General features: G+C 60.1%; 49 protein-coding genes and 1 tRNA gene (2 of these 50 running past the window's edge). 11 read left to right on the forward strand and 39 right to left on the reverse strand.

Annotation, left to right across the window (positions count from 1 at the left end; all coding sequences use genetic code 11):
- Window positions 1-361: the 3' portion of a DUF3515 family protein gene (locus tag I6E56_RS03890; protein WP_197136179.1), read on the forward strand. 191 nt of this gene lie to the left of the window's left edge; 361 of the gene's 552 nt are visible here — the last part of the coding sequence; the start codon falls outside the window, past its left edge; it ends in the stop codon at window positions 359-361.
- A 6-nt stretch (window positions 362-367) separates the two neighbouring features.
- On the opposite strand, the gene I6E56_RS03895 is transcribed toward I6E56_RS03890, so the two are convergent.
- From I6E56_RS03895 to I6E56_RS04035, 29 genes are all read right to left on the reverse strand, one after another.
- Window positions 368-1,468: a D-alanine--D-alanine ligase family protein gene (locus I6E56_RS03895; RefSeq protein WP_197136181.1), complete on the reverse strand. Its 1,101-nt coding sequence runs from the start codon at window positions 1,466-1,468 to the stop codon at window positions 368-370.
- 3 nt (window positions 1,469-1,471) lie between these two features.
- Window positions 1,472-2,503: an NAD(P)H-dependent glycerol-3-phosphate dehydrogenase gene (locus tag I6E56_RS03900; protein WP_197106094.1), complete on the reverse strand. Its 1,032-nt coding sequence runs from the start codon at window positions 2,501-2,503 to the stop codon at window positions 1,472-1,474.
- A gap of 1 nt (window position 2,504) precedes the next feature.
- Window positions 2,505-3,245 (reverse strand): lysophospholipid acyltransferase family protein, encoded by a 741-nt coding sequence (locus I6E56_RS03905; protein WP_307842756.1) that lies wholly within the window; start codon window positions 3,243-3,245, stop codon window positions 2,505-2,507.
- A 37-nt stretch (window positions 3,246-3,282) separates the two neighbouring features.
- A complete protein-coding gene (murA, locus tag I6E56_RS03910) occupies window positions 3,283-4,650 on the reverse strand; it encodes a UDP-N-acetylglucosamine 1-carboxyvinyltransferase (protein ID WP_197136182.1) in 1,368 nt (455 codons plus the stop codon).
- 9 nt (window positions 4,651-4,659) lie between these two features.
- Entirely contained in the window at window positions 4,660-5,256 is a 597-nt protein-coding gene (gene leuD, locus I6E56_RS03915) for a 3-isopropylmalate dehydratase small subunit (protein ID WP_197136183.1), read from the reverse strand.
- Window positions 5,256-6,716: a 3-isopropylmalate dehydratase large subunit gene (gene leuC / locus I6E56_RS03920; RefSeq protein WP_197136184.1), complete on the reverse strand. Its 1,461-nt coding sequence runs from the start codon at window positions 6,714-6,716 to the stop codon at window positions 5,256-5,258. The genes leuD and leuC overlap by 1 nt, the downstream gene beginning before the upstream one ends.
- Before the next feature lie 100 nt (window positions 6,717-6,816).
- Window positions 6,817-7,245: a DUF3592 domain-containing protein gene (locus I6E56_RS03925; RefSeq protein WP_197136185.1), complete on the reverse strand. Its 429-nt coding sequence runs from the start codon at window positions 7,243-7,245 to the stop codon at window positions 6,817-6,819.
- Between the two features lie 137 nt (window positions 7,246-7,382).
- A complete protein-coding gene (locus tag I6E56_RS03930) occupies window positions 7,383-8,102 on the reverse strand; it encodes an FHA domain-containing protein (protein ID WP_197136186.1) in 720 nt (239 codons plus the stop codon).
- Window positions 8,103-8,271: 169 nt separating this feature from the next.
- A complete protein-coding gene (locus tag I6E56_RS03935; protein WP_197136187.1) occupies window positions 8,272-8,922 on the reverse strand; it encodes a hypothetical protein in 651 nt (216 codons plus the stop codon).
- Window positions 8,915-9,439 (reverse strand): hypothetical protein, encoded by a 525-nt coding sequence (locus I6E56_RS03940; RefSeq protein ID WP_197136188.1) that lies wholly within the window; start codon window positions 9,437-9,439, stop codon window positions 8,915-8,917. The genes I6E56_RS03935 and I6E56_RS03940 overlap by 8 nt, the downstream gene beginning before the upstream one ends.
- A complete protein-coding gene (locus tag I6E56_RS03945; RefSeq protein ID WP_197136190.1) occupies window positions 9,439-11,067 on the reverse strand; it encodes a hypothetical protein in 1,629 nt (542 codons plus the stop codon). The genes I6E56_RS03940 and I6E56_RS03945 overlap by 1 nt, the downstream gene beginning before the upstream one ends.
- Complete coding sequence (locus tag I6E56_RS03950; RefSeq protein ID WP_197136192.1) at window positions 11,067-11,453, reverse strand: hypothetical protein; 387 nt, start codon at window positions 11,451-11,453, stop codon at window positions 11,067-11,069. Before I6E56_RS03950 ends, I6E56_RS03945 begins: the two co-directional genes overlap by 1 nt.
- Before the next feature lie 159 nt (window positions 11,454-11,612).
- Window positions 11,613-11,909, reverse strand: coding sequence for a WXG100 family type VII secretion target (locus tag I6E56_RS03955; protein ID WP_129071847.1), 297 nt, complete (start codon window positions 11,907-11,909; stop codon window positions 11,613-11,615).
- A gap of 106 nt (window positions 11,910-12,015) precedes the next feature.
- Window positions 12,016-12,588 carry a hypothetical protein gene (locus I6E56_RS03960; protein WP_197136194.1) on the reverse strand — a complete coding sequence of 191 codons (573 nt, stop codon included), beginning with the start codon at window positions 12,586-12,588 and terminating at the stop codon, window positions 12,016-12,018.
- Window positions 12,585-13,256: a hypothetical protein gene (locus I6E56_RS03965; protein ID WP_197136195.1), complete on the reverse strand. Its 672-nt coding sequence runs from the start codon at window positions 13,254-13,256 to the stop codon at window positions 12,585-12,587. The genes I6E56_RS03960 and I6E56_RS03965 overlap by 4 nt, the downstream gene beginning before the upstream one ends.
- Window positions 13,253-13,594 (reverse strand): hypothetical protein, encoded by a 342-nt coding sequence (locus I6E56_RS03970; RefSeq protein WP_197136196.1) that lies wholly within the window; start codon window positions 13,592-13,594, stop codon window positions 13,253-13,255. Before I6E56_RS03970 ends, I6E56_RS03965 begins: the two co-directional genes overlap by 4 nt.
- A gap of 1,169 nt (window positions 13,595-14,763) precedes the next feature.
- On the reverse strand, window positions 14,764-15,435 hold the full coding sequence (locus tag I6E56_RS03975; protein WP_197136197.1) for a hypothetical protein: 672 nt from the start codon (window positions 15,433-15,435) through the stop codon (window positions 14,764-14,766).
- A gap of 274 nt (window positions 15,436-15,709) precedes the next feature.
- A complete protein-coding gene (locus I6E56_RS03980) occupies window positions 15,710-16,525 on the reverse strand; it encodes a hypothetical protein (protein WP_197136198.1) in 816 nt (271 codons plus the stop codon).
- Between the two features lie 53 nt (window positions 16,526-16,578).
- A complete protein-coding gene (locus tag I6E56_RS03985) occupies window positions 16,579-17,838 on the reverse strand; it encodes a hypothetical protein (protein ID WP_197136199.1) in 1,260 nt (419 codons plus the stop codon).
- Window positions 17,838-18,179 carry a hypothetical protein gene (locus tag I6E56_RS03990; protein ID WP_197136200.1) on the reverse strand — a complete coding sequence of 114 codons (342 nt, stop codon included), beginning with the start codon at window positions 18,177-18,179 and terminating at the stop codon, window positions 17,838-17,840. Before I6E56_RS03990 ends, I6E56_RS03985 begins: the two co-directional genes overlap by 1 nt.
- 84 nt (window positions 18,180-18,263) lie before the next feature.
- A complete protein-coding gene (locus tag I6E56_RS03995) occupies window positions 18,264-22,748 on the reverse strand; it encodes an FtsK/SpoIIIE domain-containing protein (protein WP_197136201.1) in 4,485 nt (1,494 codons plus the stop codon).
- Complete coding sequence (locus I6E56_RS04000; protein ID WP_197136202.1) at window positions 22,745-25,129, reverse strand: transglutaminase domain-containing protein; 2,385 nt, start codon at window positions 25,127-25,129, stop codon at window positions 22,745-22,747. The genes I6E56_RS03995 and I6E56_RS04000 overlap by 4 nt, the downstream gene beginning before the upstream one ends.
- 20 nt (window positions 25,130-25,149) lie before the next feature.
- Window positions 25,150-26,517, reverse strand: coding sequence for a DUF58 domain-containing protein (locus I6E56_RS04005; protein WP_197136204.1), 1,368 nt, complete (start codon window positions 26,515-26,517; stop codon window positions 25,150-25,152).
- A 16-nt stretch (window positions 26,518-26,533) separates the two neighbouring features.
- Window positions 26,534-27,502, reverse strand: coding sequence for a MoxR family ATPase (locus tag I6E56_RS04010; protein ID WP_197136205.1), 969 nt, complete (start codon window positions 27,500-27,502; stop codon window positions 26,534-26,536).
- A gap of 40 nt (window positions 27,503-27,542) precedes the next feature.
- Window positions 27,543-33,140, reverse strand: a complete 5,598-nt coding sequence (locus I6E56_RS04015) for an Ig-like domain-containing protein (protein ID WP_197136207.1) — start codon at window positions 33,138-33,140, stop codon at window positions 27,543-27,545.
- A gap of 148 nt (window positions 33,141-33,288) precedes the next feature.
- Entirely contained in the window at window positions 33,289-33,996 is a 708-nt protein-coding gene (locus I6E56_RS04020) for a hypothetical protein (protein ID WP_197138063.1), read from the reverse strand.
- Window positions 33,993-35,654, reverse strand: a complete 1,662-nt coding sequence (locus I6E56_RS04025) for a serine/threonine-protein kinase (RefSeq protein WP_197136209.1) — start codon at window positions 35,652-35,654, stop codon at window positions 33,993-33,995. Before I6E56_RS04025 ends, I6E56_RS04020 begins: the two co-directional genes overlap by 4 nt.
- Window positions 35,654-36,970 carry an FHA domain-containing protein gene (locus tag I6E56_RS04030; protein WP_231606423.1) on the reverse strand — a complete coding sequence of 439 codons (1,317 nt, stop codon included), beginning with the start codon at window positions 36,968-36,970 and terminating at the stop codon, window positions 35,654-35,656. Before I6E56_RS04030 ends, I6E56_RS04025 begins: the two co-directional genes overlap by 1 nt.
- Window positions 36,971-36,982: 12 nt before the next feature.
- Complete coding sequence (locus I6E56_RS04035; RefSeq protein ID WP_231606233.1) at window positions 36,983-37,837, reverse strand: PP2C family serine/threonine-protein phosphatase; 855 nt, start codon at window positions 37,835-37,837, stop codon at window positions 36,983-36,985.
- A gap of 157 nt (window positions 37,838-37,994) precedes the next feature.
- Here I6E56_RS04035 and I6E56_RS04040 point away from each other — a divergent pair, with 157 nt between their 5' ends.
- Window positions 37,995-39,083: a Glu/Leu/Phe/Val dehydrogenase family protein gene (locus I6E56_RS04040; protein ID WP_197136215.1), complete on the forward strand. Its 1,089-nt coding sequence runs from the start codon at window positions 37,995-37,997 to the stop codon at window positions 39,081-39,083.
- A gap of 91 nt (window positions 39,084-39,174) precedes the next feature.
- On the opposite strand, the gene I6E56_RS04045 is transcribed toward I6E56_RS04040, so the two are convergent.
- On the reverse strand, window positions 39,175-40,140 hold the full coding sequence (locus tag I6E56_RS04045) for a TerC/Alx family metal homeostasis membrane protein (protein WP_231606234.1): 966 nt from the start codon (window positions 40,138-40,140) through the stop codon (window positions 39,175-39,177).
- Window positions 40,141-40,414: 274 nt separating this feature from the next.
- On the opposite strand from I6E56_RS04045, the gene I6E56_RS04050 reads away from it, so the two are divergent.
- From I6E56_RS04050 to I6E56_RS04060, 3 genes are read left to right on the forward strand one after another with little or no spacing between them, the layout of a single operon-like run.
- Window positions 40,415-40,786 (forward strand): helix-turn-helix transcriptional regulator, encoded by a 372-nt coding sequence (locus I6E56_RS04050; protein ID WP_197136216.1) that lies wholly within the window; start codon window positions 40,415-40,417, stop codon window positions 40,784-40,786.
- Complete coding sequence (locus I6E56_RS04055; protein WP_197136217.1) at window positions 40,783-42,813, forward strand: cation-translocating P-type ATPase; 2,031 nt, start codon at window positions 40,783-40,785, stop codon at window positions 42,811-42,813. Before I6E56_RS04050 ends, I6E56_RS04055 begins: the two co-directional genes overlap by 4 nt.
- Window positions 42,810-43,478, forward strand: a complete 669-nt coding sequence (locus I6E56_RS04060; protein WP_197136218.1) for a thioredoxin domain-containing protein — start codon at window positions 42,810-42,812, stop codon at window positions 43,476-43,478. Before I6E56_RS04055 ends, I6E56_RS04060 begins: the two co-directional genes overlap by 4 nt.
- A 23-nt stretch (window positions 43,479-43,501) precedes the next feature.
- Here I6E56_RS04060 and I6E56_RS04065 read toward each other — a convergent pair whose 3' ends face one another.
- Entirely contained in the window at window positions 43,502-44,746 is a 1,245-nt protein-coding gene (locus tag I6E56_RS04065; protein ID WP_231606235.1) for an acyl-CoA dehydrogenase family protein, read from the reverse strand.
- Window positions 44,747-44,906: 160 nt separating this feature from the next.
- Between I6E56_RS04065 and I6E56_RS04070 the strand changes: the two genes are divergently transcribed.
- Window positions 44,907-45,776 (forward strand): helix-turn-helix transcriptional regulator, encoded by an 870-nt coding sequence (locus tag I6E56_RS04070; protein WP_197136219.1) that lies wholly within the window; start codon window positions 44,907-44,909, stop codon window positions 45,774-45,776.
- Window positions 45,777-45,798: 22 nt separating this feature from the next.
- On the opposite strand, the gene I6E56_RS04075 is transcribed toward I6E56_RS04070, so the two are convergent.
- The gene (locus tag I6E56_RS04075; protein WP_197136220.1) at window positions 45,799-46,362 is read right to left on the reverse strand and encodes a hypothetical protein; all 564 of its coding nucleotides are present in this window, start codon (window positions 46,360-46,362) and stop codon (window positions 45,799-45,801) included.
- Window positions 46,363-46,427: 65 nt separating this feature from the next.
- Entirely contained in the window at window positions 46,428-47,288 is an 861-nt protein-coding gene (locus I6E56_RS04080; RefSeq protein ID WP_197136222.1) for a helix-turn-helix domain-containing protein, read from the reverse strand.
- Window positions 47,289-47,438: 150 nt separating this feature from the next.
- On the opposite strand from I6E56_RS04080, the gene I6E56_RS04085 reads away from it, so the two are divergent.
- Complete coding sequence (locus tag I6E56_RS04085) at window positions 47,439-48,260, forward strand: alpha/beta fold hydrolase (RefSeq protein WP_197136224.1); 822 nt, start codon at window positions 47,439-47,441, stop codon at window positions 48,258-48,260.
- A gap of 464 nt (window positions 48,261-48,724) precedes the next feature.
- Here I6E56_RS04085 and I6E56_RS04090 read toward each other — a convergent pair.
- Window positions 48,725-48,797, reverse strand: a tRNA-Glu gene (locus I6E56_RS04090).
- An 80-nt stretch (window positions 48,798-48,877) separates the two neighbouring features.
- Between I6E56_RS04090 and I6E56_RS04095 the strand changes: the two genes are divergently transcribed.
- Window positions 48,878-49,345 carry a hypothetical protein gene (locus I6E56_RS04095; RefSeq protein WP_197136226.1) on the forward strand — a complete coding sequence of 156 codons (468 nt, stop codon included), beginning with the start codon at window positions 48,878-48,880 and terminating at the stop codon, window positions 49,343-49,345.
- Between the two features lie 30 nt (window positions 49,346-49,375).
- Here I6E56_RS04095 and I6E56_RS04100 read toward each other — a convergent pair whose 3' ends face one another.
- Window positions 49,376-50,308, reverse strand: a complete 933-nt coding sequence (locus tag I6E56_RS04100; RefSeq protein WP_197136228.1) for a diacylglycerol kinase family protein — start codon at window positions 50,306-50,308, stop codon at window positions 49,376-49,378.
- A gap of 56 nt (window positions 50,309-50,364) precedes the next feature.
- Here I6E56_RS04100 and I6E56_RS04105 point away from each other — a divergent pair, with 56 nt between their 5' ends.
- The 3 genes from I6E56_RS04105 to I6E56_RS04115 all read left to right on the forward strand — a co-directional run bounded on the left by I6E56_RS04105 (window position 50,365) and on the right by I6E56_RS04115 (window position 53,392).
- Complete coding sequence (locus tag I6E56_RS04105; RefSeq protein ID WP_197136230.1) at window positions 50,365-51,000, forward strand: MBL fold metallo-hydrolase; 636 nt, start codon at window positions 50,365-50,367, stop codon at window positions 50,998-51,000.
- Between the two features lie 74 nt (window positions 51,001-51,074).
- Window positions 51,075-51,701: a TetR/AcrR family transcriptional regulator gene (locus I6E56_RS04110; protein WP_197136231.1), complete on the forward strand. Its 627-nt coding sequence runs from the start codon at window positions 51,075-51,077 to the stop codon at window positions 51,699-51,701.
- Complete coding sequence (locus tag I6E56_RS04115; protein WP_197136232.1) at window positions 51,698-53,392, forward strand: MDR family MFS transporter; 1,695 nt, start codon at window positions 51,698-51,700, stop codon at window positions 53,390-53,392. Before I6E56_RS04110 ends, I6E56_RS04115 begins: the two co-directional genes overlap by 4 nt.
- Window positions 53,393-53,493: 101 nt before the next feature.
- On the opposite strand, the gene I6E56_RS04120 is transcribed toward I6E56_RS04115, so the two are convergent.
- The 4 genes from I6E56_RS04120 to I6E56_RS04135 all read right to left on the reverse strand — a co-directional run.
- On the reverse strand, window positions 53,494-54,210 hold the full coding sequence (locus I6E56_RS04120; RefSeq protein WP_197136233.1) for an ABC transporter ATP-binding protein: 717 nt from the start codon (window positions 54,208-54,210) through the stop codon (window positions 53,494-53,496).
- Complete coding sequence (locus I6E56_RS04125; protein ID WP_307842758.1) at window positions 54,207-56,012, reverse strand: branched-chain amino acid ABC transporter ATP-binding protein/permease; 1,806 nt, start codon at window positions 56,010-56,012, stop codon at window positions 54,207-54,209. Before I6E56_RS04125 ends, I6E56_RS04120 begins: the two co-directional genes overlap by 4 nt.
- A 2-nt stretch (window positions 56,013-56,014) precedes the next feature.
- Entirely contained in the window at window positions 56,015-56,890 is an 876-nt protein-coding gene (locus I6E56_RS04130; protein WP_197106114.1) for a branched-chain amino acid ABC transporter permease, read from the reverse strand.
- Between the two features lie 76 nt (window positions 56,891-56,966).
- Window positions 56,967-57,671 carry the 3' portion of an ABC transporter substrate-binding protein gene (locus I6E56_RS04135; RefSeq protein WP_197136234.1) on the reverse strand. 471 nt of this gene lie beyond the right edge of the window, so the window shows 705 of its 1,176 coding nt (coding positions 472-1,176); its start codon lies beyond the right edge, outside the window; it ends in the stop codon at window positions 56,967-56,969.

The raw sequence follows: 57,671 nt of genomic DNA on the forward strand, positions 1-57,671 counted from the left end.
GGGCACGGGAGCGTGGGGAGAACCGGCCATGATCTTGTTACGCTGCGGCGTTGCAGTGCCTGATCCCACCGCCGAACTCGCCTGCGTCACCGCGCCCGAAGACGGCATCGACTGGCTGCGCGATGACAGCGACGCCCCCAACTACGTCTTCACCTCTTACGGCCGCGATCCCGCCGTGCAGGTCATCGTCGACAGCGACGGCGACCCTGATATCGATGGTGACGAGGTCTCGGGCTTTGACGCGCTCAGTCAACTTGCCGCTGCCGTCAGTCAGGTACCGGCCGACAGCTTTTGCGTTGGATTCTCCGACACTATTGCGCCAACCGAGACCGCTGAGTCCAGCGACGACGAAGCCGAATAGTTCGCTCTAGCGAACGGTTTCTAGCCCGAGTTCGATGAGTTCGTCGATCAACTCGGGGTAACTCATGCCGCTTGCAGCCCAGCACTTCGGGAACATCGAGATCGGTGTGAAGCCAGGCAACGTATTGATTTCGTTGACCACAAATTCGGTGCCGTCGAAGAAGAAATCGACGCGGGCGAGCCCCGCTCCCCCGATGGATTCGAATGCCCGCGCTGCGGTGCGCTGCATTTGCCACAGTTCGCCATCCCGCAGCGGTGCTGGGCAGATCAGTTCAGCCGCAGAAACGTCGAGATACTTGGCATCGAAATCGTAGAAGTCGCGGCCGGTGACCACGATCTCGCCGGCGACACTCACGCGAGTTTCACCACCGTCGCGGCCCGACAGCACGCCACACTCAATCTCGCGGCCCGTCATCGCCTGTTCGACGAGCGCTGTGGAGTCTTCGGCAAAAGCTGTCGCAAAAGCGGCATCCAGTTCGTCGGCGCTCGACACCTTGGTCACTCCGACCGAGGAACCTGCGCGTGCAGGCTTTACAAAGACAGGGAAACCAAGACTGGATGCACGCTTGCGCCAGACATCCGGAGTGCGTTGCCACTGCTGCGCCGACACCGTCACCCACGGGGCAACAGCGACGCCGGCCGCCTCAAGCGCGAGCTTCGTGAAGTGCTTATTCATGCCCATCGCCGACGCCAGCACGCCATTGCCGACATACGGCAAACCGGTGAGCTCGATGAGTCCTTGCACTGTTCCGTCTTCGCCGAACGGGCCGTGAAGGATCGGGAAGACCACATCAACGTCACCGAGGCTACGAGTGTTGCCTTCGGCATCCGTGACCGTCAGCTGCTGAGATGCGGATGACTCGGGCCAGTGAACGCGCGTACCGTTGTCGACGACCTCGGGCATGGCCTCAGCGTTGAGCCGGAAAGCATCGGCGTCATCGGGTTGGAGCGTGAAGGCCCCCTCGCGCGTAATGCCGACTGGGATAACCGTGTACTTGTCGCGGTCGATCGCCGAAAGAACGCCGCCGGCGGTTGCGCAGCTGATGCTGTGTTCCGAAGAACGACCACCGAACAGCAGAACCACGGTTGTTGTGGGCTGGGCCGTCATCGTTTACTCCCCCTGAGGAAGATCGTCTGTGGTCAAATGTGGGGCGATATCGCGCGGCGCGAGCGTGCCAGCCAGCACTTCAGCTACTTGGCTCGCGATGGGCATATCCACGCCCTTGGAGAGCGCAAGTTCAAGGATGGGGGCAACAGACGACAGGCCTTCAGCGGTCTGGTTCATCTGCTTGATCACTTCAGAGAAGCTGTAGCCCTGACCGAGAAGACGGCCGGCAGTGTTATTGCGCGACAGCGATGACTCGCACGTTGCAATGAGGTCGCCCAGGCCGGCAAGCCCCGCGAGCGTTTCGGGCCGCGCGCCGAAAGCGACCGAGAAATCTGTCATCTCAGCGAGGCCTCGAGTAATGATCGACGCCTTGGTGTTCTCGCCGTAGCCAACACCATCCACGATTCCGATCGCCACAGCGATGAGGTTCTTGAGCACTCCGCCGAATTCGGTACCGATGACATCGGTATTCACAAAAGAACGAAAGTAGCGGTTGCGGGCCGTTACCGCGACAGCAGTCGCTGTTTCGAGGCTTGCGCTGCTCATAACCGCTGCCGTCGGCTGCTCCTTAGCAATCTCCAGAGCTAGGTTGGGGCCGGATGCCACGGCAACACGATTCGGATCGACACCGAGTTCCTGCAGGATCACTTCGCTCATCCGCGCCCCGGTGCCCTTTTCGACACCCTTCATGAGCGAGACGATAATGGCGTTTTCGGGGATGAGTTCGCGAACGATGCGCAGGTTCTCCCGCAGCGACTGCGCCGGAACCGAGAGGTACACCTGCTCGGCGCCATCCAGAACTTCATGCAGCTTGTCGCTGGCCCACAAGGAGCGCGGGAGGTTGATGCCGGGAAGATAGTCGCTATTGCGCTTGGATTGCGTGATCTCGCGTGCCAACTCGGGGCGGCGAGCCCAGAGCGCAACATCGTTGCCGCCGTCGGCCAAGATCTTGGAGAAAGTGGTGCCCCAGGAGCCCGCGCCAAGAACGGCAACACGACGAGGGGTTTCCGGCGCTCCGGCGCTACCGCTCAGCACGTTACTTGCTCTCGAATCGGCCGGTCTCGCTCTGACCATGGTCTGCGGGGTTGTACCGCGCAGCGGGAGCAGTTTCTCCCCGGATTTCTTCGAGCAGCGACGTGATGGCGATCATGAGTTTCTCCGTTACTTCAGCGAGCAATCGCGAATCCAGATTTCTGCCTTCGAACTCAGACAAATCTAGGGGTTCACCAAAACGAATGTGAACAGTCTTTCGGGGAAAAACACTAATACGTTTTGAATAGCGGGGCAGAATTTCTTGGGCGCCCCAGCTCGCCGCTGGAATCAATGGGATGCCGGCCTCGAGCGCGGTGCGTACAGCACCATGCTTTCCTCGCATAGGCCACATATCGGGCTCCCGCGTCAACGAACCCTCCGGGTACACCACAACAGCAAGCCCCTGATCAGCGATCTGACGGGCGGCCTTCAGCGGGTCGCCACTCTCCCGGCCACGCGGAACGCGTTCGACCGGAACCTGACCCGACTTCTTCAGCAGCCATCCCGCTACCGGGACTTTGAACAGCGATGCTTTTGCCATGTAGCGCGGCATCCGCCCAATCTTCCACATGGCAACGCCAATAACGACGGGGTCGATATTGCTGTAGTGATTGGGAGAGATCACAAACGCACCCTCGGCGGGCACATTGTGTGAGTCATGCAGCTTAAACTTCGCCAAGATCGTCATCGTGGGAAGCAACAAGAATGCGAGCACACGGAACGCCGCAGTCTTCTCTGACTTCACGCGTTGCGGCTTAGTTGAGCCAGAGGACACCAGCGACTTATCCTTCGTAAATGAAGTCGGCGCCGAGTGATTCAAGCTTGTCGATGAAGTGTTCGTAGCCGCGCGCAATGATTCCGATATTGCTCACGGTCGACTGGCCTTCAGCGGTCAATGCTGCGATGAGGTGACTGAAGCCACCACGCAAGTCAGGAATCTCGACATCCGCACCGTGCAATGGCGTCGGGCCGATGATGACCGCAGCTTGCTCAAGCGGGCGCCGAGGAACGCGCCGGCTAACCGACTCGATTCCTTCTTCGAACACCTCAATGTTGGCGCCCATTTCGATGAGAGCCGCCGTGAAGCCGAGACGGTTCTCATACACCGTCTCGTGTACCACCGAACGGCCCTCTGCCTGCGTAAGCGCCACGATCAACGGCTGTTGCCAGTCAGTCATGAAGCCGGGGTGTACGTCAGTCTCAACAACAACCGGCTTGAGGGCACCACCCGGGTGCCAGAAGCGAATGCCATCTTCAGCGATATCAAAAGCTCCACCCACCTTGCGGAAGATGTTCAAGAACGTCATGAGCTCTTGTTGCAGCGCGCCCTCAACGAAGATATCTCCGCCGGTAGCGAGAGCTGCGGATGCCCAGCTTGCGGCCTCATTGCGGTCGAAGAGTGCGCGGTGGTTGTAGCCGGTGAGCTTCTCGACGCCCTCAATGAAGATGACGCGGTTGGGCTCGACATTGATGATCGCGCCCATCTTTTGCAAGATGGCGATGAGATCCATGATCTCGGGCTCAATAGCTGCGCCCTTGAGCTCGGTGACGCCCTTGGCGAGAACCGCGGTAAGGAGAACCTGCTCGGTTGCGCCCACGCTCGGATAGGGCAAGTCGATATTTGCGCCGTGGAGGCCATCCGGAGCGGTGAGACGAATGCCCTCGTAGCTCTTGTCTACGACGGCACCGAAGGCGCGCAGCGCATCCAAGTGGAAGTCGATGGGACGATCGCCGATGCGGCAACCACCCAGGTCAGGGATAAGCGCTTCGCCAAGGCGGTGAAGCAACGGCCCACAGAAGAGGATCGGGATGCGGCTTGAACCAGCGAGCGCATCGATCTTTGCGAAGTGCGCTTTGAGCACGTTCTTGGGGTCAAGGGTCAGTTCACCATCGCCCGTCTCGGTGACGGTAACGCCGTACGCTTCCAGCATTCCGGTGACAACGCGAACATCGCTGATCGCGGGAACATCTTTGAGCACACTGGGAGTATCAGCGAGTAGAGCAGCCACCATTGCTTTTGTCGCAAGGTTCTTGGCACCACGTACGTTGATGCGTCCACGAAGCGGCTTTCCACCATTAATAATGATCTGGTTAGAAAGCAACCCGGTTCGCTTGGCTGCCGCTGTTGCGTCTTGAGCCAATGGATTCATCGTTTCCTCTTACTTCGCTGGCAAAGTCTTCGGACGCCATGCTTCTCGGCGACTTTCAAACTCAGTGATATCTGATTCGTTTCTCAGAGTGAGGCCGATGTCATCGAGCCCTTCGAGCAAACGCCACCTAGTGTAATCATCTATCTCGAAAGTGAACTGTGCTGATCCGGCGATAACCGATCGGGTTTCCAGATCGACGGTGACTTCGAGCTCAGGGTCGGCTTCTACGAGCGCCCACAGCGTCTCGATATCTTCTTCGGCGAGCTGCGCTGCCAGAAGGCCTTGCTTGCCAGAGTTTCCGCGGAAAATATCACCGAAGCGTGAACTAAGAACCGCCTGGAAACCGAAGTCGCGAAGCGCCCACACAGCGTGTTCTCTACTAGACCCGGTGCCGAAGTCTGAGCCTGCGATGAGAATCTTGCCGTGGCTATAAGGTTCACGGTTAAGGATGAAGTCAGGGTCTTGGCGCCAGCCGAAGAATAGCGCGTCGTCAAATCCAGTTTTGGTAACTCGTTTGAGGAACTCGGCCGGGATTATTTGGTCAGTGTCGACGTTGCTGCGCTTGAGCGGAACAGCGTTGCCACGGATGGTCGTGATCTTGTCCATTAGCGTGACTCCTCTGCGGTGGTGCTGGCCGAAACGAGTTGCTCGGGCAACGGGCTATTCTCCAAATCCCAGGGGCTGGAGAGCGTGCCACGGATGGCGGTGGCTGCGGCAACGAGCGGTGACACGAGGTGGGTACGCCCTCCCTTGCCTTGGCGGCCTTCGAAGTTGCGGTTACTGGTAGAAGCGCAGCGTTCGCCGGGAGCCAGCTGGTCGGGGTTCATGCCGAGACACATTGAGCATCCCGCAAATCGCCATTCGCCGCCAAACTCTTCCACAATCTTGTCGATTCCTTCGGCTTCAGCTTCGATGCGCACGCGAGCAGAACCCGGCACGACCATCACGCGCACGTGATCAGACTTTTTACGACCCTTGATGATCGACGCGAATGCGCGCAAGTCTTCGATGCGGCTGTTGGTGCACGAGCCCATGAAAACAGCATCCACTGCAATGTCTTTCATCGCCATGCCAGCGTCAAGCGCCATATATTCGAGGGCACGCTCGGCGGACGCACGCGCGTTGGGGTCTGCGATGTCAGCGGGCACGGGAACGTTCTCGCTGAGGGATACGCCCTGGCCGGGGTTGGTTCCCCACGTGACGAATGGCTCGAGGGTGTTCGCATCGAGGAAGACCTCGGCATCGAAAACGGCATCGTCGTCGGTGGCGAGAGTGTTCCAGTACTCAACGGCGGCATCCCAGTCGGAGCCTTCGGGAGCGTGCGCGCGACCCTTGAGGTAGTCGTAGGTGATCTGGTCCGGCGCGATCATGCCGGCGCGAGCGCCAGCCTCGATCGACATGTTGCAGATCGTCATGCGGCCCTCCATAGAGAGGGAGCGGATGGCGCTGCCGCGGAATTCGAGAACGTAACCTTGGCCACCACCGGTTCCGATCTGCGCGATGACAGCAAGGATGATGTCTTTCGCGGTGACGCCGGGGCGCAGTTCACCCTCAACGGTGATCGCCATCGTCTTGAACGCTTTGAGCGGAAGAGTCTGAGTGGCGAGCACGTGCTCGACTTCACTCGTGCCGATACCGAACGCCATCGCACCGAAGGCACCGTGGGTGCTCGTGTGCGAGTCGCCGCAGACCACGGTGATGCCGGGCATTGTCAGCCCGAGCTGCGGGCCGACAACGTGAACGATGCCCTGCTCGATGTCGCCGAGCGAGTGCAGGCGCACTCCAAACTCTTTGGCGTTATTGCGCAACGTCTGAATCTGGGTGCGACTCGTGAGGTCAGCGATCGGCTTATGGATCGCGAGAGTCGGGGTGTTGTGGTCTTCGGTCGCGATCGTGAGATCGGGGCGGCGAACGGGGCGGCCGGCCATCCGAAGTCCATCGAAAGCTTGAGGGCTCGTGACTTCGTGCACAAGGTGAAGGTCAATGTAGATAAGGTCGGGAGTGCCATCGGCACCCTTGACGACCAGATGGTCATCCCACACTTTCTCTGCCAGGGTCTTGCCCATAGCGCACCTCTTTCGAATCGACGATCGTGCCGCAAAGAGCGCGGCTCAATCTCTCTAGTCTACGCCGCGCGACAAATGCATTCTGCGAACTAACGCTCCATTAGCGGTAGTCGTTGTCGAGCACGATTGCCGTGGCAGGGTCGGCCTCGACGTAGCGCACCTCTGCTGTGGCATTTGCGGCGAGCGCTGCCTCTGTGTCGAAGGATTCTTCGTCGTAGCTTTGGTCGCCAAGAGCGATGTACATCTCGCTGTCGACCTCGTAGCTGAACTCGAGTCGCACAAGTTGAACCGTGTGGCGGCCGGAGCGGCTCGACTCGACGACGGTGTTACCGGTGGGCACAGCTTGCGTGACGAGACCGTTTTCGATGATCTCTGCCCGACCGTCATGCTTTTGCGTCGTCAGCACACCAACAATCGCGATGATTGCCAGCGGGATGACAAAGAACTTGACCAGGTTCCAGATGGGCCTGCGTTTGCTCGACTGAGGCGTTGGTTTGTTCGGCTGAGGCGCTGACGAAGTGTCGCTCATGAACTGGTCTCTCTGTCGCTGCCGGGCGCACAATCTGGGCGCGTGGCGGGCGTTTCCGACCACTCAAGCATGTGCCAATTCATAAGGTAGCAATGAATAGGTACCGATCAGCGACGCTGAGGGACTCTGCCAGAGTCTCAGGCCGTCGTGGAGACCCGAGCGACCGAGATCACGAACTCGCCGAGCCTGAGCTGGGCGGCAGCACCGACGGGTTCGGCCTTACTCGGCTCGACCACGACTTCTTCAGACTGCGGATGCCGCAGGTGCACGCCGTTCGTTGAGTGCAGGTCGTGCACGATCAGCTCGCCAGCAGGCGTGAGATGTAGTGCGGCGTGAGTCTTGGACACCGACTTGCTCGGGTCAATGACGGGCAGCAGGGTCGCATCCGGCCACTGCGGGTTGATAGCAGGATCTCGGCCGATGAGCGTGCTGCGATCGAGCGCGACGTGAGTGCCGTCGGGCAGCGTGAGAGACCAGATCAGCACTCCACGAGGGGCGGCAGCAAAGCTGGTTTCTTCGCTTATCGCGTCGCTTATCGCGTCGCCTATCGTGGGCTGGTAGACAGCCGCACTTGGATTCTCCGTTGCCGGTGGAGGCATCTGAAGCGCACGGTGAGCAGCAGCTGGAGTCACCCCGTGCGCACTGACGGGAAAGAACGCCGGTGCATCGCCTGTGTTGGCGGGCCTGGAAACCGGCGGCTGCGGCATCCGGAAAGTTCCTGAATCTATGAGCCCTGGCGGCAACTCAATGACATCGTCGTCGTCCTCGACTTCACGCTGAATAGGCTTTTCAGGCTCACGCTCGGGGACCATGCCGGGAGGAGGAACGATGAAGTCGCTCTCGTCTCCAGCATCCATCCGCGCGAATCTCCTCGTCATAGCCTCAGAAACGCAATGTTAACTCATTCGGCCGACGGTTGGGAGGCTCACCAGGCTTCGAGAGGTGCTCGAGGTTTACTCCGGGTACGCGAAACAGCGCCTTCGCCTTCTCGGCAACGTTGACTGCCTGCAGCGCAGCCGGTGCTGACTAGGTACTTGAGTCCTGATCTTCCCAGCGCGAGGCACGAACGATGGAGTCGAAGAAGTCGAGCATGACCTGTTCGAGGTCGACGAATACGGTTGAGAAGACGACGAGAATAACGCGCTTCGTCTCAGGAATCGTCAGCCAGTACTGCGCCACGAGCGTCGGCAGCGCGTCTCCAGCGTCATCTTCGTCTGCGGCGGCGACCTGCCGAATGTGGTGCGTACGGAGCACCTCTGAGTCTGTCGTAGCGAAACGCGCCACGGTCTCGGGGTGCAGGTCAGGCATTGCGGCAATCCCAGCCTCAAGAACGCGCATCACTTCGGCAGGGGCGGTTCCGACAGCGGGTGTCATTCCGAGCGGCGGAAGGTACAGAGTGAACGATGCCGAGAACGGCACGCCTTCGATCACATCGAGTGCGACTGTCATCGACTGGCCGTCGCCCTCAATCGCGGCCGCGAGACCATCGAAGAGCTGACGCCGCATGCCATCTCTCAACAGCGAGTGTTCGTCTGCTCTCCCTACTCGCGCGTCGATGAGCCGACGAATGGATGCCCGCGCCGACTCTTCATCGTGCAGCGGCACCTGCCACCACTCCCCTGGCAAAGCGAACTTCAACTCGGGTAAGGACTTCTGAGCCAGCTGAAGGTCAATCATCGTTCGGCTCGCTCCATTCGCCGTAACGGGCCTCGAGCGTGGACGCGGGAGCGATCAGGCTTGTGAAGGTATCTTTGGCGCCGAGCAAGCCGAGTTCGTCGATCACTGGGCCTAAGTCGTAGCCATCCTCCGTTAACGTTGACGCATCCGGCGGCATCGGACCCTCCGCAACGGACAACGCGATATGGGCTGGGCTGAAAGATAACGATCGCCACACCGCCTTGAGCGCTTCATCCACCACTAGAGGCAACTCGTCTTCGGGCAACTCTGAAACGTAAATTTTGACCGAGTAGACCTGCCGAGGACCGTCGTAGTAGGACCCTCCGAGCACACCCGTTATTGTCGGGACCGCCTCCATCAGCGCGGCGCGCACATCATCGTTTTGCTCCTCCTCCGATGGCCCTGTGTAAATCAACCCACAGGCCGTAAGCATCGCTACCGCCAGAACTGCGACGAGAGCGGCAGCGCTCAGGCGCATCCGCCTCGCGACACCACTTGTCCGCTGCTGAACCGTCATCACTCTGACCCCTCGTATATAAAAACGCGCTCGTATTCGGAGAAGAACATTGCCTGTTCTTGTTTCTGAGCTAACACCCGCGGGTCGCTGCTGCTGTCGACCATCGCATCGGCCGACCCCGTGTAAGCAGAGGAGCTATGCGCAAATACGGGTTTTCCGGTGGCGGGGTCGATGGGAGCATCCGTGCTTACGGTCACCCAGTGTGGTCGCTGGGTGCCTCCCGACCAAGGCGAGTCCAAAGTTGGAACAAAGTCGCCCTCGTGCTGCACGGATATAACGGACACACTCTCGGGAATGTCCATCAGGTCGATCGGAGAACCTGACGTGAAAACGGCTTGAATGTTGAAGGGGCTCAGTGGGTCTGCTGCCATTTTTCCTGCCAGAATGCCGCCCTGGCTCCATCCGCTCATCATTACCGGATCGCCCGGAAGTACACCCGCGTCCATCATCGCCTGGGTTACGGCACGCTCGTAGGCCGCTTGCTGGGTCGGAGCGAGCATCAATGAGAGATTGGAATCGAGATCATTCATCGCGCCCTGATCACCTTGAGGCTTCCATGCCCCCTCAAAAGCGCCATTAACTTCTTGCCAGTCCTGGGTGCTCGGCAGCAGAACGCGCCACCCGAGACGGTTTCCGTGCTCGTCGAGGATCTCGACGATTTCGACGACGGTTGAGTCAGCCATGCCTTCGCCGTCCAGCTTCGCGTTGCGCGTCATGAGATCTTCGTAGTCGCGCGCCGGCTTCTGCTCCTGCGGTGGGCGCCGCACCATCTCGGGCGTGGGACGACGCTCTTCGTTTGAGAGGCGGATCGCTAGCAGGGCCGAGAGTCCGACTGCGTGCGCGAGCACAACCCCTGGCATCAACACCTGCAACAGCGCCTTTTCGGGCGGAAGATTGGCCAAAATTTCCCAGAACAAAGCGACGACAGTGTTCACCCAGACCGTGAGCTCCACCACTGCCATTACGAGCGCTTGGAGCGGTTCTAGCACCCCTGACAGAACATCGGTCAGCCACTGACCGAGGATGCTCTCGCCACCAGGGAGCGATTCGACCCACGACGAGACATGATCGCGCAGCGTGTCGTTCATTGCTTCAAGCGCAGGCTCGATCGCCGCGATTGCGAGCCGGGCGGCTTCGTCACGATAGTTGGCGGCACGTTCGTAGGCTGCGCGAGCATCCACCACACCAGCATCGAGTTCATCGACATGGCTCTGAGCCTGACGGAGCTGCGATGAGACCTGTTCGTACTCTGTTCCGGTTTGCGGCCCGTAGAGTCGATTGGAAAGATCTGAACGAAGATTCTCATAATACGGCAATTCAGCCGCGGCCGCGTCAGCCAACTCGATGGCATTGCTAGCGGCGTCTTGCGCCTCACGCAGGCTCACCGCATATACAGAGAGCGCCTGCGCTGTCGCACCATAACGAGGCTGAGCTCTGGCTAGCCGCGCTGCCGCGCTCGACGAACGCTCGGACAAAGCCGTAACCGCCTCGCCCGCGCCAGCAACATCCGAAGCGAAATTGTTGAGTCTCAGGGTGGTGTCTGTGATTGCATCGGCAATGGTCAGGTACCGCTTGCCATACGAGGCGAGAGCTGTTGGGTCACCCGGGAGGGCGAGAAGATCAGACATCACCCCCCTCCATTGCGTGAGGAATTCATGAGGGGAGGTGCGGGGGTCGGTATGGGCGTGGGCAGGGGCTCTGAACGATAGGCACGCAGCGCCGCCGGCGACCGATACGACTCGACGGTCTCGGCCAACGACTGGTCAAGCTCCCTCATCGTGTCGTGCACGCTCTGGACAGCCCCTGCGATCTGGCTGAGCTCCGTGATGAGCTCTGCTCGGCGAAGGTTCCATTGCGAACCGAAATCTTTTACTGTGCCGGCCAAACCATCATGGCCACACAGTTCAGCTACAGCCTCACTGAACGCTTCTGCCAGCCCAAATTCCGTCTGCACCGTGGCCATTGTCGACTGCAGTTCAGTCAGCTTGGCAAAGTCGATCTCAAGATCCGCCATGGCATTCCTTTCCTTTGCAGGTCCTTAAGCTAGCTGCTGCTCAAGCGCGCACGCACGCATGCGTACATGCATGCACTCGAACGTCACAGCAGGAGGCGATAAGAGGGCCGCAACGGAACAACCGTTGCGGCCTCACATCTCAGAGTGCCTCGAGGGGGACTATCCGCGAATTGCGTTACCCAGCTCGGTGTCAACCTGCGAAAGCTGGTCAGCGGCGGTGGTGAGGAACGTGCTCATGCCGTCCAAACCGGTGACAGCCTGAGTGGTGCCCTGCGTAAAGGTTTCGTAGGAGACCTGGAACGCACCCGACGCCGAGTCGGTGACAAAGCCACTCTCTACGAGACCGTTAACGAGCGTCTGAAGCTCAGTCAGCTTCGTGATGAGTTCGTCCTTGCCGGAGATCAGACGACCCGCGGCATCCGTCATTTCTGAATAAGTTACGTTCATGTTCGCCATAGCTACTCCTCAGTTCACGTGTGTGGTGGGCCGGTCGACCTCAACCCCATTTAGACAGTAACGACTGCCTACGAAATTGCACATGGGTAGGTCTCCCCACGTGTGACTATTCTTCAGAAACAGTAGCAGCGAGCTCAGAGAAATGCTCGCGAAAGCGTTCGAATCCAACCAGATCCGTTGTCGCGTTTCTCAGCACAAAGAACCCTCCCTCAACTTCGAAGGCGTACGTAGCCCGCAACGTGACGATGTGAGAAGCTTCCTCGTCGAACGGCGCGTGACGCACGCAGAGCACACCCCGCAGTCCCGAGGTCGTCACAATCTCGGTGAGTGTGGGCTCGCGAATGACATCGGGGTCGCGGCTTCCCGCTATCTCTTCAACAGGAGCGTCGCCCACTGCGGATCGCGGGATCATCTCCCCCTCCACATAGTGCACAGGCCCGTTGAAGGACTCCAGAAAGATGTAGCTGGCTTGCACTCCGCGCGCGGCAGTGTCGGTGGCGATCAGCGAAAGTGCGCCGACCAATGCCTCCGATTCGTCGCCAGAGAGTTTTACACGCGCGATCTCGACAACCTCGTCGACCAAAGCCTGCGCCCACACCCGAGGCGTGCTGTATTCCTCAAGCGGCCCGCAGGGAGGAACGCCGATCCAATCGTCGGGGTATCGGACAAAAACGCTCATTCGGCGGACTCCTTCGATGAGAACGAGACACTCGACATCAGAGCGTCACAGAGAAATTCAAGAGCTTCGACGATCTCGGCGGAGTCGGAAGTTCCAGGAACAAAGAGACTGGCAGTGAAGGTTATCCACGGCTGTCCTGGAGAGGTGGGGCTGACGATGTAGTTAACTAACCGGGTTGCGGGAGCAGTGAGTTCGCCCGCCTCGTCGTAGTGCGCGAGGCGATCGGCGACCACGCGCACAGCCAAGACTCCGCCCACAGTGACAGCACGCGACCCCGCTGAAGCCGCCGACAGCGACAGAAGCGTGTCGTGCACTGTCCCCCCAGCAGCCGGTTGTTTCGGCAGCGGAGCGACCGCAACAGAGGCAGGAATATGGATGCCCGCAGTCTCGCTAATCGGCAACCACACTTCCCACACGCCCGAGTCTTGAGACTTTGCCACAAGATTCTGCAGCATCGCCCTCAGTCGCGCACGTGCGAGGTCACGTTTATCGGGCGCGACTGTCTGCATGACGTGAGTCACGATGCTCTTCACCTCGTCAGAGGCGCGCGCATCCATGTGCAGCACGACCCATCCCGGAGGCAGAAGCACTGCGATTCGCGGCGCCGCCGATCGAGGCAGAGCGTTCGTGGTGGTTCCATCGTTGGCGGGCGGCGTGAGATCTGTCATCGCGAAACGTTCCATTCTGCAGTGCCACCTAATTTGTGAATCCGGATGCTTATTGTCGCGATCGCCGCAATGGTTCCTGCGGCCAGCGCCACCCACAGATACTCGAGCGCATAAACATCGTTATCGCGCGAGACCACGCCTAGCGCGCATTGCACCGAGATTAGCGCGATCACCATCGCTATAGCCACGATCAGAGCCCAAGCGACCGCGAACCAGACCGGCAAAGCGTTCTCCGAAAGAGTGGAGAGCACGCATGCGCGATCTACTTCGCACCGTTCGATCTCTGCGTCGGACCACGTGGCGAGCGCAACGACGCTGGCCGCGAGTGTCGTTGCCACCGAGACGCCTCAAACGCTCCCGCCGCGAGACGTCCTTTGCTCTGCTCGCCCCGGCTACCGCGACAGAGGCCTCCTCAGCCTTCACCTCAGGATCCACTCACTGGGACCATGAACTCGATGAATGCGTTTACTCAGCGTGGCGACAGCGAAAAGTGTGAAAGCGGCGAGAATCACCCAGATATATTCGAGGGCCAAAATTGGCTGCCCTCGATCGAAAACTCCGAGTAGGCAGATCCAGGAGACCACTGCCACGGTGTTCGCGTGTCTGGCGATCCAAAACGGAGAAGTATAGAACTGTCCCCGAGCGCGAGACTCACCGGCAGAACTAGGTGCCCACCAACGGACTGGTTTCCAACAAATCACCGTCGCTGCGATCACGATAGCGAGCCAGCCGAAGGCGAACCAGACAGGCAATGCGTTGTGCGGGAGGATCGACACCACACAGGCAATAGCTTCCTCGCACCGCTCGATTTCGCGCTCTGGCCACGTCGCCCTCGCGATAATCCTGCCGGTTGCAGATCCGGCCAGTAATACAATTGTAAAACCGACAGCGGAAAAAACGAGCATGCGCCCGGCTCTCAGCGCAATGCGTTGCCCCCTCGCAGTTCTCGCCTCCGCACGGACCCGCTCGACAGTCCTCATCTCGTCCTTCGGAGGAGGAAAAACGACGTTCAAGAGCAGCACAGCTGCGATGGCCAGCCCCCACAACCCCCCGATCAATACCAGTGCTCCATCAGTCAGCACCACAGACGCAGTACACCCGAGGTCACCCTCACAACCAGCAATACCCGTGACCGGCCAATACCCTTCCCTCACTAAGGACTGCGCAAGGGCCGCTGTTGCAAACGGCAGCGCGATCGCCCCTGCGACGCCAAGCAAGATGACTCCCAGATGCTCACGCAGGAGGCGTCTGAGCGCATTGAGCGGAGGCTGTTCTACTTTCACCGGCCACCGCCGAGTTTGCGAGCCTCTAGACCGTTCGCCGGTGAAGCCTGCGTCTTTCTACCCGCCATCGTGGACACCCTTTGACCGTGGGTGCAGCCCGCGCTGCCTCGCCCGCCGAACAATCAAAAACTCCGTCACGCTCGACAACTGAGCACGGGAGCTTGGCATGCCGTCGGGTCGCACGCCGCTGACGCCCGTTAACGCTAACCGTGTCGTCGAACCCATCACCATTCCCCCGGCCCCTTTACACCATGGATGCGAATGTTAACCATCGTTATAGCCACAATCGTGCCGGCGGCTAATACCACCCACACGTACTCCAATGAGTAGACATCGTCGAGGTCCGTGTCTAGCCCGGTGATGGAGAGCAGTGCAACAAGTCCGATGATTATCGCGTAAGTTCGAATCCAAAACGGCGACGTGTACGGCCGCACTTTGGCACGTCGTGCTTCGCTAGTGGGAGGTGAGCACCATCGCGCAGGTTTCCAGCAAATCACCATCGCGGCAACGACAATCGCAACCCACAAGAACGCCACCCAGACAGGGAGCGCGTTTTTGTCCAAGATCGAGATCACGCACAGCGGGTCTTCCTCACAATTGTCGATACGCGACTGCGGCCACGAGAACAGCGCCACAAGAGCCATGATCGGCGGCACGAAGAACAGCGCGAACATGAAAGTGAGGGTTGACGTGACAAGCGTCCAACCGACTGCAAAAGCAATCTTCTGATCGCGGCTACCTTTCGGCGCAACCTTTCTTTTGTGCACCACTTTTAGCCCATCTGCGGGCATCGGCAAATGCCTACTCACGAGCCCGATCACGATGATGGCGATGATGGCGATGAGCCACAACGCACTACCCCAGACCAAGACACCGTCAGTTGCAACTGCCGACACCGCGCAGCCCAAGTCACTTCCGCAACCTTGAAGCTGCTCGGATGGCCATAGGGAGGCGAGCGCAAGACCCCGCAAGGTAGACCACACGGTCGCACTGCTTCCAGCGATAAGAATTACCGCCGCGACAGCGTAGAACGTCCTGCGGCTCGTGCGAATATTTCGATCCAGATTTGATCGCCGGGTAGTCAAGAGTGACGTACCCGCAGGGAACCAATGGGAATTTTCACGCTGCGCATTGCGGGACTCATCGTGGTCCTTCCGCGGACGGGGCGGGTCATGGGGTTTTCCTAGAGGGCCACTCCGCGGGCCCCTGAAGCCCGCGCAAACCAATGCTGAGCGTGCTTAACGCAATTATCGTCGCGCCCAATACAACGACCCACAAATACTCGAGAGCGGTCACGCTGTTATCGCGCCACACAATTCCAAGACTGCACCGTGCAGCTACGAGAACCAATGCGATGGCGTGGTACCGGATCCAGAACGGTGATGTGTAAGGGAACACCCTAGGTCGCTTTTTACCTCGACCCGGCGCAACCCACCACCGCGCCGGCTTCCAGCAAATTAAGAGCGACACCAAGATTACCGTCGCCCATGCAAACGCTACCCACACGGGCAATGCGTTGGAGGGCAGCAGGGAGATCGCGCACAACTCATCGGCAGTACAGCGACTGATGTCTGCTTGCGACCACGTTGCTGCCGCCACCAGCCCGGCGGCAGCAGGAACCACGAGAAGAAGGGTAGAGAATCCGATGGTGGAAACCATGAGCGTTCGTCCTACAGCAAGCGCTATGCGTTGATCCTCGGGTGTCTTCACGGGTGCGTTGAGCTGCGCCACAGTTTTCTTGGCGCCAGAAGATGCTCCTTTTTTCATCCCCACGACAAGCAATGCGACGACGCCGAGCAGCCATAAGGCTGCGGTCCAGATCGGTATCGCGTTGGTGCCCACCGTCGCCGCGATGCAGACGAGGCTTCTATCACAAGCATCAATCAGCGCTGTAGGCCATATCCCTAGACGTACGAATTCGTTGGCAATCCCCCAGACGAAGAGGCTGCCAATGAATACGCCACAGAACGCCAGAAACATCTTCACACGCACGCTAAATCTGCGTTGCTGCGCTAAATGCGAGGGGAGCTTCTTCTTCCCTACCAATTGTCGCCCCACCGCCAACCCGAGGGCTCGAAGGCTGACTCGACTTGCGGAATCAGGTTTGCGAGCGGCAAGAAAAGATTGTTCACAGCTTCCGTTGCCACAACAACATGTTTGAAATTAGTCGTAGCGATGTGGCTACCCGTGGCGAGTGCTGCGGAAATCATCGGGACGTTCGCCATTGCCTCGAGTTGCACAGCATGCTTGCCTACGATTGCTGTGCGCAAATGTTGAGCGAGAGTTCTTGTCCCGGAGATTGCCTTAGAGCCTTCTGCGAGAACTCGAGCCTCGGTAACACCGAGGTCAACTCCTATCCCTTTCGACACGTGGCTCATCTTCAGCGCGAGGCCAACAGTCGACTTCGTGGCAGCGATCGCGGACCTCGCGGCCAACCCCACGCCAGTAAACGTAACAACTGCCAATACGAGGCTGGCAACGACTTCGACCAGCGACTTCGTTCCGGCCGCGCCTTGAAGCGCAGCATTCGCCACCTCGACGAGGGTCGCAACGGCAACTATCGAAAACAAGACCGCTAGAGCAATCAAGTTAAGTCCGGGGATGAACAACACCACGAGCATCGCTATCGAACCGACTAGACCTATGACGAGCACCACGTTGTCGATTACCGTCTCGTTCTCCCGGATGAACTGAACGGTGTTGTCCCAAAACGAGTCGTTCAGGCCGCTGCTCTCCTCAACGTCGTGGATGGAGGATGATGCAGTAGCGGCAGCAGAATCTCGGTGCTCGATTGCGCTTTGAAGTCTCGCGATCGCGTTCTCGAGCGCACCATCGTGCGATTGAAGCTCCGCATACACTTCGGTCCGGCGCTGTTCGTAGTACGACTCCAGCTCCGGTGACAAATCGGGCTCACGAAGCCGAGCTTCATACAATTCAGCGTCCTCCACGGATGCGTTTGTCGCCGATCGCGCGACTATGGCAGCATCCAGAGCATCGACGGACCAGGTTTGGGCCTCGCGAAGCGGTCCCGCATAAGTGCTCAGCGCCGCTGCTACTCCTTCGTAGCGCGCCTGAGCCTTATCGAGCCGCGCCGCAACCTCCTCGGCCTGCTGCATGATGGCCGCGACCGCCTCGCTAACGCACTCGTCGGCTCCTGCGATGCCGCGAAGGTTGGTTGCCGCGTCCTCTAAAGTGGTAGCGATCGTCGCGTAATCCGAGGCCGCCGAACTCACCACCGTTGGATCGCCCGGAACCGGGTCGTGATCGAAACCGACAGGTGCCCAATCAGACGGCCGCATCACACCATCCCCCGGTTCACCCGAGCCGCACCGCTACTCGCGGAACTAGGTTGCGGATCAGTAAGAGCCTTGCCCAATTCACAGTCAGCCGACTCAAAGCCATCTGCTACCTCAGTCATGTTGTCCCGAATCGTGTCGAGCTGCTCGACTAGCTCACTGCGGCGGAAGTCCCAGTTGTTCACAAAGCCACGCACCTTATTGGCAAGACCGGCGTGCCCGACCGCCGCAGCAACGTCATCGATGTCTTGACTTGATCGTGTGAAAGTCGCGCTGACGCGCGCAACCTGAATCGCCGTCGCCCGAAGCAGATCGGTGTCGACAATGAGCTGGTCGGCTGCCATGATGAGGTCCCTTCGTAAGCGCTAACTGTGACAATACTTGAGGCAATCCCACTAAAGCGATGGGGAGCGCTGCCCATCGCGCTCTCACAGCAGCGGAAGCTGCACACGAGATACCTTGCCGCGCGCAATGAACATTCCCCGGCCAGCAGGGAACTCACTGCGACTGCCGCGCGGAAGCGGTGTCTTGAGCAGAATGTCGCCCTCGATCGAGTCGGGCTGCAACAGCAGTCCCCGTCTCGCGTTTTTGATTTCGGCGAACAGCGGCCATGAGGCGTTCCACGACGTTGTCTCTGCCTCGGCTACGAGCAAATGCTCGCTGCGCTTAACCGCCTTGACCAATTCGACGATCGCGGCATCAGCGGGAGTCTGCAAGAAGTCAGAAATGTTCTCGATGAAGACAGAGATCGTGCCCTCGGTTTCCGGATCGCTGACTGCGGCAGAAAGATCCTTCGCCAGCGCCGCGACCTGTTCCACCGTTGTCGCCGCGCTCGTCCATTCGAGCGCCCCGGCCAAGCCCGAGCGAGCGTTACCGAGATAGTAACGGCGGGCAGTCGTGTCATAACGAGCGACCGAGCAGGCGAGCCACTGGAGCGCATTGCTTCGCCCACTCGCGGGTGGACCAGAGATCAGAAGCGTTCCTGCCGGCTCTAAACCGACTGCTTCCAAGGCCTCATCGCTGACGCCGAGCGTAACCTTGGTGTCGACACGATCCGGAAGCGACGATGCGGAGTATTCCTTCGGCAACGCTCGGATTGGGTCGACCGGAGTCACTCCCGCGCGCAGCATCGACTGCGCCAACTTCTCCGCGGCTGCAGATTGTTCTGTCATCGAAACCGACCCGCCAAGAACAGCGACTTGCGTCTCTCGCCCGTCGACAATCGCGCGGCCGGGCGGCGACGAGGCGCTCAAGATGTCGCTCGGCGCGTCAAGCAAGCTGTAGCCCGTGTCATCCGCTAATCGCAGAATAACGCGACGCTGGATGCTCGCCCCCACCGATGAGGGAACAGCGCCCGGACGATCAGCAGTGAACGCCACGTGGATGCCCAACTGGCGGCCATCGCTCAGAATGTCCTTGAACACGTCGTACCAGACCGACCGGCCACTAGCCACTTCCCAGTCCTCACGAAACGACGGGAAGCCGTCGATCAGTAATAGCACGCGCCGCTCTGCCGGCGAGTTGGCCAAAGTGCGGTAGTCGGTGATGCTCGATGCGTTCGCCGCCGCATACCGAGGGGCACGCGATTCCAGCTGCGCCTTCAAGTAGCGGAATAATCGGATAACCCGCTCTGAATCATCCCCGTTAATAATGGAACCAACATGCGGCAACGACTCCAGCATCCGCAAACTGCCGGTACTGAAATCGAGACCGTAGACCTCGACGGGTCCACCTCGTGGGGTGATCGCCGCGGCGTTCGCTAACGTGCGCAACGCAGTGCTCTTACCCGACCCACCAGTTCCATAAATGGCAATATGGCCGTCTACGTCTGGCAAGAAATACACCGGCAATTGTTGCTGTTTAGTGGGTAGATCAGCAACGCCGATCAGCAATTCGCGGTCGGTCCGTTGACGAAGCAGCGACAAATCGTAGACGGATGCGATCTCATCAAGCCAGGGGCGTCGCGGCGCCGGAATATTTGCCGAGGATGCGGCAGCAACAATCGATGACACCAGTCGTTGTTGATCGGTGGGGCCCAAATCGCGTGACTCCTCAACGGCCGCAACTCGCGGTTCTTCCCACGGTGCGTCACCGCCGAATCGCAGTTCAGCGACATCGACACTCGGACGTTCTGGTTCACGCGAGGTCCAACCGCCGGCATACCCGGATTGGAATTGCTGCAAGCGGCCTGGGCCTGTCTTGGCAATGCCTCGACCAGGAATGGACGGGTCAAAGTGTGCGGCAGATTTTGTGCCGATGACATCACTGCTGTCCGACTCGTCCGCCATACGCAACGCCACTCGAAGGTTGGTGTTAGCGCGCAGATTGTCTTTGATCACACCTGCCGGACGTTGCGTTGCCATGATGAGGTGGATCCCCAGCGAGCGCCCCCGCTGAGCGATGTCGACTACACCGTCCACAAACTCAGGCACCTCACCCACGAGAGCAGCGAACTCGTCGATCACCAGCACGAGAGCTGGCGGGCTCTCCGGGTCGCCACGTTTCTCCAGCTCCAGAAGGTCTTTCGCTTTCTTGCGGACAAGCAGGTGCTCTCTGAAATGAAGCTCTGCTCTCAAACTTGTCAACGCGCGACGGACGAGATGAGGGCTCAAGTCGGTGACCAAACCAACACAGTGCGGCAAGCTCACGCAGTCGGCGAACGCGGCACCACCCTTGTAGTCGATAAAGAGGAAAGATACTCGATCGGGGCTGTACTCGGCAGCCATTCCCAAAACCCACGCCTGCAAAAACTCGCTCTTGCCGGAACCCGTTGTTCCGCCCACCAGAGCGTGTGGGCCCTGCGTACGCAAATCGAGATGCATCGAATCGATCCCCGCGCTTCCCACGGTGGCCCGCAACTTGCCCGGTCGACGCTTGCTAGGGCTAACGCCAGGAGTTCGATCGTGAATCGACTCGTTCTGGCGCCACCTGTCGACAACCGCATCACTGGCCTCAACCAGCTCATGACCTAGTACCGTCACCAGCGAAATCGATCGCGGCAGATCACTATCGTCGACGACGACCGCTCCAGCATCAACGACTGGCGCCATTCTGCGAGCAAACTCCAACGCGGCATCCGCGCCTACGAGCTCTACTTCAACATCGGTAATCACCTCGCCCAAGCGCACGAGACCAGCGGTTGCATAGGGCGCATCCGCGAGAACATGCAGATAGGTGCGGCAGACCGCGGGAAGCTCGTTGACGGTTGTTGCCATCCACACGGGGAACACACCGGCATCAGCACCTCGTTCTGCCAACTGAACAATTCTGGCCCGATCTACCGCTACGTCGTTGGAGATGAGCACCACAATTGCGGGAACCGGAGACTTGGTGCCCTCCTCCGACGCATTTTCGCCGACCTCAGCACCTCGTTCCAATGCGGCTCGACGCTGCTCCATGGCCCCACGACGACGTGCCTTGGCATCCTTGAGCCGCTGATCCACCACTTCTTCGAGCGCCGACAGCAACACCACAGAACTAGACGAACTGTCAGCGAGATGGCTTCCTTCGAGCGGACTCTGTGGAGACGAGGTGTGAGGCATCCATTTCAACCAACCCAACTCCCGCGACCACTGCGGAGTCACCAACGCAGCAACAACCAGTTCAGCAGGAGAATGAAGTGCCGTCAGTTGTACAACCAGACCGTTCACGGCTCCCACGGTGTCAGCGAGCTCACCGGCTACGCCAAGCGCCCCCGAGTCAAACAAGTTGTCAACAATCGGTACGCCGGAAACACGCTCATGATCTGAAATGACGACATCGAGGCGCTCCTGAAACTCGGGCAAGAGATCACCGCGCGAAGCGGAATCAACAACGTTTCGGGACCGCATTGTTCCGACACCCAGTCGGATATTCAAGAACGACCAATGCTCGGCCCGGCGCGTCCACGTAAGAGGACCGCGACGCATCGCCTGATCAAGCATCTCCGCTGTCGACGGAGACTCCGCAAGGCGTGCAGCTCGCTCGGTCACTTTCTCCGCTGCTAGTTGCTCCGACAGGGTCTCCAAATGCATGTCGAATTTGGCGATCGCTTTCTTCAAACTTCGTTTGTTCTTCGACTTGTTCATGAAGTAGTTACCGATCAACATCATCGGGGACATCAAGACGAAAAGAAGAGCAGCTGGGCGGTCAAAGATCAACCACATACTTACACCCAGCAACACGGGCGCAACCATCGCCAACCACGGGAACGTCGCGTCATCTTTCTCCGACGGCACCTCCGGGGCAGAGAAGGTACGGCCGGGGTAACGAGTCTCGACCCGGGGCGAACGGTTAAACATCACAGGACCCGGCCGCTGCACCAGGCCTTTCGACGCCACAGATTCTGCCACTGTGATCTGAAGTTCAGAATCCCCCACCATCACGACTTCAGATTCCGCGACGACGAGCCGGGGAACTAATCCGCCATCGACTACGACGCCGTTTGCAGAGCCAAGATCGACCACCTCGACAACGTTCGACACTTCCAGACGAACGTGACGTTTGGAGACCAAAGGATCGTTGAGCACGACGTCACAGGAAGAGTCGCGCCCCAACGTCGTGGAGCCCTCGCGCAGGGCAAACTCTTTGCCGACATCCGGACCACTCAGCACTCGAACTCGCGCGACCTGGGGGGAATCTCCCGCACCATTGGCCGAGAAATATACTCCGGCATCGGCGAGCTCTACCTTGGCGCCCGAGCCGACCCACGCCTCACCGATCGCCGCATCCGGTTGTAAGACCAACCACTCGTCGCGCCCCGGCAGCGCTGCACGAAGAGTGAGCGGGCGATCATCGGCTATCGCGCCCGCACGCACGGGATCGACCCGAGCGATTGTTGACGCAATGTCAGACACACTCGCGGCCGCATCCGTGGTGATCACGATGTCGTCGTCAGGCTGTGTCGCCCTGTTGAGAGTGAGTTTCAGTTTCACGAGTCTTCTCTCTTCGTTGAGATTCTTGAGGCCCAATCTCTGGCCGAACGGATGCGGTAGCGACTAACAATTCGGCGTCGCTTCGTGAGGCCAGCCCGGCCAGCTTCGATCGCTGCTGTCGTGGTCGACCACGCTTCGTCACTGCGTTCCGCTGAGATCTCTTGGCCGGAGAACACGGCGTCGTCAGTCAATACGGCGATTGGTCGCAGTGTTGTCACTTGACTGGGCTCGGCGGTGGTGTCCGCCGCTCCCTCGGTCGGGCTGTTCGCGTGCTCCACGAACGCTCGGTGTTCTCCACCGATTTGGTTTTCGAGACTTTCAGCGACCATCACGCGGGTTGCTTTCTGGGGAACGTCGTACCCGAGCTCTGAATATTGATCGACGAGCTCTTCCCACGCACCAGCGACCTGATCGTGAGCTGCCTTGGCGTCACGACGGCGCCGCGCCCGGCGAAGTTTGTAGAGTCCGATGATCAGTAGCGGCATGAAAATGATCATTGCCGGAATCAACAGGCTGAGGCCTACCGCATATACCCATCCCGGAATCGAGAAGGCAACTCCCTCATCGTCTTCGTCGCTCTCCTCCAACTCAACCGGCGTCAGCAGGTCTTCGGCATCCGCCTCAACACGTGGTGGTTGGCGCACTTGAGGTTGAGGCTCGCTCTGCGGTTTCGGCGTCTGATCTTGAGGAATATCGGTCTCATCCGGTGTCGGATCGAAAACAACCCACCCCACATCGTCGAACGCAACCTCGACCCACGCCGTGACATCGCCGCCGGTGACTTCGGCAGTCTGACCGTCAACGATCTCTGGCGCAAAGCCCATAACTACGCGCGCTGGGTACCCGAAGCTGCGCGCCATCAGGGCGAATGCCGAGGCGTACTGCTCTTGATCGCCGACCATCTGGTTGCGTTCAAGCAGGTCGGTGATTCGGTCAGCACCATGCCCTGCACGTGATGCAACAGTGTCGGATGCTCGACCGTGACTCAAGAAACCCGTTGTCGTTAACGCGAGACGGATCGCTTCGAGTTGGGCAGCAGGCGCCGTCGCATCGGCGGCATACTCCTGAGCCTTCGACGTGACGATGTCTGGGCTAGACGAAACCGGAGGCAGCTCAACAGCAGCCACCGGCACATCAGCCAAATCTTCGATCGAAACTACCTGCTGAAGCGTGGCATCGATCGTGTAAGAGTCACCCTCGCTCAGTCCAGCAGTGAGCACCGCGGTGCCAGTTGTCGCGTTGTAGCGGAGGCTATCGGTGGAATCGAGGGCAGATCCCGCCGTGAAATCAAGATTTGTCGGATACCCGATGCTCGGCATCCAGACATCCGCATACTCCCCCATAGTGAAGGTCACATCGGTGCGACGCTCGGGAGTCACAAACGACTGAGCTGGCAATTCGCGCCCCACCAAACTGAACGTGCCAGAGCCATCCGCGCTCGACTCCGACCCCGTCACATTCCACAACTTGCCCGTAAACGAGTCAAGCGTGGCGAGGCGTACCGTGTCGCCGGCTTTCAGACCCGACACCGTAAACAACACATCGTCTGTGACTTGCTTGGTGTAATGACGGAACCCGGCCAAAGGGCTCGGATACTGCAGCGGGTCGAACGGCGGCTCGATCTCATCCCGCAGCACAAAGCGTTGATCCTGGGCGGGGGCGATCCACCAGCCGGCTCCCCCACCGAGAAGCACGGCTGCCGCAAGCACGACAGCGGTTCCCGCGATCTTGCGCGTGCGCATCCGTGTGGCTCCGGCTTGCGCGATGTTGTCGCCGCCGGTGCGATGCCAACCCAACCAGAGGAGGGCGAGCACGGCAAAGCTGACGCCTCGGATGCCAGCTTGATAAGGATCGTCGGTGCCGATCAGGATGCTCGCGACATAGATCGCCAACGGGCCAAGCAGCACAATGCCGAAACGCCATGCCGAACGGCGTGCCCGCGCCAACCAACGAACCGCGAGCGACGTGGAGACGAGCGCTACCAACCACGTCGCGAAATAGGGAACGACAGTGATGTGCTGAGGCGCCTCAATCGGAGTCTGGAGTGTGACGATATCTGCCCACCCATAGACAGTACCGATGGCAATCGTCGACAGGGATTGAAGGGTGGGCAGCACAAAGAGAGGGGCCTGCTGGGGAACTGCAATCGCGGTGCCGCACAAGAAGTACGCCACGACAGCCACCACGATCGTCGTGACAACATTCACTCTCAGGATGCTCGCGACGATTCCAGTGGCCGCCCCGAGAACAAGGCCGCCGATCGCCGGCAGCAAAAAGCTATAGCCACCAAATGAGGGCTCAAACCCGAGCAATCCAATGATGGTGAGTGCCAACACGATGCTGACATCGGCCCACGTTCGCGCACTGAGGGTCCGTCGCACCGAAGGCTGCTTCGTTGTGCTCAACCGCCCAACCCCCGCACGAGCTTCGAAAGGTCAGCAAGATCACCGATCGTGATCACGGTCAATCCGGCTACAGCAGAAATTGTGGGCTCAGCGCCCTCCACGATGTGAAAAGCGACCTGACTGGTGTCTTGGCCGAAGAGCGACTGAACACTACGAAAATCGGCCGTACTCATCCCCGAGCCAGCCACAATCATGACGACGCTGGGTGCCGGGAGACGGCGTGTTTGTTCGCGAGCGAAACTGCGCACCGTGTCGACTTGATTGCCATCTGGCTCGATGCGGCAGGAGGCATCCAGCATTGACGTCACCGTCTGGGTGCGCCACAGCCCCGTTTCGCTGACCACATTCATTTGAGTTCCGTCGCGAATGACCTGCGCCGCGATCGATGCGGTCACCGAAATGGCCAGCTCAAACTCAGCCTCAGACGCATAAAGATCGCCGCGTGATGCATGGATGATCGTCAGTTGTGACCGACGCGTCTCCTGAAACTGTCGCACCATCAGCTGCCCGATCCGCGCCGAGGTGCGCCAGTGAACGTAACGGCGATCATCGCCAGGCACATAAGGCCGCAGCGCATGAAACGCAATGTCGTTGTTGGTGATCTTGTTCGATACTTGACCTTCGAGATCTCGCACCAAGCCCGCAGCAGAAGGCACAAGGCGAACGGTGCGCGGATGCACGAACAGATCCACCGCATCCGCCCACTTCAGCGCTCGGCGCAGCAACCCGATCTGATCGCCGCGCACTGACTCGGCAGGACCAGCAACGATCACTGCGCGTTTGGCGGTAGGTACTGCAAACAGCTCTTCGTGCACGTCTTTGGGTTTCATGGCAGGGAGTTGAAATTCGGCAACTCCTTGGCCCACGGGGAGTTCCATTCGAATAGGAGGCAGTGCTCGTGAGCCAACATTGGTGACGACCATGCGGCCCAGGGCACGATCGCCGACGACGACACGTCGGGGGTTCAATTCCACGACGACCCCATACGACGCGCGGCCGAACAAAAAGGCCACACTGACGACGACCGCGGCGAGCAGCACTGTGCCGAGGAAGGTGAACTCTTGCCACCCAAAAATGACACTCAGTGCTAACGAAACAGCGGCAAGCGCCAACACCAACCAGCCCAGGGGCGTAACAACGCCAACGATCGGGCCGACCACTCGGGCCACTGCGCGCACCGCAGGGGAAACGACCGCTGTCGTTCCACGCAGTACACGACGCGTTGACTCCACTGCGCGCGCAAGCCACCGAGGCACGGGGGTGTGCATCGGTGACGACGAGCCGAGGCCCGAATCTGTTCGCGCCGCCGAGGCGCGCTCGTCTCCGGCCCGCTGCTCGGGGATCACAGAAGAATCAGTAGTCATAGAGAGGTGCTGGCTGTTAGGAAGCGCGGTAGGCGGGAGGTTCGATATCGACCAGAATGCGATGAATGACGTCTTCGGCCACAACCCCGGCAAACTCAGATTCGGGGTCGAGGATGACGCGATGCGCGAGCACCGGCACGGCCAGATCCCTAACATCATCGGGGGTCGCATAGGTGCGCCCCTGAGTTATCGCCCACGTCTTAATGGCGCGGGCGAGTGCCATTGCCCCACGCATACTCACGCCAAGAACGACATCACGGTCTTTACGCGTCGCTTCGACGATGCTGTTCAGATACTGCATGACCGACTCGTCGACAAAAACCTCGGCGGCCAGCGCTGCCATCGCTACGATCGACTCCGGTTTGATAATGGGCGAGACGAGCGAGGCGCGAGCACGAGTTCCCGAATCCATCAATAGCGACACTGCCGTCTTACTATCGGGATACCCCAACGTGGTTTTGATGAGAAAGCGGTCGAGTTGCGCCTCGGGCAGCTTGTAGGTACCGGCTTGCTCAACAGGGTTCTGGGTGGCAATCACCAAGAACGGTGCACCGACGGGATGACCTTCACCGTCGATCGTTACGACGCCTTCTTCCATCACCTCAAGCAGCGCACTCTGGGTTTTCGGGCTGGCTCGGTTGATCTCATCCGCTAGAACGATCGACGCAAAGATTGGTCCGTGATGAAACTCGAACTTACCCTTCGACTGGTCATAGATTTGCACGCCCGTGACATCCGACGGCAGCAGGTCGGGCGTGAACTGGATGCGTGACGTAGTGCCGTCGAGGGTGTTAGCGAGCGCCTTTGCCAGCACGGTCTTTCCCGTTCCCGGATAGTCCTCCAGCAGCACGTGCCCGTCAGAGATCAGGGCCGTCAGCACGAGACGAATCACGTGGTCCTTGCCCACAATCGCCTTATCGACGTTGCTGATGAGTTTCTGGAACGCGGTGGCGAACCAGGTCGCTTGCTCTTGGCTTATGGGCATTCTGAAGGGTCCTTTTGCTTACTCGGGGTTCCGGGCGACATTAACAGGCGGGAAGATCTTGAATAGCGCGGTGGGCGCTGTCCACACCATCAAATTTCACCCAGACTTCATAGCGGCCATCTGCGTTACCGCGCACTCTGTTCCACACTTTCCACTGCGTGGTGCGCTGGTGACCATCGGGCCAGAGACCGGTGTAGCTGTGATTGCTGAAGCTTCCACTGTTGTCGTAGATCTCCATGGTGTGGGAACTGTTTGCCTGCCCGCTCCAATTGATTCCGAGATTGTGGACTCCTGGAGATTCACCGTCGAAGTAGAGACACAGTGACGCGACTGCGGGCGGTGCTGGCGTGACAATCGGGCCGGCGCTAGAGGATCCGGCAGGACCGGTCCCAGCATTGTTGTACGCGACGACAGTGAGGGTGTAATTGGATGCGGCAGGCAAGCCCGATGTCGTCGTGCTGGTGGATGTGGTCGTGCCTGTTGCGCCGTTGCTCAGGGTCCATTTGTACTGCAGATTGTCAGTGACGGCTACGCCTCCCCCGCTAGCGTTCCAGGTCCACGCAATTGTTCCCGCCGTGGTGCTCTTCGTCACGGAGCCGGAAACCCCCGAGACTTGGGCGGGAACCGTCTGGTTCTGAATCTGCGCTGAGTTCGAGGTTCCCTTCGCGCCACTCTTGCCGCCCGAGTTTTGGGCGTACACAGTGAACGTGTAGTTTCCTGCAGACAAGTTGGCCGATGTCGTCGCCGTCGTGCCGGTAGTGCTGCCTGATTGGCCGTTGCTTGACGTCCAGTAATAGGTTGTGGTTCCTCCGGTGCCGCCCACTGCTGGCCACGATGCCGAAACCTGACCGCTCGGCGCCCAACGGCTCTCGACCGAAGCCGTCACCGTCGGTGTGGCCGGAGTGCCATACGGAGTGATCTGGTCGCTCGTCGGCGACCACTCTCCCGGACCGTGCTCATTGATCGCGCGCACGCCGAAGGTGTACGACGTTCCGTTCTGAAGCCCCGTGATCGTGCACGAAGCGCCCGCTTGGCAATCAGTCGGTAGGTTCGCAACAGCAGGAGTCGTGCGCACTTCGTAGCCGGTGATCGGCTTGCCATTGGTCGCCGGGGCGACGAAACGCCACGTCGCCGATTCGTTGCCGCCGATGGCGGAACCAGCATCCTGGGTTGGCTTCTGCACCTGATCGGGAATGTCACTGACAACAAGAGTGATCGTGCCGTTGACTTCGCGGTCAGCATCATCCGTGGCATCCGCGATCGTGTACACCACTTCGATCACACCGCTCTTGAGCGCCGCATCTGGTCGAATGGTCACGGTATTTGCGGTGAAAGTCACGTCTGCTGGCTCACCGGTGTTCTGAACTCGCGCGTTCACAATATTCAGCTCTTCGCCGGTGGTCTGATACGGATTCGAATCGTTCGTCAGCGGATTCACGGTGACGGCCCCATCGCCACGCTGAGTCTCCACTGCATCAGACACAGCAACAGCGAGCGGTCGGGTAGACCCGACAACCGTCACGTTGATCGTGCCAGGAACCTCAAACTTGTCCCAGCGCAGGGTCACGCCCAACGTGATTGTCGTGCCCTTAGGGGTATTCCGCGGCACGTTCAGGTTGAGTTCGGATCCGCTGAGACTCGCATCGAGGCCGTCGCTCGCGCCGGTGAGGTTTGAGTACGTAACCTCGCCAATAATGGTGGCGTTCGGGTGCGCGGTCGAATCTCGCAGGTCAAGAACCGTCGTCTCGCCCACTTCAACCTGGGTGTTGGGAGTCGTGAACTCTGGCGCTGTGTCCCGGAAATCAGGATCACCAACGACAATATTCATCCGAAGACCCGCATAGTTGCCCGCTGGGTCATTTTGGGATGCGCCATCGGTCACCGTGAAACTGACGGATGCCGGACCGCGATAGTCCAACGCCGGAGTGAAAGTGATGGTCTCTTCATCGACAAAATTCGACGAACCATCGCCCTGAACTGAGCTCACCGAAGTCGCGTCAGGAATCCACGCGTCACGGCCCGAGGGCACGACGACGATATCCGACAGCTTCCACTCTCGAGTCTCGTTCATCCCGACGTATTGGGTCGGCAAGTCTGGATCGATAGCCGGTGGTTCGTCAAAATTCTCGTCGACAGCCGCCGGAACGAGAATGAAGGCGCGAGCGGTTAACTCGTCTACCGCGTTCGTCACGCTGTAGGTGATCGCCTGCCTCGTCGGGCCTGGGATGACTTCGATCTGACCGTTTACTTCGCCAAGAACACCCGAGTCAGCGTTCGCTCCCTCGAGCTCAACTACGAGATCTTCGGTTCGTCCAGCGGGATTGAATGCGTGACCATCGAACAGATCAACGGTGACCGATTCCTTTCCCGCAATATCTTTCTTCAGGATGCTGATGTCGTCAGCCGAGGGCGGAAGAATCGGAGCATCCGGCGTGACCTGAACCAGCACGTAGCTCACGGCTGATCCACCCCTGGTGTTTTCCAAGCGATACCTCAACGAGAACGATTGTTCAGTCTCTGGCGCCTCGATCACTAAGAATTGCCCGCCAATGACTTCTGCAGAAACACCGTCCGGCACGTCAATAAGATCTGGCGCTACCGAAATGCGCGCACCTTGAGGATCAGAGTCGTTTTCAGTGAGATCAATTTGCGCCGTTCGGCCCGGCCGAATGGCCACGCTATCGGGAACCGCACTGGGATCCTGGAGCTCGTCCGGTTCAGGGATAACCGCAATCTTGATGTCGCCAACACCTGTCGCCCCGAAAGCATCGACCACTTCGTAGCTGAATGAATCTGTTCCGGAGGCTGCCGGAGACGACTCATAAATGAAGTAGTCGGCACCAAACTCGGTAACGGCACCCAGCGTCGGGTTAGTCGGGAATCTCAGCAACTGAGTCGAATCACCATCGGGGTCGACAGTGCTGAGAGGGATCTCCACCCTGATCTCGCCACCAGCGAGCACACGAGCAATCAGCGCAGTCGGCGTCGGATCTTGGTTCGAATCCGCATCGACCGGCGTGACCGTAAAAGTTGCCGTCGCTGCAGCGGTCTCACCGAAGGGGTCGATAACCCGATAGTCAACGGTGTACGCACCGGGAACGGTCGGCGCTTGGAAGCGCAGCATGTCGTGGCTGACGAATGCAACGCCCTCCAGAGGTTCAGTAACGAGCTCTGTCGCAAGAGACATCGGGCTGTCGTCAGGGTGGAAGTCGTTGTCGAGCACGTCAAGCGTGATGATGTCGCCGGCGCGAACTTTGGCCGCGTCATCGATAGCAACCGGTGGCTGGTGCTTGGTGAGGGCGGGCACCGGAACGACAGTAACTCCGGCACTTGCTGTGTTGACGCCATCCGAAATCGTGTACGTAAAGTTGACTTGGCTGGTGAGCGCCGCCGGCGAGGTAACTCTTATCAGGGTGCTCTCGAGCAATTCGACCACGAGACCCTTTGCCGTGAGAGCCGGGTCGACATCGATTGACTGCACCGCGAGGATGTTGCCGCTGGGGCTCACATCGTTAGACAAGACTGAGACAGTGGTCGGTTCATCCCCGCGCAGATAGGCGGTGTCTTTGACGGCAACCGGCGGAAGTTCAGCGGATGCCGGGTTGGGCAAGACGTCGATCCGCACCAGCCCGACGCTGGTGTTTGCACCGGCACTGAGCGAGTAGGTCAGGTAGTAAATTCCTGCGGATGACGAGCTGAAGGTGATTTCACCACGATCGCTGTCGAACGAGGCCACCGCCCCGTTGTCTGCCTCATCCAGGGCGATAAGACTGAGCTGGGCGCCGGACGGTGACAGGTCGTTGAGCAGTGGCTCGATGACGACGGTCTCTGTTTCGAACACCGAAGCGAAGTCGGGTGTTCCCACGGGGTTCAAGGTTCCGGCAGGTTCTACCGTGACGATGAGCTCGCCTTGGGCCGGAGTATCTCCACCGTCCGAGACGAGGAAGGAGACTTCTTTCTCCCCCAGTTCAGAGGTCTGGTGAGTGAAGGTGACAAACCCATCGGGAGTAAATCTGACGAGGTCACCAGACTTTGGCGACGCCGCAATCAGATAGAGGTCGTCGCCGTCTGGGTCTTTCCAATCAGCCAAGACGTTGTAGCTGACGGTCTGATTGGCTTCGACGCTGATGCCCGCTTCACGAACACTCACGGGCAGCTCGTTGCGCCCCTCGGGAATGATCGTGGCAGCGACCCGTGCCTGGTCCGTTCCGCCCCGACCATCATCAATTGTGTAGTTAAACGCAATCGACCCGACAAAATCTGGGACGGGGGTGAATTGCAGCGCACGGCCGCCATCGATGAGGTCGAGTCGTCCTGTCGATTCGGCGATGCGGTCGTACGCTGAAATTACAAGCACGTCCCCGTCGGCGTCGGTGTCGTTATCGAGCACCGTGAACACTGTTGTTCTTCCTGGCCGAACCCCAAATTCATCATCTGTCGCGACCGGATCGCGGTTGGCATCCGTGCGCTCAGCGAGAGTGTCTTCGAAAGACTGGATCGACGACTTTTCGTCGCCCTCTTCTTCAGACTCTTCGTCCTCCGGCGGCGTGACGTCTTCCCAGTTCTCGACGAGACGCATGTTCTCATCGACCAACCACACGTTGCCGTTTGACAGATTGTTAAGCGCAATCACCGACCGATTGACTCGGAACTCGAGCACGCTACCTTGCGTCGGCTCAGCAATTGTCTGCGTCTGTGGATCGCTGCCAGTGCACGCGAGAACATAACGCTGTGCAGAAGCCCACGCCCCATGCGCACAGCCCTCGAGGGCGACAGGAGCTGAAACATTCGCCACGTCATCTGACGGAGTAGAGATGTCCGCAGGGATGTCCGTAAGAACCCCGCTGCTTAGCTCGAACCGCTGAAGAGAGTCCCCAGTAGCCACAAGCGCAAAGCTGGCCTCGGCGCTTGACTGTTGCAAGCGCAACCCCGGCTTATCCAACGGATAGCTGCGCCCATCTTCCGTGAGCAGTTCATTCGTCGACTGGTCGAAAATCACGGCTGACTCGCCAGCGGCGGCAATCTGAAACTCGCCCACTGCTGGGAAATCAGACTTCACCGGTTCATCGGCGATCGTCTCAACGCGGTAAATCGCCTTGTTCACTGGTGACACGGCAATGACAACACCGTCGGACGTGACCGTTGCTCGCCCACCGGCCCCGAGCGAAATCAACGCGGGGTCCGACACGTAGTTGAACTGAAGATCGCCCACTGCCGGCACGACCCAGAGCTCACCCTTGGGCGACACGATCGCCAGATTTGTTCCGCCGAAAGAAACTTCGGCGTCGGGTGGCACGTCGATTGCAGACGTAACTTCAGTCGTTGCCGGATCGACTGACTCAACGCGATGAGCGACCGGGTCGTTCATGAAGAGCGCGTCGCCATCTTGAAGCACATCAAATTGCGCGCTTGAGGCGATAACTGAGCCATTGAGCTCGTCGATTTGGCGATTCAGTCGACCGCCGAGAAGCTGCTCGCCGTTCGTGACCCAAACATCGCTGGCGATGAGGTCGACATCAGAAACGGGAAATCCGGGGTGCAGAGCTGCGAACGTGAGCGGTACACCAATGACGAGAGACACGATGACAGCGGATGCCACTGTCTTGCGAGTGCGCGCTGTACCGATAGACAGCTTCACGTTGCACTTCTCCCGAATTCCGCACAGCTTGCGTGCACACGATCACGCTGACAAATCCTCGACCAAGTTCTGGGAGTTACCCTAGCATTTTTCAGGTTATTCTAGCGAGCCACAGCCATGGGTACTTCTCCCCTCGTGAGGCCCGCGCTCACGGGGTGCGGCTCTCCTCGTCATTGCGTTCGAGAAGATAGAGATCGTCTTTGTCGACAAGTCGCGTTGCGACGGCGAACTCCACCAGTCGCAACCTCCTATTGGTCGCAAGGTTGTCTTTGCCCCCTCGCAGTCCGGCGACGCCCCGCTTATCTAACTTCTCGCAGACGTTGTCGAGCTTGCGATTGAAGGTAGTGATCGACCAGCCGAGCCGCGCGGCCACCGCAGCAGACGTGGGGATATCGCCGCGCCCCGCGGTTGCCTGCCGCAGCACGCCCTCGGCAAGCGCCACGATAAGCAGCCGCTGGGAGGAGGTGAGAGGGATCGGCCCAATTGTCGTCGAGCCACCGGAACCCGCAATGGACGTCGAGGTGTTGAAGTAGTCATCGCCGGCATGAATCGTGAACTCATAGGTCGTAGACCCAGCGCTGAACAGCACCTGCATTTGAGGAAAAACGATCGGAAGTCGTGCACCAGGTGCCAACCACGCCTGCACTTGGCCGGTCGCATCCGTCACTGTCGCGGTGAGCAGGTTTCCCACATTGCCGAGCCACCACATTCCGAAGTCTTCGTAGATGCGAAGAAACCGACGATGCAAGTAGGGATTGTCATCAATGACGAGATCGGATTCGCGCCCGACATGAAAATCATTGGGGTGGGTGATGTCGTACCACTCGCCACAAAATTCAATCTTCAGCGGATTCATTCGGGAAAACACGCCTCCAGAGGATTGGCAGACTCGGTGCCTGCACGCACAATGCGAACATCAATGCACAACGTCGATCCCGCAACATAACCATCGACGGGGATGACGCCATTATCAGATTGCCGTACCGGTTCGCTCTCGCGCCCGACACGCTTCCAGATGATGCGATCACCCTCTTCAGCAGCGGGGTTGTCAATCGTGAACGTGACCGAACCTGCTGACTCTTCTGCCGATACCAATACCGGTGTCGGCACGGTCTCCACTACCGCCGAGGTGGGCGCTGCGGTCGGTGCGGAAACGGGCGGCAGCTCTGTTGAGACGGGGTTGGTCACGAGAACCGCAATTGCGACTGCGCCCCCCAGCACAACGGCAACACCGCCGATGATCCAGGTCGCCGCTTTTCGTCGTGAGGGCGGAGCTTTTTCAGTGGCCGCGCTGGCATTCGTCAGCTCAAACGGTTCCGTCGTGACATCGGCAACCGGATCGGCCGCGGGCCGTCGGCGAACAACGGTCTCGCCAAGCTCTGGCTGGGGCGGCTGAACAACGCGGTGAGGAGCGCCGCGCAGTTGCGTCTCGTCTGCGCTGCTCCCGCTACCCGCGAGAGGGATCTGCGGCGGTTTCTCAAACGACTTCAACGTTGCGGATGCGGGCTGCGCATCGATGGTTGCCACACCGCGGGCACGTGTTGCATCGTCATCACCAGCATCGGTACCGGAATGGGTTACCTGGTCAACCGCCAGATTCGGCACGTCGACTGTTGTCGGTGCATAGCCCAATTCCAGTTCGACACGTTGCAATGCCCGAGCAAAGTCGAGCGCGGTCGCAAACCGATCGTCACGGCGCGATGCCATGCCCTTTCGCAAGACGGCAAGCAGACTCGCCGGCACGTCGTCTCGAGTGAGCGGCGTAATGAGACCACGTTCGATACGGCCTATGAGATCGAGCGCTCCGTTGGATCGCCCTCGCACCTCGAACGGAGTGTGCCCGGCGAGCAGGGTGTAGAGCGTCGCTGCGAGTGAAAACACGTCAGCTCGAACATCTGGATTCGGGTCGTCCTCGAACATTTCGGGAGGCGACCACGGCACAGACATGCCGATTGACGCTCCAGTGGTCGAGCCACTTTCTTCCGTCAAAGGCGAACGCGAGCTCGTATGCAACGGAATGTCCTCGTCAAGCGCAGATGAGATCCCGAAGTCGGTGAGTGCCGGCCACCCATAATCATTGGTCAGCACGTTCGCGGGCTTGATGTCGCGGTGCAGAATGCCAGCCGCGTGTGCAGTAGCCACCGCACCGCTCACCCGGATTCCCACCCGCAGCACATCGGTCACGGGGAGCGGTTCACTCTTGTAGCGTTCCGCCAGGCTCGGCCCTGAGCAGTACTCCATCACGAAGTAGGGACGATCGTCGGCGGCAACATCCGCGTGAAAAATGGAGACGATGTAAGGGTGGGCTGACAATTGAGCCATCAGGTTTGCCTCGGCGACAAACGATGCTCGAGTCGCCGGAGCAAGATCTTCGGTCAGCAACACTTTTACGGCAACGCGGCGCTTGGGCAGGTGCTGATCGTACAGAAAAACGTCGCTGAAGCCACCAGACCCCAGGAGCTTCACAAAGGTATAACCCCGCAGCTCAGGCGGTGTTGACGGGGCCCGACGCACTATGACTCCTCGCCCACGGTGAGGGTGACGTCGCCGCCGAGATCGATGACAGTGCCGACGATAACCGCCGTCGGTTCGCCAGCTCGCAAACGTTGCGCTTGGCGGCCGGGTAGCGCAACATGCGTGCCATTTCGAGAGTGCAAATCGGTGACAACCACCGTTCCGCCTTCGACGACAATCTGAACGTGGTTTCGGGAGATGTCCTTATCTCCGGGGATCGTGACAAGCCGCGGGAGGGATCCGCCAGATACCTTGCTCACTGTTGGCGCGCGGCCGACCAGAATTGGTTGCGACAGCACTTCGCGCGCACCGGTCGAAAGCTGCAAGTAAAGCGCCGACAGCGGCGGGAGAGGAACCTCGTCGACAGCAGCAGCGGGGCGCTGCGAGCGAAGGCCAACCAGATCACTCGTCATTATTGTCATGCCGTCGTGATCGCCCTCCGGCTCTGGCCGGTCGACGGCTACGGGAGCCACCGGTTCGGAGAACTGCGGTGCAGTACCGATCAGGTCCGTCGCCCCCGCGGAGTTACTACCGCCAGCTGCTGGCGTTTCAGCTTCATCGTTATGCGCGTTGGCAGCCTCAGACACGTCGCGCATCACTGTCTCGCCGAAGAGAAAATCGTACCCTTGGCCATCATTATTGAGGTCGCTCGATCGACCAATGTCGGGTTCCTCGGCCACAGCCTGAGCAACGTCAGCAACCCCAGCTACGTCAGCGACCCCAGGGGGTCGGTCAGCAATCGTCGTTTCCGATAGTGGGCTTGCGGCGTTCACCGGGGCAACCGCAGCGGACGCTTCTGCCTCGCCAAGCAGTGCGGCGCGTATCCCGGGAACCTGCTCGTCAACCTTCACATCGTGAACTTGCGATGCTTCTTCGTTATGCGTGCAGTTCAGGCGAGCTGTCTTCACCACGCCAGCAACGATAGGTAGCGACTCGGTCGCAGTGGACTCGTTGACAGAAATGGTGCAATCGATGACGTCATCGAAATAGCTCTCGGCCCACGTACTGACTCGCGCACCGCTCACCGTTTCGTTGCCCGCGCGAGTAGTCAGGGAGACACTCACTGCGCCACGAACGATCACTCGCGCGCCAGCAGGGTTCTCGTGTTCAGCCGTCCACTCAACAAGCGCGAATGCTGGAGTTGCTGCTAACCCTCGAGCACTCAGTGCTTCGACTGCGTGTTGCGCGCCGAGCGCCCGATTCGCCCACAGGGTCGCGAGAAGACTCTCCTCAGACGAGTCGACACACACGATTAGCTCGTCACCAACGACCGCCGACCACGATGTGTCAGTCGGTGGGGCATAAAGGTATTTCATGACCACTGCGATCTACTTCCTGGGTCGGGTTTGTTCGAGGTGATGCGAGACGGCGCGATCGACGGTGTCTTCTTCTGCCGTATCTGCGCTCGCTGCGCGGGCAGCATCCACCACGATGACGGTCACGTTGTCGGAACCACCAGCGGCAATCGCACCCGCAACAAGCCGGTCAGCAATTGTTTCGTTGTCGTTCAACGCTGAACGATCAGCGAGGATTCCGGCGATGAGATCGTCGTCGAGCTCCTTAGTCAGCCCGTCTGAGCACGCCAAAAAAGTGTGTCGGGCTGCGACCGGGAGCAACCACACGTCGGGGTTCACGTGCGAGTGGATGCCGAGAGCACGCGTGATGACGTTACGGTCGGGGTGCGATGTCGCTTCGAGGGCGGTGATGTGGCCAAGGTCGACAAGTTCTTGCACGGCCGAGTGGTCGACCGTGACCTGCTCGAGCTCACGACCGTTCCAGCTATAAACCCGTGAGTCTCCCACGTTGAAGGCCATCCACCGCGGTTCTGAATCGGCGCCGACAGCAACGAGAGCGATGCCGGAAAGGGTCGTACCCGATACCCCATCATCTTCTCCCCTGAGCGCGATGACCGCCGAGTTGGCTTCGGTAATCGCCTGAACAATATGTTCCGGCGTGAGAAAGCTGTGGCGTGCCACAGCGCGAGCGAAGCTTTGCACGACGCATTGGCTTGCGCGATCTCCAAAGGAATGCCCACCCATTCCGTCGGCGACAAGGTAGACCTGCGGCAGCACAAGCAGGCTGTCTTCATTGAGCGAGCGCACGGATCCACGGTCGGATGCGGCCGACACTTTAACGGTGACAGGTCCACTGGGCAGCAGAATTTCGTGCTGATCCGAAACCATCATTGTGCCCCCAAGCATTTGTCAGGTATCAACGTAGCAATGAATAGAGGACACCGCGGAAACCCGGCGGTATGCTGACCAGAGCGCACCACCCTCGCGCTACCACCACTTGCCATTTTGTTGTTTTGCCCACAAGGCCCACACGCAGGAGAAGTTCATGATTTCGCACGCATCAACGACGCTAGAAGCCCCCGTATCCGCTCTCGAAAATGCGGATTTCACGCACGAGAACGTTCTGATTTCAACAGGCAAACGTTCGGGGCTTGTCATTACCGTTGCCGTTCATTCCACCGTTCTCGGCCAAGCCCTTGGCGGCGCCCGAATGTGGAACTATCCGCACTGGACCGACGCTGTCGCTGACTCCCTGCGCCTCTCCGCCGCGATGACGCTCAAGAACTCTGCGGCCGGCCTCAACCGTGGTGGCGGCAAGTCGGTCATCCATATCCCCATGGGCGTCACCCTCACGGCGGATCAGAAGCGTGAGGCCATGCTCGATCTCGGCGACGCCATCGAGAGCCTCAACGGCGCATATATGACGGCCGAAGATGTCGGCACGAGCGCCGAGCTCATGTCGATCGTTGCCGAGCGCACCGAACATGTGTGTGGTCTCCCTGCCGACCAGGGCGGCGCGGGCGAGCCGGCGGATGCCACCGCAGCAGGCGTGCACGCGAGCATCCTCGCCACCTGCGAAGCACTGTTCGGCACGCGGGACCTTGCCGGACGTCATCTCGTCATTTCTGGACTCGGCCAGGTCGGTGGCCGCTTGGCTCGCTCCCTCACCGCAGCCGGCGCTGTGCTCACCGTCACCGATGTCAACCTCGACCGCAAACTGCTTGCAGCAGAACTCGACGCCAACTGGGTTGACGCCGATGAAGCGCACAGCGTGGTTGCTGACCTCTACATCCCCTGCGGCATGGGCGGTGCGCTTAGCCCTCGCGTCATCCGCGAGCTCAACGTCAGCGGTGTTGTCGGAGCCGCGAATAACCAGCTTGCCCAGCATGATGGCGCCGAAGCCCTCGCCGAGCGCGGCATTCTCTGGGCGCCCGACTTCGTGGTGAACGGTGGCGGTGTGATCTACCTCGACATGGCTTCGGAGCCGGATGCGGATGCCGACGCCATTGCGAAGCGCGTCGAGGCCATCGGTGACACCGTGACCACGATCTTCCGCGATGCCGCAGCCCAGGGCATCACCACCTTGGACGCCGCAGAACGCCTCGCGCAGTCGCGCCTTGTCACCGTGTTCTAAAGAACAGCGTTAACCGCGACGCGCGGTGGCCCACCCTCGAGCTATTGCTCAGAGTGCGCCACCGCGCGTTGTCCGTTGCGGGCAGTGCCGCTTAGTCGACCGAGAGTTCGGCGAGCTCACGCTTCTTGTCGCGGCGCATCTTGGAGAGGCTCGCGACAACCGCAACAGCCATCGCGGCAAGAATCACGATCAGCGAGGTCCAGGTGCCAATCTCAGGTGCCCACAGAATCGGCTCTCCGCCGTTGATAAACGGCAGCTCATTGACGTGCATGGCGTGGAAGAACAACTTGACACCGATGAAGGCGAGCACGAAGGCGATGCCGTAGTGCAGGTACTCGAGCTTGTCGATGAGATCGCCAAGAAGGAAGTACAACTGGCGAAGGCCCATCAGAGCAAAGATGTTGGCCGCGAACACGATGAAGGGGTCGGTCGTGATTCCGAAGATTGCCGGAATCGAGTCGATCGCGAACACGAGATCAGTAATACCCAGCGCGATAAAGACCACGAGAATCGGCGTGAAGACCTTTTTGCCGTCGATCACGGTGCGAACTTTGCCACCGTCGAAGTTCGGGGAGATATTGATGTGTCTGCGCAAGTAGCGGATGATGCCGCTCTCGGTTTGTTCCATGTCGTCGTGGTCTTCGAACACTTGACGGATGGCCGTGTAGAGCAAGAACGCACCAAAGATGTAGAAGATGAAGCTGAAGTTCTCAATCAGTTGCGCACCGAGCAGAATGAAGATTCCGCGCAGCACGAGAGCGATCAGGATGCCCACCATCAGCACCTCTTGTTGGTACTTTCGCGGCACCGAGAAACGCCCCATGATAATCACGAAGACAAAGAGATTGTCGATCGAGAGACTGTATTCCGTGACCCAACCGGCAATGAATTGGCCGGCCTGTTCGACATCACCGAGCAGGAACATCATGAGAGCGAAAACAAGGGCGAGGCTCACATAGAAACCAACCCACAATGCTGATTCCTTGGTGCTCGGAATGTGCGGGCGCTTGTAGGCCATGATGAGGTCGGCCGTCAAAATGATCAGCAGTACTGACATCGACGTCACTTCAAACCAAATAGGCAGAGTAGTCAAAAGAATCCGTTCAAAGGTTTCGAGGCGTAGTAAGACTCGAAAGTCTCTCCCGCATCCGCCAGAGACGTGGATGCCGTTGCCCCGGAACCACTACTGAGTGGTTCGTATTGACGAGTACAACGAGGTGGGATACTCCCCTTCGCGTTCACCATGATAGCCGACCACCGCGCGTGAATAGTCTGATTTCCCGCCGCTCCCGCATGTGCGCATTGGTCAGCATCTGCTGTATGGTCAGTGCATGCTGACCATTGCTTCTCGTGTCGATGTCATGAACCGCCTAGGCCGGGCCATGACCGACCCCACTCGCGCCCGCATTCTTCTCTCTCTACTCGAAAAGCCCGGGTATCCCGTGCAGCTGGCGCACGATCTCGAGCTCACACGCAGCAACGTCTCCAACCATCTCACCTGCCTGCGCGGCTGCGGGCTCGTCGTTGCGACACCTGAAGGTCGCTCGACCCGCTATGACATTTCGGACCCCCACCTTGCCCACGCCCTCAATGACCTCCTCAACGTCGTGCTCGCCGTCGATGACGGCACACCCTGCGCCGGCGAGAACTGCAACGACCCGTTCTGCTGCACCCCCAACACCACCGCCGAGGTGACCGCATGAGCGAAGAATGCTGTGGTGTGGATGCTCCGCTCAAGTCACGCGCCCCCGAGTCCGTAACCCTGCTCGGCACCGCTTCCGCCGGCACCACCCCTGACGCACTCCCAACGTCACAAGCGGACGAGGCCCTCGCGCCGTGGTGGAAAGATCGAGCCCTCGCGCTGCCTGCAGCCTCGGGAGCGCTTCTCGCGGCATCCGTCGTTGTTGGCTGGTCCGGTGTCGCTGACGGGGTCACCTTCACCCTGCAGTTTCTGAGCCTCCTCGCGGGCGCAACAACGTTCGTGCCGGGTGCCGTGCGTCGCCTGCTCCGCGGCTCCCTCGGCGTTGGGCTACTGATGACAATTGCCGCCATCGGTGCGGTACTCCTGGGCCATGTCGGCGAGGCTGCCGCCCTCGCCTTCCTTTTCTCCATCGCCGAAGCGCTCGAAGATCGCGCAATGGATCGCGCACGCCAAGGATTGCGCGCTCTGCTCTCGCTTATTCCCGACGCGGTAGTGGTCGAGCGCGAAGGGGCCCAGCTGAGCGTACCGACTCGCGACATCGTGATCGGTGACGTTCTTGTCGTGCGCGCCGGTGAGCGCGTCGCCTCGGATGGCATCGTGGTGAGTGGTCGCGGCAGCATCGATACCTCCGCCGTGACGGGCGAATCGCTGCCCGCCGCGGTAGACACCGGCGACGCTGTGCTCGCCGGTTCGATCAACGGTGAGGGTGCTTTGCGCATCCGCACCACCGCGGCTGGCACCGACAACTCCCTGACAACCATCGTGCGCCTTGTCGAAGAAGCGAATGGGCGCAAGGGCGAACGTGCTCGACTGGCCGACAGAATCGCTCGTCCTCTCGTGCCGATCGTCTTGGGAGTCGCCGCCGCCATTGTTGGATTCGGCTTCCTCGTCGGCGATCCCGAACTCTGGACCGAACGAGCGCTCGTCGTGCTTGTGGCCGCATCGCCGTGCGCCCTCGCGATCGCCGTTCCTGTGACGGTCATCTCGGCGATTGGCTCCGCGAGCAAGCTCGGAATCATCGTGAAATCGGGCGCCGCCTTCGAACGCATGGGCAGCATCCGCACCGTTGCTTTCGACAAAACCGGCACGCTCACGCGAAACCAGCCAACCCTTGTTGCCGTCGAAACCGTCGATGGGGTGACGCGCGACGAGGCGCTCAGTATCGCCGCTGCGCTCGAAGCCCACAGCACGCACCCCCTCGCTCACGCGGTTCTTGCCGAACGACCCAACCACCCCGAAGCACTCGAGGTGCGCGAGGATGCCGGCCGCGGAATATCCGGCACCGTGAACGGCGTTCCCGTGCGCGCCGGCAGCACCCGCTGGATGGACGCCGGCGAGCTTTCGCCAGCCGCCCTGCGCCTCGCCGACGACGGCATGACCGTGATGGCCATCGAACGCTCCGGCATCGTGATCGGGCTACTCGGCATCCGCGACGAACTACGGCCCGACGCTGCGGAGGCTGTCTCGCAATTGGCGAGCGCGGGCATCCGCACCCTCATGCTCACCGGTGACAACTCCAGAACTGCAGCGACGATTGCGGCCGAAGCCGGGATCAGCGATGTGCGCGCCGAACTGCTTCCCGCCGACAAGGCCGATGCGATCGCCGCACTCTCCCAGGAGTCCCCCACGGCAATGATCGGTGATGGCATCAACGATGCGCCAGCACTCGCCACCGCCGACGTGGGTATCGCGATGGGTGCGACAGGCTCGGCAGCGGCGGTCGAGTCTGCCGATGTCGCCTTCACCGGCAGCGACCTGAGACTCATTCCGGTGGCGCTGCTTCATGCGCGGCGCGGGCGTCGCATCATGACCGGAAATATCGTGCTGTCGCTCGCGATCATCGTGGGTCTTTTCCCGCTGGCGCTCACGGGCGTTCTCGGCCTCGCCGGAGTGGTGCTCGTGCACGAGCTCGCCGAGCTGGTGGTCATCGTGAACGGCCTCCGCGCGGCTCGACTTTCGCATAGCCTTGATTCGCGCTCAGCAGTGGGCGCTGGCCGTCAATCCCAGCCTGTTCGGAGTCTCGTGTGAAGAAAGCCCTCCTGCCCACCTTTGCTGCACTGGGCATCCTCGCTCTCGTCGCCGCCTTCGTCTTTGTGTACGTGACGGCGAAGAACGCCGATACCGAGACAGCAAGCACCACCACTTCGGGCTCTTCCGAACTCGCCTCCGCTGTAGCGAGCGACTCGAATTACGTTGACAATGTCGGCTCCGATGCGGTCACTATTGTCGAATTCCTCGACTTCGAATGTGGAGCCTGCGGTCAGTTCTACCCCTACGTCGAGGCGATGCGCGAAGTGTACGACGGAGATATCAACTACGTCGTTCGCTACTTCCCGCTGCCTAGCCACCTCAACTCGATGGATGCCGCCATCGCGGCCGAGGCTGCTGCCCAGCAGGGCGAGTTCGAGGCCATGTACCACCGCCTCTTCGAAACTCAGGGCGACTGGGCCGGCGGAACTCCCCCACAGACTGATGTCTTCCGTGCACTGGCTGAAGAAATCGGTCTCGACATGGATGCCTATGATGCCGCCGTTGCCGAACCCGCCACGCAGGCGCGTGTCGAGGCTGACTTCGACGCCGGTGTTGAGCTGGGCGTCAACAGCACTCCCACCTTCTTCGTGGACGACGAATACATCGAGACGAGTCGTCTTGAAAATCTGCCGGAGGCTGTTGACGCCGCGGTCAAGGGCTAATTGCACTCAGCGCCCAACGCTGCTTAGGTGTACCAACTTGGTTCTGGCACTTCGTTGAGCAGCACATACTGACCGACTTCGCGCTTCTTGTACGGCGCCGGGTCGTGCAGGCTGTGGGTGCGCAGGTTGCGCCAGAAAATATCGAGGCCCACTGAGTTGGCGGATGCCCGAGCACCCGTCAGCTCGAACACCTTCGTTGCGACCTCCAAGCCGTCGTCGCTGATGCGCAGCTTCCCGGCTGCAATGCGCACGGCGATTTCCCCACGGCGGCGTTCGGTGAGCTCGGTGCGCGGCGCGTGAAGCACCGCACTGATTTCGGCGCCAACAGCATTGAGCAGGGCCTCATCCGCCCATAGCTTGGATTGCAACTCGCCATAGCCTTCGAGGATGTACCACTCCTCGCTCGCGTGAGCTTTGTTGTCACCGCCATAGGGCCAGGCGCGGCTCTTGGTGCGCGTGTACGACGACGCGGCTTCGATCGCTCCTTGCGCAATGCCGAGATAGAAATTCGCGAAGACCAACTGGATCGCTGGCACATTGAGAGTGCCGTAGGTGAGCGGCTGAAACTCTTTGTTCACGAACCCGAGGGCTGACGACCATCCGGTGCGCACGCCATTGATCTGCACGGAGCCGGATTCGGTCAGTCGTTGGCCCAGATTGTCCCAGTCGCCGTTGAACACGATTGCTGGCTGGTCGGTCGGCACGATCGCAAAAACATGAGTGTCGGTTCCTTCGAGGATGCCCTCGAGCACGGTGAGATCCGAAACGACACCGCCTGTGGAGAACGACTTGTTGCCGGTGAAAACGATCTCGTCACCCTCATCGGTGACAAGCAAATCGGAATCGCGTGGATTTACCGCACCACCAAAGAGGTAGTTGTTCTCGGTGTAGTGCTTTTCTACGGCGATGATCTGCTCGTCGGTGGCGACGAGGCGCGCCGCCCACGCCCAGAGGTAGTGGTAGCCGAGCAGTTGCCCGATTGAGCCGTCACCCCGCGCAATCGTGCGGATGACCTTGTAGGTGGTCTCCCACGCCTGCCCACCGCCGCCATGCTCGGTCGGCCCGAGCAGCGTAACGAGCCCTGAGCTCTTGAGAAGCGCCACTTCGGCGTGCGGCGGCTGGTTGGCGACATCTCGCTCAACGGCATCTGCCGCGAGGATGTCAGACACTTCTTGAGCGCGCTGAAGCCAGCCCTCTGGCGTGGTGGGGCGGGCGCTATCCGCCCAGCGATTCTCGATTGCAGTGGGTGTGGCAGTGAGATGTGGCATGGTCGCTTTCCTTTGTGAGTCAGGGTTCCGGATGGGGTGTGAGCCCTATCTTGAGCCTCATCAGGACACACGTCGAGCATGTGTCTTCTCGCTACTTTCTGTTACGAATCGTGTACTAGATTCAGCACTGAGCACGCTGCCGAGAGCACGAGGAGACCCGATGGCCCACGAGCCGAATCCGCTCGCCAGCTATCTGCGAGCGCGTCGGGATTCGCTGCAGCCCGCCGACGTTGGGCTGCCCGCCACGGCGGGCCGACGAGTGTCTGGGCTCCGTCGCGAAGAGGTCGCCGAACTCGCGGGCATCAGCGCCGATTACTACGTGCGTATCGAGCAGGGCCGCGATCAGCACCCCTCCGACCAAGTGCTCAGTGCGCTGGCGCGAGCGCTGCGCTTGGATGACGATGCGCGCGACTATTTCTTTCGACTAGCGCGCCCGGGGTCGCAAACGATGCGTTCGCATCCGCTGTCGGAGTCGGTACTGGGATTGCTCGACTACTGGTCGCACACCCCCGCCTACCTCTTTGATCGCAACCATGATGTGCTCGCCGCCAATCAGTTGATGCGCGCCCTCAGTCCCGAAGTGCAACCGGGGCACAATCAACTCATCGATGCCTTCGGCGGGTACGCCCGCGCGATCGAGGAGGAACAGCCTGCTGCAGTGCTGGAGGGCTGGGAGTCCATTCTCAACCAAATGCTCGCTGCACTTCGATTCTCAAGCGACCCCAACGATCCGCGGCTGCACGAGGTTGTCGGCTATTTGTCGACCACCTACCGAAGCTTTCGACCATTTTGGGCACGGCACGAAGCGAGACCTCATACGGGAGGCACACTCCACGTGCTCCTTGACCCCATCGGCTGGGTCGAATTTCGGTGGCAAGCCCTCGAAGTCTCGAATGCTCCCGGCCAATATCTCGTGACCTACCTAGTCGAGCCCGACACTCACGCTGCAGCCGCGATCGCGTACCTCGTGTCGATTCGACGGCCCGGGGCATCCGGCTTCCGTTCCGACCAGTTATCACCTGGCGCCTAATTGCTTCTCGCGTGGAGCCTCGTCAGCCCTCACCGCAAGACGGAGAATTATGCGCAATGAGCGCTATCAGTGAATCGAGTTGCGACTGCGCGGCATCATCGGTCGTGCAGAACACGAGTAGATAGTCGTCGGTGTCTTCAGGGATTCTCACGAGGCTATAGCCCAGGCCGAGCGTGCCTACGCGGGTATCAGTAAAGCTGACGGTGCCCGTCACCTGCGCTCCGATCGACTCTTTCGCCCACACTTCGGAAAACGTGTGACTCTTGGCCGAGAGCTCACCCACTATCTCCCGAAATTCTCTGTCGCCCTCATGAAGCGCAAGCGAGTCGTTGAGCATCCCGGCGATCTGGGTTGCAGCCGCGGTGAAGGATGCCCCGCTGCGCTCGACAGTGGGCTCGAGAAAGGTGAAACGAGCGAGGTTCACGCCCCTCTCAAAACTGGCGGAGAGCGCTCGAGCGAGCGGGTTCGAGGCGAGCACCTCAAGATGCCGATCCAGCAGCACCGCTGGCACTTCGCGCCAGTCCCTAAGGTGCGCGCTCACCAGAGCACGTTGGCGCGCAATGGCGGGATCGAGATCTTCGTTCATGTGCTCACCGTAGGGCGCGACGGTCGCGGCAGCCTAGCCCCGGTGGGGCCACCCACCACGGCGATTTAGCGCGTTGGTGCGTCTGGCTCGCTAAAGCGTGTCGGGGTAACGCCTAGCCCAGTACCGCGAGCGGCGAGGTACGCGAGAGCGGAGGCGGCGGGCGATCCGGGGGTGGGAAAAACCACCATCAGCTCGTAGCCAAAATGCACCGGCAGCGAGAAAAGTTGGATGTTGAGTTCCACTTCCCCGACGCCCTCAATCGGCACACGAAACGTCCTGTCGCTAAACGGTCGAGCGTCATGGCGCGCCCAACAGCGAGCAAACTCAGGCTGTTCACGCAGCAGCTGAGCGACGATCTCTTGCCGACGCGGATCCGTCGGATCACTGTAGAAGCGAAGCGCCGCAACGTGATCAGAGACGAGACCGCTCCAATCAGGATGCCGCGTGCGAGCACCAGGCAAGAAGGTGTTGAGCATGAGGTTCATGCCGACCTGAAAACTCTCGGGAACAAGAGCTCGTGCCAGTGAATTGCTGGCGACAATGTCGCGGTTAGGGTCGAGAACGAGAGCGGGGCTATCTGGCCACTGTTCGAGCAGACGGCCGGTGATGGCATCAGGCAATGGCCCCGCTGCTTGCGGTCGAGGCGCTTGAGGTGTTGCCAACCGAACGAGGTAGCGGACAGCAAATTCGTCGAGTTGAAGCGCTCGCGCGAGCGCACTGATCACTTGCATCGACGGGCGATTATCTCGGCCCTGTTCGAGCCGAACGTAGTATTCGCGGCTGATGCCCGCGAGCGCGGCGACTTCGTCACGACGTAGCCCGGCGACACGGCGCTGAGGGTCAGCCGGCAACCCTACTTGCTCGGGCGTGAGCACTCCGCGGCGAGCGCACAAGTACTCACCAAGCGCACCCTGTTGATCGGCCACGAGGGGTCCTTTCCCAATTCCCGCACTAGTAAATCTAGTCCGATGCGGGCCTCAGCGGGTATCTGACTAGGACTCGTGGGGGCACGCGCGACAGCGATTGGCTTTCTAGCCTGAGACAGAGTTCTCCCCACCACTTGAAAGGAACCCGCAATGCCCTACTTCACCACCTCCGATGGAACCGAGATTTACTACACCGATCAGGGTGCCGGTCAGCCGGTACTACTGAGCCACGGCTGGCCTCTCTCTTCGGATGCCTGGCAAGTCGAAATCAAACTGCTCGCCGACAACGGCTACCGCGCTATCGCGCACGATCGCCGCGGACACGGTCGCTCCTCAAAGACGTACACCGGCAACGACATGGATACCTATGCTCGCGACCTCGCTGAGCTCGTCGAACACCTCGACCTCAGCAACCTTGTCGTCATTGGTCACTCAACAGGCGGCGGTGAAGTGGTGCGCTACGCCGCTCAGCACGCCAACGGCCGCGTCGCGAAGGTCATCACTGCCGGTGCCGTGCCGCCGCAGATGGTGGTCAGCGACACCAACCCCGATGGCTTGCCCATGGAAGCCTTTGATGGCATCCGTGCGGGTGTATTGAAGGATGCGTCGCAGTTCTACATTGATCTGACCGAGGCATTCTTCGGCGCCAACCGTGAAGGCTCCGCCGTGTCAGAGGGCGCTAAGCGCGAGTTTTGGCGTCAGGGCATGAACGTCAATCTGGCCGCTGCCTACGATTGCGTGAAGGCATTCTCTGAAACCGACTTCACCGAAGACCTCAAGGCAATGGATGTTCCTATCCTGCTCGCGCACGGCGACGACGATCAGATTGTGCCCATCGACGATGCCGCCCACAAGGCCGCAGCGCTCGTGAAGCACGGAACACTCAAGGTGTACGCGGGAGCGCCCCACGGCATCTACGGCGACTACCAGGAGCAACTCGGCCGCGACATCCTCGAGTTCATCGCGGAGTAAGCACGTTCAGTGTGATCGGCGCTGTGCGTGATTGGCGTTCAGCGTGATTGGCGCTTAGCTCGCCAACGTTGCCACGACTCACGCACCCGTCGACGGGTTCGCTTCCAGAATGCTCGGGAGCGAGCCCGAGAGGCTGCGTGACGTTCGGCCTCCATTTGTTTTTCTTGAAGAAAGAGTTTGGCTCCGGCCTCGTTGCGGGCACGAACCCACTGACCGTTGCTGCCCATAAACATTTGCATCACATCCCGACTGCGCTGGAGTTAGGCACCCCTCCACCGTAACGAGAATTCATCACGAAGCAAGGCCCTCGGTGGCCGGACGGTTCTCCCCAGCCAGCTCAACGCTGACTTCCGCGGTACCGCGGTACCGCACGATCACGGCGGATTCGCCCCCTGAATTGGGTGTCCCGTTAACGACGAAATCCCGATCTTGTTCACACGAACAAGACCGGGATTTTGCTACTGTGACCCCAGCGGGATTCGAACCCGCGTTACCGCCGTGAGAGGGCGGCGTACTAGGCCTCTGTACGATGGGGCCGTCACAACAACTAGAAAAGTATGCCACACCTTTTGGGCTACTTTTCCCACTTCTGCCGATTTATTATCACTGGATCATTCTTGACTGCTTTTACGCGCGCTGCCGCCACCACTTTTATCACCGTCGCAGCCGCCGTTGCCCTTACGGGATGTTCGCTTCTCTCTCCCGAAGTTCCTCGCGGCGACGACGGCCAGGTACTCGAGCCGGCCGTGATCGGTTCCACTCAACTGCTTGTCGATGACTGCTTCACCTTTGTGGACGGCAGCGACCTCAGCGAAGCCGAAGTGACCCCTTGCACAACAGAGCACACTCACATTGTGATCGGTAAGGGCGAGCTCGAAAAGAGCGCCATCTCTGAAGCTGGCGGACTACAGAATGCCGTGTCGTCAGCGTGCTCCGAAACCTTTAGCGCGTTCAAAGAGACAGTGGCTGATGGCGCAGCGCGCCCCGACCAAGAATTCATCATCTCCGAACACTCCACCGACGACGACGTGCTCGTTACGGACTACGCCTGCATTGCCACCGACGCCGCGACGCCGCCAGCCTAAGCGCACAACACAAAGAAAAACCGTGCCGCGCTAGGGCCGCTGGTCCAGAATATTCAGCACTCCCGCAACCATCTTGATATCGATGGGCAGCGCGGCGAAGCGCTCACCATCGGCGTACGCCATGATGTCGTCAGATTCGATACGAATGTTTTTCGCCCGATACACCGTCACGCGCGGGTCAGTCAGGTGCTTGCCACTGAAGACGCGCGGAAAGACGCGTAAGAAAGCCAACCGCGACAACGCTTCAACGACGAGAACGTCGGCGAGGCCGTCATCCAGAATCGCATCAGGCGTCACCTTCATGCCGCCACCAAGCGAAACGTTGTTTCCCACACTGATAAGAGCTCCCGAAGTTTCGATGACCGTGTCATCGAGGGTGAGCTTGTAATGGATGGGGCGCAACCGCAGCAATTCGATCAGAAGCGCAATGGTGTAGCGGCTCGCGCCGCGCGGCCACGACATGAGGTTCGCACGCTCGTTGACGATCGCGTCGAACCCCGCTGAAAGCACGCACGCAAACCAACGAGTGGCAGCGGAACCGGTGGCGTCGTCCATGTAGGTCACCCGGCCGGCGTCGATGGCTCGCATCGGCCTCGCGAGGCCGCGCACAATACTCGCGACAGCGGCATCCACATCAGAAAGCGGGATGCCGAGCCCGCGCGCCATGTCATTGCCGGTGCCCGAGGGGATGATTCCCAACGGAACCTTCGTCTTGGCCACCAGATTTGTACCCAAGTTGACCATTCCGTCGCCGCCAACAACGAGCAAAGCGTCCGGCTTTTTAGCGACAGCTTTTCGTCCGCGCTTCAACAGCAGAGCGAAGTTGGGCTGTTCCAGGGCAGTCACGTCATGCCCGAGCGCACGAAGCGCTTCGACAGCTCGAGGACCCACATTTTTGCCACGGCCAAACGATGCTGTGGGATTGATCGCGACAACAAGACGCAGCGGTTTGATCGACTCCACACTTCAGTATGTCGCACAGTCTCGCATTGAGTGCACCACACGCTTAAGGTCGAACCATGAAGGTCACCAAGTATGAGCATGCCTGCCTCGTTCTCGAACACCATAATGAACGCCTCGTCATTGACCCCGGTGGGTTTACCGAGCCACTTCCGGTGCTCGACAACGTGACCGCCATCGTGATCACTCACCAACACCCCGACCACTGGACCGACGAACACCTTGCGCGCCTTCTCGACAACAATCCCGACGCGCCCATCTTCGGCCCTGCCGGTGTCACGGCCGCTGCCACTAACTGGAACATCACGACCGTCGTTGACGGCGCGAGCGAAACCGTGGGGGCCTGGACACTGGAGTTCTTCGGCGGCGAGCATGCCGTCATCCATCCCTCGATCCCCATGATCGACAACCTCGGAGTGCTCGTAAACGGCGAGTTTTGGTACGGCGGCGACTCCTTCACCGTGCCACCCAAGCCTGTGGTGAGCGCCGCTATCCCGGCTGGTGCGCCGTGGCTGAAGATCAGTGAGGTCATGGATTACGTGACCGAGCTGGCCCCGAAGCGTGCGATTCAGACGCACGATGCCGTGCTCTCCGACAAGGGACTTGCCCTCTCGGCCGCCAGAATTACGGATGCCATGGCTGGCTACGGTGGCGAACTGACGGTTCTGCAGCCGGGCGAATCCATCACGCTCTAGTCAGCGTGGAGCTCTAAGCACTCTCCCAGCTTTTTGCAGTTGTGCATTTTTGCAGTCTCTGCAATTATTGCTGAGTGCCTGATACTCCTGCCCTCGGTCTCCGCGACCGCAAACGAATCGAAACGCGACTGCGCATCGAAACTGCCGCGGTCGAAATCGTCACGGCTGAAGGGCTTGATGGCGCCACGGTCGACATGATCAGCGACCGTGCAGATATTTCGCCGCGCACCTTCTTCAACTATTTCGAGAGCAAAGAGGATGCCATCCTCGGAACTCAAGACATGGGAGAAGTTCAGCGAGCAATCGACGCTGGAGTCGCCCGCGCAGAAACCGATGATTTGGTCGTTGCGATCGTCTCCACCATGTTCCACATCTTTGGCCCGATGGCCGCACGAACTCAGCTCAAAACACAGCGGATGGCTCTTGTTCAAGAACACCCGCGTTTGTTGAGCAGACAGATTCACCAATTCACGCAACTGAACAGCACGATGGCTGCTGCCGTCGTCCAATTCCTCAACAAGCGAGAAACTACGCTCCCCCGCGACCCCGAACACGTCGCCGAAATTGCCGTAGCCACTTGCGTCGCATCCGTTCGAATCGCGGTCAAGGAATGGATTGCTGCCGGCGCTACCGCCGACATCGACTCCATGTACCTTCGCGCGATCGGACTTACACGAGAAACACTGAACACACTTCAATGACAACCACCAACGAACCACCCGTCGCCGACGTCACTCCCGAATCCTTCAACGATCCCGCTACGAAGCGCAGCATCCTGTTGCTGTTCGTTGGTCTCATGGTGACGATGCTGCTCTCAGCTCTCGACCAAACCATCTTCAGCACCGCACTCCCCACCATTGTGGGAGAGCTCGATGGCGTGAACCACATGCTGTGGGTCACGACTGCCTACATCCTGGCTGCGACCATCATGATGCCCGTCTACGGAAAACTCGGTGACCTCATTGGTCGCAAGGGCCTGTTCATCGGAGCAATTTCTATCTTCATGATTGGCTCTGTTGTCGGCGGGCTCGCCCCCGACATGACCTGGCTGATCGTCGGCCGCGCCGTTCAAGGTCTCGGCGGCGGTGGCCTCATGATTTTGTCGCAGGCGATCATTGCCGATGTGATTCCCGCGCGCGAGCGTGGCCGTTACATGGGCGCGATCGGTGGCGTATTTGCTCTCGCGAGCGTCGCCGGGCCACTACTCGGTGGTTGGTTCACTGAGTCAATCGGATGGCGTTGGGCGTTCTGGATGAACCTCCCGCTCGGTGCCCTAGCGATCCTCGCTGCCGTCACCCTGCTCAAGCTCCCGAAACACAACAAGCGAAAGCCGACCATCGATGTCGCCGGCATGGTGTTGCTCGCCATTGCTTCGGCAGCGGTTGTTCTCACGACAACCTGGGGTGGCACACAGTACGACTGGGATTCGCTGCTCATCATCTCGCTGATCATCATCGCCGTGGTCGCTGCCTTCTCCTTCGTAATGGTGGAGCGCTCCGCCGCCGAGCCGATCATGCCCATGGGCATGTTCAAGGAACGCAACTTTGTTCTCACTACGGCATCCGGTCTGATTACCGGTATCGCCATGTTCGGCGCCCTCGCCTACATGCCGACGTACTTGCAGATGGTGACGGGTGTGAATGCGACCCAGGCCGGATTCTTGATGATTCCGATGATGGGGGCGCTTCTTCTGAGTTCGGTAACGGCGGGCCAACTGGTCAGTCGCACCGGTCGCTACAAGTGGCTACCGATTACGGGCGCATTTGTTCTCGCTACCGGTTTGGCGTTGCTCTCCACCATGACGCCTGACCTCCCACTCTGGATTCTCTGCTCGTACCTCGCCGTGATGGGTCTCGGTATCGGCATGAGCATGCAAATTCTGGTGCTTATCGTTCAGAACACGTTCCCCAACTCGCAGGTCGGCACCGCTACGGCATCCAACAACTACTTCCGCCAGATTGGTGCCTCAATCGGCACCGCAGTTGTCGGCAGCCTGTTTGTTGCTCGTCTCACCGATCTGCTGAGCACTCGCCTTCCGGCTAGTGCCGCTGGTGCCACCGGCGACACCAACTCATTGACGCCGGCTGCTGTGCGCGATCTTCCGGATGCACTGCGCGAGATCATCGTCAGCTCCTACAACGATTCGCTGGCACCGGTGTTCCTCTACATGGTGCCGCTGGTTCTGCTCTCAGCCGTGCTGCTGATGTTCCTCAAAGAGGTTCCGTTGGCCACCAGCATCGACCGCGGAGAAGCCACGGAATCGCTCAACGTGCCCGGGGACGACAATGACAGCGACGATACCAAAGCGGAGGCAACGGATGCCGCTTCGCACCAACTGACGACAGCGAGCGACCAGTCGGGGCCAATTTCGATCATCCGCAGTCAGCCGTAGTTCTCGTGGCGGCGACCACCTAGGTCGCCCCACTGCGCGACTAGGCCCGCAGCACCCCGCCACACAACGGACGGGAGTGTTGCGGGTCTTTCGCTGTCTGCCTAGTCGAGGCCGAGGTAGGCCTCAATGACCTTCTCGTCAGCAAGTAGTTCGTGCGCGGGACCAGAGTGCGACACTTCGCCGGTCTCGAGGACGTACCCGTAGTCAGCGGCGGCGAGGGCACGGCGGGCGTTCTGTTCGACAAGAACGACAGTGGTGCCGGTCTGTCGGATCTCCTCGATCACGGTAAACACTTCGTCGACAATCTTGGGTGCCAGCCCCATCGATGGTTCATCGAGGAGCAGAATTTTCGGTTCGGCAATCAGAGCGCGAGCAATCGCCAGCATCTGCTGCTCTCCACCCGATAGCGCGCCGGCATGCAGCTTGCGACGCTCAAACAACACGGGGAATCGTTCGTAGACTTCGGCCACTTTTGAGTGCATCGCACTGTTGCTGCGGTGCCAGCCACCCAAAGTGAGGTTCTCGGCAACCGTGAGGGTGCCCAAAATTTCGCGCCCCTCAGGAACCTGCACGAGGCCGGCCTTGACGAGGCGGTGCGCTGGCCATTTGGTGATGTCTGTGCCCTCGAAAGTGATGACTCCCTGGCGGGGGCGCAGCAGTCCAGAGACCGCGTTCAGCACCGACGTCTTACCTGCGCCGTTGGCGCCGACGAGCGTAACAAGGGAGCCAACCGGCACCTCGAAAGACACGTCGCGCACGGCCTCCACTCGCCCATAGTTAACCTGCAGGCCCGTGACACTCAGGATCGGGTCGCTCATCGGTTCTCCTCCGGGTTGATCGCGCCGTCGGTTGCCGTGCTGGCATCATGCTCAGGATGCTCGGCTGCCCGATCATCGACAACGTGGGCGAGGGTTTCGGCGGCGAGCACGGATGCCGCTTCCTCGTCTTCATCGGAGCCCGCTGAGCCGAGGTAGGCCTCGAGCACGCGCGGGTCCCGAGCGATCTCGCTCGGCGCTCCGAAGGCGATGATCTCGCCAAAGTTCAGCACCATGATGCGGTCACACGTGGCCAGCATCATCCGCACATTGTGTTCGATAACGAGCACGGCGATTCCGTCAGCGGCGAGCGAGCGAATCAGTTCAGACAGGCTTGCTGCTTCGACGTGGTTCATTCCGGCCGCGGGCTCATCGAGCACGAGGAGCGACGGATGCGACGCGAGCGCACGAGCGATCTCCAAGCGTCGCTGATCGCCGTAGGAGAGGTCTCCGGCCGCGTTGGCGGCTTTGTCGCCGAGGCCCACGCGGACCAGCTGGGCCGAGGCCATCGCGATGGCTTCGCGTTCGAGGCGACGCGCCGAGGGCAGGAACAGTAGACGGCGCAGCAGCGTGTCTTGAGTCATGCGATAGCCGCCGACAAGAACGTTCTCTAGCGCCGAGAGGCGGTTGAAGAGCTTGATCTGCTGGAAGGTGCGCGCCACTCCGGCCTGGGCCAAACGATGCGCTTTCGTGTTCACGGTGAGCGGCACGCCGAGCACGGTTCCGCTGCCGGAGGTGGGCGGCGTGAGGCCGGTCACCATATTCACCAGAGTGGTCTTGCCAGCACCGTTCGGGCCGATAAGGCCGAGGACCTCTCCGGCCTTGACCGTGAGATCGACAGACTGCACGGCGTGCACTCCCCCGTAGGACTTGCCGAGGCCGCTCAGGCTTACCAGTTCGGAACCGGCAGCCGGCAGGGCTGGCAACTCAGGCTGGAACGACGGATCAACGTTCAGACGCTTGGCTGATTTTCGCACCGGGATAAGCCCCGAGAGGCCACCGGGAAGAAAGAGGATCACGACGAGCAGGAGCACACCGGAGATCGTCGGGCGGATCCAACCGGCGTCGATCCCGATGACGCGCTGGATCTCGGGAAGCGCGCTCAGGAACGCTGAGCCGAGGATCGGACCGATGAAGAGAGTGACTCCACCGACAACGGCGGTGACAAGCCCATCGACGGCAGCGGTGAACGAGAACTCGTTCGGGTCAGCGAACCGGGAGAAGTGCGCGAGAAGCACACCATAGAGGCCCGCAACTGCTCCGGCAATCACGAATGACGCCATCCGGTACCGAGGAACGTCGATGCCCATGGTGGTTGCGGCAAGTTCGTCTTCGCGAATTGCGGCAAAGGCGCGTCCGAGGCGGGAACCAGACAGGCGCCAGAACCAGTACGCCACGACGATCAACGCGATCCAGGCGACGCCGGGGCCAACGAGCTTGGCGAAGCTCAGCCCTTGCGCACCGTTCGTCCACGTCTGGTTGATGAGAAAAATCCGCACCATTTCGCCGAAGGCGAGAGTGGCGATGGCCAGAAACACTCCACGGAGGCGGATGACGGGCAGGCCCAAGATAAACGCGGCGAAGGCGCCGACAATCATGCCGAACACGATGCCGATGACGAGTGGCGGGATGAAACCAAACAGTGGCTCGGAGGGTACGACAAGCGCCGAGGTAAAGGCCGCCAACGAGGCGAGCCCTACCTGCGCCAAGCTCAACTGGCCGGCGATGAGCACGGCATAGAAGCTATAGGCGAGAATCGCCGTGAGGGCGATCAGGGTGATGAGTGACGAGTATTCCGCGATCACGATTAGACCTCCCGCGTCTTGCGAGCGCCGAAGAGGCCCTGCGGTCGAAGTATGAGGATGAGGAACAGAAGCCCGAACGCCACCATGTCTCGCCATGAGCTGCCGATGTAGTTGACGGCGAGCACTTCGGCAAGACCCAGGATCAGACCACCGACGAGTGCTCCCGGCAGGGATCCCATTCCGCCGACAATGATCACTGCGAGGGCTTTGAGCTCAACGGCATGACCGATGCCGAGGGATGCAGCGTTCACGTTCAGAGTGAACAACACACCGGCAACCGCGCCGAGCGCAGACGAGAGAGCGAAGGTTGTGCTGCTGATGCGGCCCACGTTGAGGCCGAGCACAGCGGCGGCGTGCGGGTTCTCGGCGATCGTGCGCATCCCTCGACCCAGCTTGGATTTCGCAACGAGCCAGGTGAGAACGACCATGAGCGAGACACTAATGATGAGGATGACGACTTGAAGCAGAGACACTGTCGCGCCGAAGATTTCCACGCGCGTAGTGGGAAAGGCATCCGCGGGAAAACGCCGGGTATCGGCCCCGTACAGCGCCTGCAATAGAGAGAGGATGATCGCGCCGAAGGCGATCGAAGAGATGAGCCCCGCGAAGTGCGCATCGTGGCGACCGGCGAGCGGCCTGAATGCGATGCGTTCGATCGCAATGCCGAGGATCGCACCAACCACCAGCACGATGGGGATGAGCAGCCAGATCGGCACCCCGAAGACCGTGACGATCTCGATACCGACGAGGGCACCAGCGGTGAAAACCGCGGCGTGGGCTAGGTTCAGCCGGTCGAGGATGCCAAATACCAGGGTGAACCCGATAGCGAACAACGCGTAGATCGAGCCGAGAAAGATCCCGTCCAAAAAGAGCTGCATTGGTAATGTCCCTGTCTGTAGTTGCGTGCCGCCCGGAGGCGGCACGCAACGTGCATGTATTGGCGGTGCGGAGACGCTAGTTCAGGATGACGAATTCGCCGTCTTGAACGATCTGCACGAGAGCGTCGTGTTCGGCGTCGCGGTTCGCGTTCAGGGTCACATTACCGAGAACGGTAGGAACATCGGTGATGGCGCCAAGGCCAGCCTGGATTCCGTCACGCTCGCCGGAGCATTCTGAGCGCACTGCTTCGTCGATGATCTGCATGCCGGCGTACGCCTGAGCGGCGAACTGGTCGGGAGCCGAGCTGTAGGCCGCGGTGTAGTCCTCAATGAACTTCACGTTCTGCTCGTTGTCTGAAGCAGAGTTCCACGCGGCTCCCACGATGACGCCTTCTGCAGCATCGCCAGCACCTTCGATGAGTGCGGGCGAGTTGAAGCCGTTTCCGCCGATGATGGGGGTGTCGATTCCGATTTCACGGGCCTGGGTCACGAGCGGCACTGCGGCATCGATGAGACCAGAAACGATGATCGCGTCGGCGTCAGACTGCTTTGCCTTGTTAAGGAGGGCACGGAAGTCGGTGTCTGCCTTCGAGAAGGTGAGAGTGTCAGCTACTTCAACATTCTGATCTTCGAGAGCGGCAGCGAAGGCTTGGTAGCCAGATTCGGTGAACGCATCGTCGTTGGCGTACATGACAACGACTTTCTGCACACCGAGACTGTCAACAGCAGCCTTGACGGTCTGCGGGATGACGGCATCTTCAGTGAGGGAGTCGCGGAAAAT

Origin of the sequence: Salinibacterium sp. NK8237 (assembly GCF_015864955.1) — a bacterium.
Taxonomy (GTDB): Bacteria; Actinomycetota; Actinomycetes; order Actinomycetales; family Microbacteriaceae; genus Rhodoglobus.

Excerpts from the sequence above, each read along its gene's own strand:
- I6E56_RS03960 (WP_197136194.1), bottom strand. The coding sequence starts at position 12,588 with ATGAGCGTTTTTGTCCGATACCCCGACGATTGGATCGGCGTTCCTCCC.
- I6E56_RS04030 (WP_231606423.1), bottom strand. The coding sequence starts at position 36,970 with ATGAAATACCTTTATGCCCCACCGACTGACACATCGTGGTCGGCGGTC.
- I6E56_RS04115 (WP_197136232.1), top strand. The coding sequence starts at position 51,698 with ATGACAACCACCAACGAACCACCCGTCGCCGACGTCACTCCCGAATCC.
- I6E56_RS03925 (WP_197136185.1), bottom strand. The coding sequence starts at position 7,245 with ATGAGCGACACTTCGTCAGCGCCTCAGCCGAACAAACCAACGCCTCAG.
- I6E56_RS03955 (WP_129071847.1), bottom strand. The coding sequence starts at position 11,909 with ATGGCGAACATGAACGTAACTTATTCAGAAATGACGGATGCCGCGGGT.
- I6E56_RS04130 (WP_197106114.1), bottom strand. The coding sequence starts at position 56,890 with ATGCAGCTCTTTTTGGACGGGATCTTTCTCGGCTCGATCTACGCGTTG.
- I6E56_RS04040 (WP_197136215.1), top strand. The coding sequence starts at position 37,995 with ATGATTTCGCACGCATCAACGACGCTAGAAGCCCCCGTATCCGCTCTC.
- I6E56_RS03985 (WP_197136199.1), bottom strand. The coding sequence starts at position 17,838 with ATGCGGCCGTCTGATTGGGCACCTGTCGGTTTCGATCACGACCCGGTT.
- I6E56_RS04075 (WP_197136220.1), bottom strand. The coding sequence starts at position 46,362 with ATGAACGAAGATCTCGATCCCGCCATTGCGCGCCAACGTGCTCTGGTG.
- I6E56_RS04010 (WP_197136205.1), bottom strand. The coding sequence starts at position 27,502 with ATGCCCATAAGCCAAGAGCAAGCGACCTGGTTCGCCACCGCGTTCCAG.
- I6E56_RS04120 (WP_197136233.1), bottom strand. The coding sequence starts at position 54,210 with ATGAGCGACCCGATCCTGAGTGTCACGGGCCTGCAGGTTAACTATGGG.
- I6E56_RS03950 (WP_197136192.1), bottom strand. The coding sequence starts at position 11,453 with ATGGCGGATCTTGAGATCGACTTTGCCAAGCTGACTGAACTGCAGTCG.
- I6E56_RS04035 (WP_231606233.1), bottom strand. The coding sequence starts at position 37,837 with ATGGTTTCGGATCAGCACGAAATTCTGCTGCCCAGTGGACCTGTCACC.
- I6E56_RS03930 (WP_197136186.1), bottom strand. The coding sequence starts at position 8,102 with ATGGATGCTGGAGACGAGAGCGACTTCATCGTTCCTCCTCCCGGCATG.
- I6E56_RS04045 (WP_231606234.1), bottom strand. The coding sequence starts at position 40,140 with ATGTCAGTACTGCTGATCATTTTGACGGCCGACCTCATCATGGCCTAC.
- I6E56_RS04065 (WP_231606235.1), bottom strand. The coding sequence starts at position 44,746 with ATGCCACATCTCACTGCCACACCCACTGCAATCGAGAATCGCTGGGCG.
- I6E56_RS03935 (WP_197136187.1), bottom strand. The coding sequence starts at position 8,922 with ATGATTGACCTTCAGCTGGCTCAGAAGTCCTTACCCGAGTTGAAGTTC.
- leuC (WP_197136184.1), bottom strand. The coding sequence starts at position 6,716 with ATGGGCAAGACCCTGGCAGAGAAAGTGTGGGATGACCATCTGGTCGTC.
- I6E56_RS04050 (WP_197136216.1), top strand. The coding sequence starts at position 40,415 with ATGCTGACCATTGCTTCTCGTGTCGATGTCATGAACCGCCTAGGCCGG.
- I6E56_RS04020 (WP_197138063.1), bottom strand. The coding sequence starts at position 33,996 with ATGAATCCGCTGAAGATTGAATTTTGTGGCGAGTGGTACGACATCACC.
- I6E56_RS03895 (WP_197136181.1), bottom strand. The coding sequence starts at position 1,468 with ATGACGGCCCAGCCCACAACAACCGTGGTTCTGCTGTTCGGTGGTCGT.
- murA (WP_197136182.1), bottom strand. The coding sequence starts at position 4,650 with ATGAATCCATTGGCTCAAGACGCAACAGCGGCAGCCAAGCGAACCGGG.
- I6E56_RS04070 (WP_197136219.1), top strand. The coding sequence starts at position 44,907 with ATGGCCCACGAGCCGAATCCGCTCGCCAGCTATCTGCGAGCGCGTCGG.
- I6E56_RS04085 (WP_197136224.1), top strand. The coding sequence starts at position 47,439 with ATGCCCTACTTCACCACCTCCGATGGAACCGAGATTTACTACACCGAT.
- leuD (WP_197136183.1), bottom strand. The coding sequence starts at position 5,256 with ATGGACAAGATCACGACCATCCGTGGCAACGCTGTTCCGCTCAAGCGC.
- I6E56_RS03990 (WP_197136200.1), bottom strand. The coding sequence starts at position 18,179 with ATGGCAGCCGACCAGCTCATTGTCGACACCGATCTGCTTCGGGCGACG.
- I6E56_RS03940 (WP_197136188.1), bottom strand. The coding sequence starts at position 9,439 with ATGACGGTTCAGCAGCGGACAAGTGGTGTCGCGAGGCGGATGCGCCTG.
- I6E56_RS03965 (WP_197136195.1), bottom strand. The coding sequence starts at position 13,256 with ATGACAGATCTCACGCCGCCCGCCAACGATGGAACCACCACGAACGCT.
- I6E56_RS03945 (WP_197136190.1), bottom strand. The coding sequence starts at position 11,067 with ATGTCTGATCTTCTCGCCCTCCCGGGTGACCCAACAGCTCTCGCCTCG.
- I6E56_RS04005 (WP_197136204.1), bottom strand. The coding sequence starts at position 26,517 with ATGACTACTGATTCTTCTGTGATCCCCGAGCAGCGGGCCGGAGACGAG.
- I6E56_RS04105 (WP_197136230.1), top strand. The coding sequence starts at position 50,365 with ATGAAGGTCACCAAGTATGAGCATGCCTGCCTCGTTCTCGAACACCAT.
- I6E56_RS04055 (WP_197136217.1), top strand. The coding sequence starts at position 40,783 with ATGAGCGAAGAATGCTGTGGTGTGGATGCTCCGCTCAAGTCACGCGCC.